We start from the raw sequence: 57,388 nt of genomic DNA, 5'->3' as shown, positions 1-57,388 counted from the left end.
AAATCAGCGCGCTGCAGATGCACGCCGTTGACGACGACCACGCTGGTGTCGGCGAGCGCCGGGGCGAGCGCAGTCACCGCGGCGATCAAGGCGGCTGCCAAAGCGTTTCGTGCCGATCCGGTCCGGACGATCATCCCTCCAACACTTCCCGATAGACCTGCGCGGTCAAACGCGCCGTCGCATCCCAAGTATAGCTCGCTGCCCGCTGCCGGCCCCGGGCGCGCATCCCCTCGAGCGCTTCGCCGCCGGCGAGGGCTGCGACTAGTGCCAAGCTCAGCGCCTCGGCGTCACGCGGGGGAAAGGTGAGCGCGGCATCCCCTGCGACCTCGAGCAACGCGGGCGTTTCCGCGACGATGACCGGTGCACCGGCAGCCATGGCCTCCACCGCGGACAGCCCAAAGCCTTCATAGAGCGAGGGCTGCACCGCCGCCGCGCATCCGGCGTACAAACGCGACAAGAGGTCGACTTCTACGTGACCGGGGCGCACAATTCGTCCGTTTTCTCGCGGGTACCTATCTATATCAAACGCAAAAGGAGCGTCTTCCGTCACCACCAGGTCGCACGGTTGCTTGATTTGCTGCCATGCGCGCGCGAGCGTCTCAAGATTCTTGTGCGCGCGGTGATTGCCGGCGTACAGGAAGTACGGTTGCGTGAGGCCGAGACGCACCTTAGCCTCGGCGGCGAAGGACGCTCGCTGCGCCTCATCAAGGCGAAACCGGTCGTCGACGCCGAGCGGTACGACCCGGACGCCGGCCGGCGCGACTCCGAGGAAGCGCTCGAGATCAGGCAGAGTCGCCTTCGCATCGGTGAGGACCGCGCGCGAGCCGCGCGCGACCGGGCTCACCACGAAACGGTAGTACAGGCGGATCTTCCACGAGAAGTATTCCGGATATCGCAAGTGGATGAGATCGTGGATCGTATAGAGGTGCGGCAGCGGCGACCAGCGCGGCGCGTACACCGACATGTAGTGCGCGATGCACGGGCGATCGCGCTCGGCGGGGCGCAGACGCCGAAGCAGCCGAGGCAGAGCGATCTGCTCGGCCAGCGATGCATTGCTGGCCATGCGTTCGCTCACGCGCTGGAGGCTGGCGCCGGGACCGACCCGCAGATCTGCGTTGGTCACTACGGTGAAGCGCAGGTCCGGGGCGACCGCCGGCAAGCGCATCGCCAATTCACGCACGTACGCCTTCATGCCGACGGACATCTGGCGCGTCAGTCGCGCATCGAGTACGACCAGGCCGCCCGTCATCGGGCCCTACGCCAAGCCTTGGTGGCGACCACCGCCGGGTAAAGCGCGCTCCACCAGCTCACGTACAGCCCGCGCCAGCCATCGAGGATGCCCGCGCGCACGACTGCGAGCCAGACGGCGCGCAACGGTACGACGCACCACGCGCCGAGCACGTCGAGCAAGGTCGACCGTCCGTGCTGGGCCTCCAGGGACGTATAGCGCGAAAAGCGCGCGCGGTATTCCTCAAGGCTTGCGTATGAATGATGTTCGAGAACGCCTTGAAGCTCGACGGTCGCTCCGTCGGCCACCCAAGCCTCGTGCAGCGCATACTCCGTTTTCCCTCCGCGCGCCTTAATACGGGCGCGCCCGGTGCGGAAAAGCCGCACCAGTCGATCGGGCCACCAACCAGCGCCACGGATCCAGCGACCGCAGAAATAATTGCGGCGCGGGATCGAGTAGCCCGTCGCGTCCGCCGGCATCGGCAAGAGCGCTATCTCCTGCGCAAGTTCCTTCGAGACGCGTTCATCAGCGTCGAGCACGAAGGTCCAGGGCGTTTTCACGTGGGCCGCTGCCGCCTCTTTCGCGCGCGCAAATCCTTGCCACGGAACCTTCAGGACTTGTGCTCCATGCTGCTGCGCGATGGCCGCCGTCGCATCGACGGATAGCGCATCGTACACCAATGCGCGAGCGCCCGCCGGCAATGCCGCAAGGCAGTCGCCGATGCGCGCAGCTTCGTTGTACGTCAATATGACGAACGTGACGTCAGAGAAATCCACGAAGATCTTTCTACGCGAAAGTACTAGGCACCGATGCGGGCGACCGACTCTCCGCTGCCCTCAGCCCCGTGCGCTCGGGCGTATTCGATGCAGGCTTGCATGAAGCCGTTGTACAGCGGCGCCGGCCGGGTCGGCCGCGATTTGAATTCCGGATGCGCCTGCGTCCCCACGAACCAGGGGTGCGAGGGCAGTTCGATGATCTCGACCAGATCCGCGGCGAGATATTGGCCGGAGAAGCGCATGCCATGGCTTTCGAATATCTCGCGATACTGGTTGTTGAACTCAAAACGATGGCGATGCCGCTCGCTGATCTCCGTCTCGCCATACGCTTTGTGCGCGAGGCTGCCGGGCGTGAGCGAACACGGGTAGGCGCCAAGTCGCATGGTTCCACCCATGGTCTGCAGGTTGCGCTGGTTCTCCATGAAGTCGATGACCGGGTGCGGCGTGTCGGGCTCCACCTCGCGGGTGTGCGCGGCTTCCAGGCCGCAGACGTTGCGCGCGAACTCGACGCACGCCAGCTGCATGCCATAGCAGATCCCAAGGAAGGGCACCTTCATCTCGCGCGCGTGCCTGATGGCGGCGAGTTTGCCCTTGATGCCGCGCGCGCCGAAGCCGGGTGCCACAAGAATGCCGCTGGCGCCGGCCAGCGCGGCCACGCCGCGCTCCTCCAAAGCCTCGGAGTCGACGCGCAGCACTTCCACCGCCGCGCTGTGGGCGATGCCAGCGTGGTAGAGCGCCTCGTTGATCGAGATGTACGCGTCCTTCAGCTCCACGTACTTGCCGACCAGCGCCACGCGCACGGTCTCCTTGGGGCGTTGGATGCGGCGTACGACCGCGCGCCATTCCTCCAAGTCGAGCTCTCGATCTCCGAGCCCGAGCTTCCGGCATGCCAGTTCCGCCAAGCCCTCGGCCTCGAGGTTGAGGGGCACTTGATAAATGCTTTGAGCGTCGCGGCACTGCACGACCGCGCTCGGCTTGACGTCGCAGAACAGCGCGATCTTCTGCTTGATCTCGGGCGTCAGCGGATACTCGGTGCGGCACAGGATCGCGTCGGGCTGAATGCCGATCGCGCGCAGGTCGCGGACGGAATGTTGCGTCGGTTTGGTCTTGAGTTCGTCCGCTGCGCCCAAATGTGGGATCAGCGTGAGGTGCATGTACATGACGTTCTCGTCGCCGATGTCTTGCTTGAACTGGCGGATCGCTTCGAGGAACGGCAGCGATTCGATGTCGCCCACCGTGCCCCCGACCTCGACCACGCAGACCTCAGCGTTGCTCGCCATGGCGACGCGCTTGATGCGGTCCTTGATCTCGTTGGTGATGTGCGGGATGACCTGCACCGTCGCGCCGAGATAGTCGCCGCGCCGTTCCTTGTCGATCACCGCGCCGTAGATCTGGCCCGTGGTCACGTTGTGCAAGCGCGTCAGGTTCTCGTCGATGAAGCGCTCGTAGTGCCCTAGATCCAGGTCGCTTTCCGCGCCGTCTTCGGTGACGAAGACCTCGCCGTGCTGATACGGGTTCATCGTGCCGGCGTCGACGTTGATATACGGGTCCAGCTTCTGGATGCTGACCGCGACGCCGCGGCTTTTCAGCAGCCGGCCCAGCGAGGACGCCGCGATGCCTTTGCCGAGCGACGACGCCACGCCGCCGGTGAAGAAAATGTACTTGCTCATGACGGCCTTACAAAGACGAAGACCCGGTCGCCTGCGACGCGGGTCTCATCGTGTCGTGCGCGGTGAACCTTCACCTGGACGCAAATCATGTACTTGTATATTCGCCCGGTGGCATTGGTCTCCTTTTGCTACGAGGCTACGAGCTTCGCGTCCAGGCTGATCGGCACGGCGGCCAGCGCCTTGGACACGGGGCATCCGCTCTTGGCCGCGTCGGCGTGTGCCTGGAACGCCTGCGCATCGAGGCCGGGGACTGATACCTCGGTGGCCAGCTCGATCTTTGTGATGCCGAAGCTATCGCCGACCTTCTCGATGTGCACGGAAGCTTTCGTGTGGACCCGTTCGGGGACATGACCTGCCCCCGCGAGGCGCCCTGCGAGCGCCATCGAGAAGCACGCGGCGTGAGCCGCCGCGATCAGCTCCTCCGGATTCGTCCCCGTGCCTTGCTCGAAGCGCGAGCTGAACGAGTACGCGCCTTGATACGCTCCGCTTCCGAGACTGACGCTTCCCTTACCGCCGCGCAAATCGCCCTGCCAAACCGCATCGCCTGTCCTGACCGGCATGTGCTTTCCTTTCGTTTCCTTGACGGGTGCTTACACCAGCCACTCGTGCGGCTGGAAAAAAGTCATCGCTTGTTCTTCGCGGCTGCCCGCTTCAGGCTGCCAGCCGTAATCCCACCTCGCCAGCGGCGGCAGCGACATCAGAATCGATTCCGTGCGCCCGTGCGTCGCGAGGCCGAAGGAGGTGCCCCGATCGTACAGCAGGTTGAATTCCACGTAGCGCCCGCGCCGGTACGCTTGAAAGAGCCGCTCGCGCTCGCCGTAAGATTCACCGCGCCGGCGCGACGCGATCGGCGCATAGGCGTCCATGAACGTATCACCGCACGCCCGCACGAATGCGAAGGTCTCTTCGGGATCGCCGCGCAGGTCGTCGAAGAAGATGCCCCCGACGCCGCGCGCCTCCTTTCGGTGCGGAAGGTAGAAATACTCGTCGCACCAGCGCTTGAAGCGCGGATAGTACGCCGGATCGAAACGATCGCACACGTCGCGCCAGGTGCGGTGGAAGTGCGCGACGTCCTCCTTATATGGATAATACGGCGTGAGATCGCTCCCGCCGCCGAACCACGCGTCGTCGCCGCGCTCGAGATAGCGGAAGTTGGCGTGCACGGTCGGCACCATCGGATTGTCAGGATGCAGTACGAGCGACACTCCGGCGGCGAAGAAGCGCCGTTGGCTTCCGCCGAGCTTGCTGAGCGCCGCAGCGTCGAAATCGCCCCATACGGCCGACGTGTTCACGCCTGCCTTCTCGAACAGCGCTCCGCCGCTTAGAATCTGGGTGAGCCCGCCACCGCCTTCCGCGCGCTCCCAGCGGTCGGCGCGGAAACGCGCGCCGCCGTCCATCGTTTCCAGCGCCACCACGAGCCGACGCTGCAGATTTTCGAAATATTCCTGCGCGCGTTTGGCAAGCGGCGTGGCGGTGCTCGTCCCGCTCACGTGCCGGCGATGACCATGCGGGCTCGGCCGCTTGCGTCGGGGCGCAGTTCGACCTGCGCCGCCGGAAAAGCACGGCGGGCGATCTTCAGCAGCCCGTCCGCAGTCGAGGGTCCGCATTCGCAATAGACCCTGCCGCCGGGCGCGAGATGCCGGGGCGCCGCGGCGAACAAACGGCGGTAGACGTCCAAGCCGTCGGCGCCTGCGAAGAGCGCTTGATGCGGCTCGAACGCCCGGACATCCTCATGAAGCTCGGGATCAGCTTCGCGCACGTAGGGTAGATTTGCGACGATCGCGTCAAACCGCTGATCCGGCGCGACGGCGTCGAAGAGATCGCCGAGCACCAACGAGACGCGATCCTCGAGGCCGAGCTGATCGACGTTCTGGCGCGCGACGTCGAGCGCGTCGGCGCTCGAATCCGTGGCGGTCACGCGCGCGTCGCTCAGGTGGTACGCCAGGGCGCAGGCCACGGCTCCGCTGCCCGTGCCGACGTCGACGATCTCGGCGGATCTGCCCGGCCAATCAGCCACGACGGCCATCACGAGTTCTTCGGTTTCTGGACGCGGCACCAGCGCCTTTCGGTTCACCGCGATTTTGAGTCCGCAGAACTCTTTCGAGCCGACGATGTAGGCGATCGGCTCGCCGCGCGCGCGGCGTTCGGCTAGGGCCATGAGCGCATCGCGCCGGCGTCCGTCCAGCCGGCTGTCGCCATAGGCGATAAGCGCTGAAGCATCGAGTCCGATGACGTGACTCGCCAGCACACGGGCATCCAGCGCCGGCGTATCCGAAACTCCGAGCAATCGCCGGCGGCACGCCTCCATGGCGCCGGCGATCGTGACGGCATCAAGCGACGGCATCGCCGGCCAGACGCTTGCGCTCCTCTTCGGCGAGCAGCGCCTCTACCACATTATCGAGGTCGCCTGAGAGGATGGCTTTGAGATTGCCGGTCGAGAGTCCGATGCGGTGATCGGTCAAACGGTCCTGCGGAAAATTATACGTTCTGATCTTCTCGCTGCGGTCGCCGGTCCCGACTTGCGAACGGCGCGCACTCGCAGTCGCCGCTTCCTGCTCGCGCAGCTGCTTCTCATACAGGTGCGCGCGCAGCAGTTGGAGCGCCCGTTCCCGGTTTTGCAGCTGCGAGCGCTCCTCTTGGCAGGAGACGACCACGCCGCTCGGCTTGTGCGTGATGCGCACCGCCGATTCAGTCTTGTTGACGTGCTGGCCGCCGGCGCCTTGCGCGCGATAGGTATCGATCTGCAGATCAGCCGGGTTGATCTCGATCTCCACGCTCTCGGCGTCGGGCAACACCGCCACCGTCGCGGTCGACGTGTGGATCCTGCCGCTCGCCTCAGTGGCCGGCACGCGTTGCACCCGGTGCACGCCGCTTTCGTGTTTGAAGAGCCGATACGCGCCCTTGCCGCGCGCCGCGAAGATGACTTCCTTATAACCGCCGGCTCCGCTCTCGCTCGAACTCACGATCTCCGTGCGCAAGCGATGCGCCTCCGCGAATTTGAGGTACATGCGCAGCAGATCGCCGCCGAACAGGCTTGCTTCGTCGCCGCCGGTGCCGGCGCGGATCTCGACAAAGATGTCCTTATCGTCGTTTGGATCTTTTGGCACCAGCAGCGCGCGCAGCAGCGTTTCGTTCGAGGCGACCTGATCGCGCAGGGAGGCTACCTCGGCGCGCGCCATATCGGCGATCGCCTGATCGCTGTCGCGGGTCATCGCTTCGGTTTCAGTGAGCTGGGCGCCAAGGCGCAGCTGCTCGCGCCGCGCGTTGACGATCGGCTCGAGCGCGGCGCGCTCCTTGGAGAGGCGCCGATACTCGTCCGCGTCAAAGGCGCTGCCGAGCGCGGCGACTTTGCTTTCGATTTCCTCGAAACGCGCTTCGATCGCTCGTAAGCGAGCATCGAGTGTTCGTGTTTGGTCCATGTCAATACGTGCCGCGGGTTAGCCGCGGCTGCGATGATCGCGCGAAGTTTATTTCGACTTCGGCGATTTCGTCTTCGCCGCGACCTTCTTCGCTTTGGGCTCGGCCGCGGTCTTCTTGGCCACAGCCTTGGGCTTCTTCGGCGCCGCTGCTTTCTTCGGCGCCGCTGCTTTCGCGCTCGTGGCCTTGACTGATTTCTTCGCCTTTGCTTTTGGCGCTGCAGCTTCTGCGGATTCGGCCTCCTCGACCGCCTCTTCGACGACGGCCTCAGCGGTGGCGACGGCATCGACCGCCTCTTCTATGGCTTCGACGGCTTCGGAGCGCGTCTGCGCCGCCTTCTCGGCCGCGGCCTTGCGCGCGGTTTCCTGAGCTGCAGCGACGGCTACCGCTTTGCCGGCCTCTGCTTCGGCGGCGTCCTGCGCCGCCTTTTTGACTTTGGCTTCCTCGGCAGCTCTGGTCTTCTTCGTCTTTTGGCTCTCGACCGTGCCGTACTTGGTCATGAACTTCTCGACGCGGCCCTCGGTATCGACAAATTTTTGCTTGCCCGTGAAGAACGGGTGGCACGCCGAACAGATCTCGACGTGGAGCTTCTCGACGGTTGAGCCTGTGGTGAACGTGTTGCCGCACGCGCAAACCACCGTGGCTGTAAACCACTTGGGGTGGATCTTCTCTTTCACTAGTATCCTCTCTGCGGCGCTGCCCGGCCGGTGCATCGGCGACAATTTTGTCCCGCATCCGGCCACGTGCGCCAAGCGATAGTATAGCACAGTTGGCAAGAGGGGCCTAGACGGCGCCACGCCGCGCGTGATGTAATGCGCAAATCCATGTAGTGCCGGGGCTTTAGCCCCGGATAGGAGACCTCCGATGGCTTGGATACCGCTCGCGGGCACCGCCCTTTCTTTGATCACCCAAAAGGGCGTCGATGCTGCCCAAAGCACCATGCTGGCCATGGATGAAGCGCACCAGCTCATGCTGCAAGCCCGTCAACTGCAACATCAGGCGGTCATGGATGACCGCAGCGAGGTGTTCAACGAGGCGATTCAAGAGCGCTCCGAGCGCATGCGCGAGCGCAGTTTGCTTGAAGATCTCGACATGACCGATCGCAAGATCGACGACAAGATCACGAAGGAGTGGATCGGTCTCATCCGCGGCCAGTAATTTGAATGCCGGAATTGTAGTGCCGGGGCTTTAGCCCCGGAAGTACCGTCGTCCCCCTGCAACGGCCATGGTCTAAAAGCCATGGCCGCGCCGCGTTCTCGCTAAGAAATGTAGCGTTCCGAGCGAAGCTCGGACGTCCTAAACTGTAGCCACGGACCTTTAGGTCCGTGTAGCGTTGGTGGGCGATCGAGGACTCGAACCTCGGACCTCATCCTTATCAGGGATGCGCTCTAACCACCTGAGCTAATCGCCCGCGTCGAAACACTTTCATTCTGCGCTCCGTGTGCGCGCCCTGCCGTTGCGCGAGGAGCGCCGAACGGGAGAAAACTCCTACGCGCGTCGAAACTTCGAACAGCTTGGGGGATTAGCTCAGTTGGTAGAGCGCGTGCTTTGCAAGCATGAGGTCAGCGGTTCGAATCCGCTATCCTCCACATTCCGAGCTTCGCTCGGAACGCTACGTTTTTCGCTTCGGTTTAGGTGGCGGGGCCGATCCAGACCGCCTTCGCGTTGACGAATTCGCGAATCCCAAGAACGCCAAGTTCTCTTCCGTAGCCAGACGCTTTCACGCCGCCGAACGGCAGGCGCGGGTCCGACTTGACCATGCCATTGATGAACACCGAGCCCGCATCGATGCCGCTGATGAGTCGCTCTTCTTCCGCCTTGTCGCGCGTCCAAGCGCTGGCACCCAGGCCGAATGGCGTTTCATTGGCGATGGCGACGGCGTCGGCGAGATCGCGCGCGCGGAACACGAGCGCGACGGGCCCAAAAATCTCTTCACCTTCGAGCGTGCGATCGCGAGGCGTGTTCCCGATGATCGTGGCTTCGTAGAAGAATCCGGCGCGAGCTATGCGCTTGCCGCCCGTCAGCACTCGGCCGCCCGCTTTGACGAACGCCGCGACCTGTCTCTCGAGCGTCTCCACTGCGGCTTGGTTCACGAGCGGTCCGATGTCGGTCGCCTCGTCCATGGGATCGCCGACGCGTAGTTTCTTGAAACGCTCGACGAAGCGGCGCTCGAACTCATCGGCGATGCTCTCTTGGATGATGAAACGCTTTGCTGCGATGCACGATTGACCGTTGTTGATGGTGCGCGCGCTGACTGCGGTCGCCACCGCCGCGTCGAGATCGGCGCTGGCCAACACGACGAACGGATCGCTGCCGCCGAGCTCGAGCACGCTCTTCTTCACATGCTTGCCAGCCGCGGCTGCCACGCTGCTGCCGGCGGCATTGCTGCCGGTCAGCGTCACCGCGCTCACGCGTTCGTCCGCGATCACGTTTTCCACCGCGTCCGAACCGATCAGCAGCGTCTGGAAACAGCCCTCGGCAAATCCGGCCTGGCGCAGGACGTCTTCGATCGCGAGGGCGGCTTGGGGCACATTCGACGCATGTTTGAGCAGACCGACATTGCCCGCCGCAAGCGCCGGCGCGGCAAATCGGAAGACCTGCCAAAACGGGAAGTTCCAGGGCATGATCGCAAGCACCACGCCGAGCGGCTGGTAGCGCACGAAACTGCGCGCGGCGTCGGTCGCAACGGCTTCATCCGCGAGGAAGCGTTCGGCGTTCTCCGCGTAATAACGACACGCCCACGCGCACTTCTCGACCTCCGCGATCGCCTGCTTCAGCGTCTTGCCCATCTCGGTAGTGAGCAGCTCACCGTAGCGGCGCTTGCCGTCGTCGAGGAGCTGGCCTGCGCGCGCGAGCCACGCGCTGCGTTGGGCGTGCGAGGTCGTTCGATGTGCCCCGAAGGCAGCGCGCGCCCGGTTCAGTTTCTCATCGAGCTGCGCCGGCGTGAGCGCATCGAAGGTCTTGAGGACCTGCCCCGTTGCCGGGTTGACGCTTGCGATGGGCATGGCCGGCGCTTTTACATCTCCGCAGGCGTGGCCGCCTGCTTTTTCTGTTTGGCGAGCGCCGCCCGATACTCGTCGAGCATCTCCAGTTCGCCGGCGCTCGCAAGGGTATCTTGATGCAACGTCTGCCAGTTACGCGGCACGCTGCCCAAGACGGGCCGTCTCGTCCGGGAGCGCCAGATCGCAAAGAAGATGATTCCGAAAAGCACCCAGGTCGGACCGGCGATTCGTCCCACCGGGTGCGTCAGCAGCGTGAAGATCAAAATCGAAAAGATGCCGAGCAGCCCAACGACCGACAAGAGCGATACGTCGCCATGGCGCCCGCCGATCGTCATCTTGACGTTGAGCGGCATGCGGAAGGGACGCGGCGCCGCTGTGTCGGTGAATCGCAGCGTCATGAGCGCGACGAAGACGAGCGTGTACGAGAGCGCCGCACCGAATGCGTACAGATCGAGCAGGAAGCTGATCGCCCGGTCGCCCTGCAAGTACGCAGCGATGAGTTCGATGAATGCCACTCCCGAGAAGACGAGGATCGTCAGCACGGGCGTACGCGTGTTGCGATTGACCTTCTGAAACCATGCGGGGAGCAGTTCATGCTTGCCCATCGAATACGCGATCCGCGACGCGCCGTAGACTCCAGAATTGCTGGAAATCATCAGCAGCAGTGCGCCGATCATGGGTACGAAGTAGGCCAACACCGAGCCGACGTACGGCAGGGTGGCGGCGAGAACCGCGATCGCCTTGTCGTTGTTCTGCGTGTTACCGAGGACCGCGAAGAGCGGCGTTGTCGTGCCGTGCTCATCCGTCACGCCGGGGAGGCCCAGCACCAGATTGGAGTATGACAACGCAAAAATCAAGATCGTGAGGATGAGGGCGACGGACGTCCTCGGCATGATCCTCGACGGCCGCTGCGTCTCTTCGGCCGCCTGTGAGATGCTCTCGAGCCCGACGAACGACACGATCGCGAAGGAAACACCTTTGAGCAAATCGTCGGTCGACGGCCAGTTCATCTGCATCGTATGGATTAGCACTTGCGGATGCCAGGCCAGCACGAACCCGCATGCCAGGATGAATGTTTCGGCGCAGATATCGACGGCGGCCACGAGCTCGTTCACGCGCGACGAGTGCCGGACGCCGCTGACGTTGAGCCACGTGAGGAACGCGGCCACGGCGACGACGCAGGCGAAGTACCAGTTGTGGTGGGCCGGTTCGGCCAGCCACGGGATCAACTTCGGCGAGCTGACATACCCGATCGTGAACCATGCGAAGAGGCTGATGTCGATGGTGAAGTCGAGCAGCACCGCCCAGCCTGCGATGAAACCCATCAGGTCCCCGAGGGCGCGGGTGACGAAGAAACAGCCGCCGCCGGCGATGGGGTACGCCGCTGCGAGCTCCGTGTACGCCAAGCCGATGCAGACGTAGACGATGCCGGCGAACGCGAACACGATGTTCGACGCCCCGGCGGCGACGCCGACGACGGCACCAAGCGCCACATAGATGTCGGCGCCGATATCCGCGTATCCCCACGAATACGATCCCCACGTCGTGACCGCACGACGGAGATCCGCTTGGCTCTTAGCCACGCAGCCTCCGCGAGCGGGATTCCATCGGCGCCTGCATGAGTTTTCCCGGCATTCGCGCGCTCACGGGGTTTTCCCGCGTCGCATGCCAGACCAGCGTCCGCCGAGGAAATCGCTTGGTGCGCTCGAACGAAAGTGCCGCAGGGAGAACAACTCATGCATACCAGAGGGTCGCTCGTTGCCATTGCGCTCCTGCTCAGCATTGTGGCCGAGGCGGACGGATGCGCGAAGAAAGACACAGCCAGCGGCGGCGCCGCGCAGGCCTCTCAGGCGCCCATGCCGTTTCGCAACGAGGTGGCGTTTCAGTTCAGCGACGTCAGCGTGACCACCGCAGGTCCCAACCTCCTGCGCCTCGGCTTCAGCTTGCAAAACAACGCGAAGGATTCCGTTTTCTGCGATTCATCTGTGTTCACGGTGAAACTCACCGACGGCTCGGTGATCGCCGCCGACACGTCGGCTGAAGATAAGTGCACTCCGGACACGCTCGATCCGGGTCAAACCGCACAGGCGACCATGTACTTCAATCTGCCGGCCGGCTATACTGGGCCGATCGAGCTTTCAATGTCGGGGACAAACGCGATCATCGGTCGCGGCACCACCACGATCAAGTGACGCGTGGCGGGAGCGCCACGGCCAGTGCGTGAATAGCGAAAGTCTCGGGGGATTAGCTCAGTTGGTAGAGCGCTTGCATGGCATGCAAGAGGTCAACGGTTCGACCCCGTTATCCTCCACCATAACAAACTCGTTATAACCTGCAAGGGAGTGGTCATGCCGCCTTTGTCTCAGCTTCGAAGCTTTTGCTGTGCCTTGGGGCTTACTCTTTGGGTGACAGCGCTCGCCGGATGCACGAGCGGATCCGGCACTCCATCGTCGCCCGGCAATAATCCGACACCCAAACCCTTCTACGTCGGCAATTCCAACGGCAACAGTGTCACTAGCTACACCGCGGGCGCAACCGGGAACGTCGCGCCTAGCGCCACCATCAATGGCGCAGCCACCAATTTCCTTACGCCTACCGGCGTGGCAGTCAACAATGGCCTCCTCTACGTCGCCAATTCCGATGGCAACCGCATCGTTGTCCTCGCCGCGGGTGCAAACGGCAACGCCACTCCGGTTGCCACTTACATCGGCGCGAGCACGGGGCTCAATCGCCCCTACGGCGTCGCCGTCCAAGCCGGCTTCATCTACGTCGCCAATTCCGCCGGCAATAGTATTACGGTTTACCCGACCGGTTTCACGGGCAGCGTCAACGCCGCCCCCAGCGCCACCATCAGCGGCGCAAACACCGGACTCAGTGGCCCCGTCGGGGTGGCCCTCGATGCCATTGGCAATATCTACGTCGCCAACGCTCCCAGCAATATCAAGATCTTTGCCCCCGCCGCAAGCGGCAACGTCTTTCCCACTGCGACCATCGGCGGCGGGAACACCGGACTCAGTAGCCCCGTGGCCGTGGCCGTCCAAGCCGGCTTCATCTACGTCGCCAATTCAGGTAACGACAGCATCACGGTTTACCCTACTGGTTTTTCCGGCACTACCAATGTCTTTCCATCGTTCACGATCAGCGGCGCAAACACCGGACTTCATGGCCCCCAAGGCGTAGCTCTCGATGCCGCAGGCAAAATCTACGTCGCAAACCCCGGCAACAATAGCGTCACGGTCTATGCCGCAGGTGCGAGCGGCAACGCCACGCCCATTGCTACGATCAGCGGCGCAAACACCGGACTCTCGTTCCCCGTGGGCGTGGCCTTTTAAAGCAGTCGTTTCATGGATAGCGCGTGAAGGGCTTAAAGCCAAAGGTGGCCCGAAGGCGATCCACTGCTCCGCCCCACGTGCTCGGGAACCCGCCATAGTGACTGCGCCCCGCGCCGTCCACGACGAAGCCCGCTCTAACGATTGTCGTCGCGAGCTTTGACTGGTCGATGGTTTGCTGAACGTTTTGTGCTTCGTGCAATACTTGCGGCAGAAAGTCCGCAAAGTTGCGGTAGGGCGGCGTTTCGGTCGTTACGAGTCCCACCTTTTCCAGCTTGATCGGTCTTCGACCCACGTTGACGGCCTCGACGAGTATCCAAGGCGTGTCGGAGTCGCCGTAGTCCAAACCCGCCGGGGGGCTCATCCCGTACTTAGCCAGCGTGCTGCGAACTTTCTCATCAGCCCCAGGGCTCGTCATTCGCGTGTCGCGCCTGACTTTGATAAGGAGGCGTGCTGCATCACGGCGGTAGGCGATAAACGAGAGAATCGCACCCAGAAGGCCCGCGATTCCACCGATCAAACCGATCCAGTCCGCAACGCTCATCGTCACATTTGGCACGTTCGCTACGTAGGGTCGGACCCCATTATCCTCTAAAACATTTCGGCATGCTATTCATGGTCGTCGAACGCTTCAAGCATGGCGATACGATTCGGATCGGCGAACGCTGCCCGAAGGGGTCCTTTACCACGCCAGCTGGGTGGACTCAGTCGGCGCTCGCTGCTTCCAGGTCATGGAAGCACCCGATAAAGGGGCAATAGACCTTTGGGTCCGCCGCTGGGACGACTTGATCGACTTTGAAATCGTACCGGTCCTGACGTCCGCCGATTTCTGGGCCAAGAACTAAAGCTGAAAGCTAGGCCGTCATTCCCGCAGGATAGCGCAGGCGGTGGTCGCGTGGGCGTACAGCACGCCGTTTTCGTCCGTCAGGCGCGCCTCGGCCGTCGCGGTCGAGCGGCCCACGTGTATCACCTTTGCTTCGCAGAACACGCGGCCGGTCTTCACGGTCAGCGCCTTGAGGTAACGCACGTGCAGGTCAGTCGTCGTGCAACCGACGCCGGCCGGAAGTTTCGAGAAGATCGCCGTGCCGAGCGCCGTATCGAACAGCGTGGCCGCAAAGCCACCATGGACCACGCCGCCGCCGTTATACAGATGCCCGCCGATCGGCGCCGAGAACACCACGCGCCCGGGCTCGACCTCGACGATGCGATCGATGCCCATGAGCGCCGCCATCGGCGGCGGCGGCATCTCGCCGCTTTGAACCGCCTTCAGCCACTCGAGCCCGCTCATCGCGCGGTCGCGCTCGCGATCTGGGCTGTACCAGGTCACCGTCAGGGTCTTGGGCTCGCCCTTAAACGTCTTCAAGCTGCACTCGCTTATAATAGATGAGTTCCCGATCACCCGGGTCGATGTTGTCGATGTGACCGCTGCGCTCGTATCCCAACCGTTCGAGCACGTTCTGCATCCGGACATTCGATTCATTGGTGGAGGTGAAGACGTCTCCATCACAGCGCCTTTCGGCATCTGCGAAGAGCGCGCGGGCGACGCCGCGCCGCCGGAACTCGGGTCGCACCACGAGCATCGACATGAAATCGCGCCGGAAAAACCCGCGATGCACGATCGAGTATCCGACGCGCTGGCCGTCGATGCGCGCGATGGTGCAAGTGCCGGCCGCGATCTGCGCGCGATACCATTCGTCCGCTCGCGGGGTTCCCGGGACCATCGCGTCGAGGCCGACGACGAAGTCGAGATCGTCGGGCGTGGCCCGTGAGAGTTCAACGTTCACGCGGTCACAATAGTGAGAACGAAGTCTCCTATTGTGGGGGGATCGTGATCTGGGCGGAGATGGCGCGATCCGCCAGCGTCCGGATATCCAGCAGATTGGCGGTGGTCACCTCGTCCAGATTGTTGCGGTGCAGTGCCGCCGTGATCCGCTCTGAGAGCGACGCGAGATGGTAGCGCGCCAGCGCGCGCGCATCCGACGGCGTTCCCGGGTCGGGTTTGAGCAAGATGTGCGCGAGTATCTCCGCGTAACGGTGTTGCACCGCGCGGTGGATCGAGTTCACGCTTGACAAGCCCCCACGCGAAAGATCTCCGTAGATGCTCGAGTCCGTCCAGTCGTACAGGTCGCTGATGCTCATCGTCTGACCGCGTGAGGTCGTGCGCGATTCGAGACTGACCAGTCGCGAAAGCACCGCGGGTTGGAACATCAAGCGGAGCAGCCTCGATTGCAGCAGCAGCGCGCTCTCCTCGTACGGGAAGTCGAGCCGCCCCGCTCCGTTGACGTCGGTTTCCCAGTGCGAATAGCGGCTGTCACCGGCGCTGTTCAACAGCGTCGGAGAAACTCTCATCGCATTGTCGCTGAACGCGTATTTGTCAAGCAGCTCGTAAGCCCGGCGCTCCTCCGCGCGAGCCACCGGCGTGAACGGGATCTTCGCGTTGGGGTCGCCGCGGTGGTTGCGCGTGAAGTGCTCCGCTCCGATATAGCGCGTCGCGAACAGCGTATAGCGTCCCCAACTGTTCATGATGGTGACTATATCGCGCCGCACGTCCGCGTAGCTGCGGCCCTGCAGCGGCCGGCGCGATGCGAGGCTGTCGAGCAAGCGTCGGTCGATCGACAGCACCCCCTCCGCGTACGAGAGCGCGTCGTTGCTCAGCTCGAACTGCACCGCTCGCGGGTCGGTGGCAAAACCGCTGTTCCACGAAACGTCTTCGTCCGTCGCGTAGGTCAGCTCCGGCTTAGTGGACTGGGCTGCGATCGAATCGAGCACGGGCTTCTCGCCTTCGGTCGAACTCGCCGCGATCGGCTGGTATCCGTATCGTATCTGGAAGTAATCCCACGGGCCGATCAGGGTCTGGAAGAAATCGCCTTGCGGCTTGCCGTGCGGCGACAGGTTGACCGGGGTGTACTCCATCACCGAGCCCACGATCCCGTGCGAGCGCGTGAAAGCCTTGTTCCGCACCTGCGCGAGGCTGTAGACGTTATGGCTTTGGAAATTATGACGCAGCCCGAGCGTGTGCCCGAACTCGTGAAGCATGATGCTCTTGATGCCGTCGTTCACGTACCAGTCGGGGTAGCTGCCGCCCGACGCGAGTTTGCCATCCAACGACAGCGCCAGGAAGCCCCAGCTCATCTGCTGGATCGCCTCCGCGGCGAAGTCGCAGTCACGCAATTGACATGCAAGGTCTTGCGCTGGCGTGCGCGCGGTCGTCGGCTGGATGATCTCATTGTAGTTCACGCCGAACGAGCGCGCGATGTTCGCGTCCATGATCACCTCACCGCGGAAGATCTCGCCCGTCAGCGGGTTGGTGATCGATGGTCCGGCGGCGCCGAATGCCGGGATGTCCGTCGTGGCCCAGCGCACGATCGAGTAGCGCGCGTCATCCGGATCCCAGTTCGGGTCGGCGGGCTGTTGGCGCACTTCGATCGCATGCGTGATGCCGATGGCCTCGAACGCCTTGTTCCACTCGAGCATCGCATCGCGCAGCGGCGCGCGATATTGATCGGGCACCTCGTCGAGCAGGTAGAACACGATCGGGTTCTTGGCCGGCGACACACGCGCGGTCGGATCGGCTTTTTCGACGCGCCAGCGGTTGATGTAGCGCACGAAACTGGTGTCGGTCTTGTAGTTGTCGTACTGGCGCCGGGCCGTGAGGAAATAGCCCATGCGATCATCCGCGAGCCTCGCGCGGTAGTTCTCGTCAGGCAATTCCAGCAGGCTGTAGTGCACGCGCAAGAACAGACTGCGCGCGTCCGGCACCACGTCGATGTTGTCAGGCACCGACGAGGACATCGTCAAATCGGATTCCAGCTCGACATTCTTGGGGAACGCCTTTGTCGGACCGAAATAGCTCAAGCGCGGGCTGAGGTTGTAGTGCGCTTGTGGATTTGAGGTGTTGAAGTTGATTTGGTTGGTGACATCGATGATATCGCTCAAGAAGACGTCTGCGGGGAACACGATGTTGCCGGTCGCCTTATCGATCGCCGTGATGCCGTCGGCACTGATCACGGATGCCGGGTATGACGACGCGACGCTCAGCGCCGCCGCGGAGTTCGGACGCGCCTTGCCGTAGGGGTTTTGCTCCGTCGTGACGATGCGGTCGCCGGCTTTATGGAACTGGATCAGCCACGATCCGAAGGGGATGCCGGACACCAGGAACTTCGACGCGTCCACGCCGTTGACCAGGGTCGGCACCATGAGGTAGTTCGTGTCGAGCTGCGTCGGCGCGATCTCCAACGACACCTTGCCGGCCTTGCGCCAGACCGTGAAAAGGCCGTGTTGGGCCGTGGCGCCGTCGGTGAATTTCTCGTACGGCATGGCGCCCTCGGCAGCGGAGCCTTGCGTCGGTACGGGCGTTATGGAGATCGGAATCGCTCTAATGGTGTCTGCGGCGGTCGCCGGCGCGCAGATTGAAACGACGAAAACAAGAGTGGCAATTGCAGCAATTGCCGCACCGCTGTATCGCAAGTTGGAGCCTCCTTGGGTCCTTCTGGTTGCCCTGATGCGTCAGCGCACGTGGCGACCGTGCTCGCGCACGAAAATGATGACGGTACAACGCCATTACGACGGGCGCCGCGCGTCGCCCTATCTGGCGGAAGGCTGACGGGACGCGTCGTACTAGCCCGTAGCGTGGACAAGCAAACTGCTGGGCTGGCCTTCGGCTTCCTGACCCGGATTGTACCGCTGGCGGCCGCCGAAATGAGACGTCTGCGTGCACGGGCGTCGCGCATCGAAGATCCCGCGGTGCGGCGCGAGGCGCTTGCCAGCATGCGCCACAAGGACTTTCACGTCCACGGCGGCTGCATTCTCGCCACGTTTCTCGGCGACGTGGCCGCGCGCCACTACGTCCGGCTGGTGGCGGCGTACGAGACCGCGGTGGATTATCTCGACAACCTGTGCGATCGGCTCGGCGCCGAGGCCGAAGATGATTTCCGCGCGCTTCACGAGGCGCTGCTCGACGCGGTCACGCCCGGCGCGCCCTTGCGCGATTATTTCCGGCATCGCGATCACCACGATTCGGGCTATCTCGCCGGCCTCGTGCGCGAATCACAGCAGGCGTTTGCCGCGCTTCCGGCGCTGGAACAAGCACGTGAGTCCATCCTCGACGTCACCGCCCGCTACGCGGAGCTGCAGGCTCTCAAGCACCTCGCGCCGGGAGAACGCGAAGTCCGTTGCGAGGCCGCGTTCGCCTCCGTGGCGCCTGATCTGCGCTGGTGGGAAGGCGCTGCTGCCTGCGGGTCGACGCTGCCGACCTTCGCGCTAGCGTTCGCCGCCTCTAGCGCCGACTGCACGCCGGCGCGCGTCGCCGCGCTGCACGAGGCATATTTCCCCTACGTCTCCGGGCTGCACATCTTGCTCGATTACTTCATCGATCAGGTCGAAGATCGCGAACACCGTGAACTCAACTTCGTCGCGTGCTACCCGGACGAGAGCGAAGCGCGCTTCGGGATCGTGCGGATCGCGAAAACTGCGATCGCGAGGGCGGCGCGGCTTGACGACGCGGAGCGGCATATTTTTGCACTGCGCGCGATGTGCGGTTATTACTGCACAAGGCCGGCTGCGTTGCGCTCGCCGCTGCGCCTGACCGCTGAGGACGTTCTGCGCGCCGTCGGCATCGACTGGTCGATGCAGGGCGCGCGCACCTCGATGATGCGCCCGCTGCTGGACCTGTACGCGCGGCTCGCGAAAGCGTAGGGACTACTAGTCCGAGTTTAGATTTTGCCGAGGCACGCCTGTAAGCCGGGTTCTGTGCACGCTCCTTAACGGAGCGGCGGCGACCATCTCTCTGCGGCGTCCGTCACCGGACGGCTGATGCGACATAAGTGGGGTCGGGCGGGCAGCCCGCGCCGAAATCGGCGATCCCATCCGTCTTGCTCCAGGTGGGGTTTGCCCGGCCAATGCCTCTCGGCACTGCCGGTGCGCTCTTACCGCACCATTTCACCCTTACCGCTTGAGGCGCGACCTTTCGGCCGCACTCCATGCGGCGGTTTGTTTCTGTGGCACTTTCCTTCGAGTCGCCCCGACCAGCCGTTAGCTGGCACCACTGCCCGATGGAGCCCGGACTTTCCTCAAGCCCGACTTTCGTCGGCCCTGCGATCGCCCGGCGTGCTCGGCCAAGGCATTATAGCATAAAAAGGGATAAGGGGGACTATTTGGCGTCGCGGCGGCGCGATAAGGATTTACGCGAAGCAAAACCCTCATCGGTCGCATGCCAGAACCCGACCTGCGCCTCGTCCATCTTCCAGCAGAGATTCACGAGCTGACCGCCGCGCAGCGCGGGGAAATCCACCAAACCCAGATCCATATCTTTGAGGGTGCAGCCGTGTCGCTGGATCGCCTCCACCAGGCGCGTCACTTCGTCGCGCAGTGCACGCGTCTGATCTTCACGGACGAGCGCGCGCGGAGATCCGCCTTCCTCCGGCTCGAACCCGCGCGCGACGCCGGCCTCGAGCAGTGCGATAGCGTGATCGCGCCTGCGTTGAACCAGGCGCTCCAGCATCGGCCGGATGATGGGCAAGAGCGCGGTAGCTTCTTCGAGTCTGAAGATCTTCAAAAATGGCGACCTTTTCGGTGGCGATGCAGGCTGTTTTCGCGCAGGCGCGGTCCGCGTCCCCTTGAGCGGGGCCTCAGCCGACGAATCGCCAAGTACCTAGGAGACGTGAGTTCGAAGCAAATCGACCAGCCATTGCCGTCACCTGAAGCCGCGCAGCCGCCACCGGCCAGACATTTCGTCATCGTCACCGGCATGTCCGGGGCGGGCAAGAGCAATGCCGCGAAGTGCCTGGAAGATCTGGGCTATTTCTGCGTCGATAATCTCCCGCCGAGTCTCATCCCGAAGTTCGCCGAGCTGACACTCTCGAGCCGCAACCTCAACCGCGTGGCGCTCGTGCTCGACATCCGCGGCGAGGAGATGTTCGGCAACGTGCTGGGTCAGTTGCGCTCGCTCGAGCACGAGCAGATCCCCTACCGGGTCGTCTTCCTCGATGCCAGCGACGAGATGCTCGTGCGGCGTTACTCCGAGACGCGGCGCAAACATCCGCTCGATCGGGGCCGCATCATCGACAGTATTCTGGCGGAGCGCGCGGAGCTCAAACCGATCCGCGACGCCGCCGACGTCATCATCGACACCACCACGCTCACCCTTGCCGCGCTCAAAGAAAAACTTGGGCACGCCACCGAGGGTACCGCGCGCGCTGACGTTCTCACCGTTTCCGTGGTGTCGTTCGGTTACAAGTACGGTGTGCCGCTGGATGCCGATCTCGTTTTTGACGTACGCTTTCTTCCAAACCCGAACTACGTCGATGAGCTGCGGCTGCTCACGGGCGCGCATCCGGCCGTCATCGCCTTCCTCGAAGCTGACGAAGAGGTCAGCGCGTTCAAGAACCAATTGTTCGGGTTTCTCGACTACCTCGTGCCGCGCTTCATGCGCGAGGGCAAAGCGCACCTGACGATCGGCATCGGCTGCACGGGCGGGCGCCATCGGTCCGTCTATATAGCCAACGAACTCGCCGCCCACTTGCGCACGAAGCGCGTCCGCGCATTCGTGGAGTTCCGCGATGCTCAACGGTAGGACGACGCCCGGCATCTTCCGTTGGCTGCGCTGGCTTGCGCCCGGTATGAAGGTCAAACGCTGGCTGCTGCTCGCCCTCGCCGGCGGCTTCCTATTCCTCAACGGCTTTGGGCGACTCCTGAGCGGTCATAATTTCTATTTCCAGATCAACGGCTATATCGATCGCCAGCTCGTCGCGCGCGACGGCATCTCCGTGGTCACCATCGAGTGGGTCTTCATCGCCGTCGGCCTGGTGTTGGTGTATTTCGGGATACGTCAGTGGATGCGTTCGATCGTGTCGGCGGTGAGCCCCAAAGGCGAGCAGCAACTCGTCGATCGGGTGTATGAGAGGCGGCAGCTCGATCGCGGCTATCGCATCGTCGCCATCGGAGGCGGCACCGGACTATCATCGCTGCTGCGCGGCCTCAAAGAATATACTACCAACCTCACGGCGATCGTGACGGTCGCCGATGACGGCGGCTCCAGCGGCCGGCTGCGCCACGAACTCGGCGTGTTGCCGCCCGGCGACATCCGCAACTGCCTAGTAGCCCTCGCGGACAGCGAGTCCATGATGACCGACTTGTTCGAGTATCGCTTCAACGAAGGCGACGGTCTCACGGGCCACTCCTTCGGCAACTTGTTCTTGGCGGCCATGTCTGGGATCGCCGGCGACTTCGATAGCGCGATCAAGGAGAGTTCGCGCGTTCTCAATATCAAAGGCCGCGTGCTGCCCTCCACGCTCGCGAACGTCGCGCTGGAAGCCACGTTGGAGGACGGCACGGTCGTGCTGGGCGAGTCGAATATCTCCAAATCCAAATCGCCGATCCGCTCCATCCGGCTCGTGCCCGAATCGTGCGAGCCGCTTGACGAAGCCATCGAAGCCATCCTCGCCGCCGACGCTATCGTGCTAGGTCCGGGCAGCCTGTACACGAGCGTCATGCCGAACTTGCTCGTGCCGGGCATCGCGGAAGCCGTCGAGCGCTCGATGGCGCTCAAGGTCTACGTGTGCAATATCATGACCCAGCCTGGTGAAACCGATGGCCTGAGCGCGGCCGACCACGCGCGAGCGCTGCTGAACGGCACCGGGAAGATGCTCTTCGACCATGTGCTGGTCAACATCGAGCAGCCGCAACGCCTGCTCAAGCGATACGAGTCTGACGGCGCGTACCCCGTCAAAGCGGATCTCGAGCGGCTGACGGAGCTGCGCCTCGGCCCCGTCACCGGCAACTTCGTCTCCGAGACGCAGTTGGTCCGCCACGACCCGCAACACCTCGCGCAAAGCGTGATGCATTTGGTGCTGGAACGCGTTCAGGGCCCAGGCCTGATCCAAGAACTGAGTCCGGCGACGACCTAGGTCTTCAAACCTTCTGCAAGCTGTCGCGCTGCGATCCGCAAGAGCTCTTCTGCTCGCGCGATCGCCTCGCCGGAGCTGACGCCGAGCGACACGATTGAAACCGCTCGCTCGATCCCCGTCTGTTCCAACTCGTCCGGGGACAATTCGACCCTGCCCGCCACGGCGACCGTCCGAATCCCCTTCGCGCGGGCTGCCTGAGCGACCGCGAACGGGGCCTTGCCGGCAAGCGTTTGTCGGTCGAGCTTCCCCTCGCCGGTGACGACGAGATCGGCGCCATCCAGCGCCTGGTCGAAGCCGATGACCTCCAGCACCAGCTGTGCGCCCGGTCGCAAGCGCGCGCCGGCCAGCGCGAGGAAACCTCCGCCCACGCCGCCCGCCGCTCCCGCGCCGGGAACGTCGCGCATGTCAACTCCCGTGGTCCTAGCCGCGATCTCGGCGAACCGCGCTAGCGCCGCATCGAGCTCGATCACCTCCGCGGGCGACGCGCCCTTCTGAGGTCCATAGATCGCTGACGCCCCATTGGGGCCGCACAACGGATTGCTGACGTCGGACGCGATGTCGATGGCGATGCCGCGCAGCCGTTCTTCCAAAAGCGCCGTTTCGATCGTCATGAGGCCGGCAAGCGCAGCGCCGCCGGGCGCCAACGATCGCCCCCGGACATCGAGAAACCTCGCGCCCAAGGCGGCAAGAGCGCCGCTGCCGGCGTCGTTGGTGGCGCTGCCTCCGATCGCAAGGATGACGCGCCGCGCGCCCGCTTCGATCGCCGCATCGATGAGCTCTCCGGTGCCATAGGTGGTGGCAGTTCTTGGGTCGTTCTTGCCGCGCGCGACCAGCGCGATGCCGCTGGCGCGAGCGAGCTCGACGACGGCGACCCCTCCATCGCCCAGGAGCCCGAATGACGCCTCGATGGGCTTCCCGTCCGGACCCGTGACGCTGCGCGTCACCTCTCGTCCGCCCAGCGACGCCAGCAGCGCCTGCGCGGTTCCCTCGCCGCCGTCCGCCACCGGCTTCTGCACGATCGCCGCGTCGGGGAATACCTCAGCGAAGGCGGCGGCGATCGCGGCGGCCGCGGCGGCTCCGCTCAGGCTGCCTTTGAACTTGTCAGGAGCGATGACGATCTTGCGGGGGATCATGAATTTTCCGGGGCTAAAGCCCCGGCACTACACTACGCTGACTTGAGCGTTTCGGGGTTCACCGCGTTGGGCGGCGGCAAGCCCTTGAAGAACGCGATGACATTATTCGCCGCCATCTCCGCCATTTTGCCTCGCGTCGCGTGACTGGCGCTGCCGATGTGCGGCAAGAGCACGGTATTGGGCGCGGCGATCAGGTCGCTTGAGATCTTCGGCTCGTTCTCGTAGACGTCCAGGCCTGCGCCGGCGATGGTGCCGTCGCGCAACGCTTTCACCAGTGCGGCTTCTTCGATCACCGGGCCGCGTGAGGTGTTGATCACGCAAGTGGAGCGCTTCATCTTCGCGAGCGTCCCCGCGTTGATCAAATGTCGCGTTTCCGGCGTCAGCGGCGTGTGCAGCGTGATGAAATCGGCCGTTCGCAACAGCTCTTCGAATGGCACCCGGCGCGCGCGCAATTCGCGTTCGACTTCCGGCAGCGGCGGATAATCGTCGGAATAGATGACGTTCATCTCGAAGCCCAACGCTCGCCGAGCCACGCCGCGCCCAATGCGGCCAAAACCGACGATGCCCAGCGTAGCGTGGTGGACGTCGTGACCCAACAGCTGCATGATGCCCCAGCCGCCCCACGTTCCGGAGCGGGTCAACCGATCGGCCTCGGCCAGGCGCCGCGCCGTCGCCAAGATCAGGGCAAAGGCCAGATCGGCGGTCGTGTCGTCGAGCACGCCCGGGGTATTCGTCATGACCACGCCGGCAGCCGTACCGGCTGCGATATCGAGATTGTCATAGCCGACTGCCACGTTCGCCACGATCTTCACGCTCGGGATGGCTCGCAAGACGTCGGCGTCCACCTTCTCGGTGAGCAGGCATACAAGCGCGTCCTTGTTCGTGCAGCCTGCGACCAGTTCATCACGTGTGGGGGGGCGGTCATGCGGCCACACTTCGCAATCGAAGTGCGCCTTCAAAAGCGAAAGCCCCGCGTCCGGAATCACCCGGCTGACGAAAACGCGAGGCCTGCTCAACGCAAATCCTAGAAGGGACTACAGTGCTGCGGTTTTTGCCCGGCCGCTGTAGCCGAGTTTGCCGGAGATCTCTTGCGCCTTTTCCACGATGCCCCGGATCAAGCGCTCCTTTTGCAGCGCCTGTTGACCGAGCTTGGGCACCGCGACCGAAATCGAAGCGACTGGCTTGCCCGAGAAATTGAAAAGCGGAGCGCCGGCGCAATACAGACCCTCTTCGGTCTCTTCATTGTCCTCGGCATAGCCTTGGCGGCGAACTTTTTCCAGTTCCTGGCGAAGAGCTTCGGGATCGGTGATCGTGTTGCTCGTGAATCGCGCCAGCGGCTTTGCGGAGATGATGCGATCGATCTCGGCGCGCTCCAAATGCGCCATGAGCGCCTTGCCGATGGCCGTCGAGTGCAACGGCCGGCGCGAACCGATGTCGGCGTACATCTTGACCGAGCGCCGCCCGTCGGCTTTTTCGAGGTAGACGATCTCGGCATCGTCGACCACGCCTAGGAAGACCGTCTCGCCCAGGCTGGCGGCGAGCTGCTCCAGGTAGGGCTTGGCCACCGTATGGGCCTCCATGGAGCGCAGGATGCCGCAGCCGACCTCAAATGCCTTGATCCCGAGGGAATAGCGGGCGTTATCCGGGTTCCATTTGACGAAACCCCTGGCCCTGAGGGTCTGGAGGATGCGGTGCACGCTGCTTTTCGACAGACCAATCGCCTGGCCGAGTTCCCGGACGCCGACCTCCTTGGTCTGCGTCCCCAGATATTCGAGGATGACGAGCGCGCGATCGACCGAATTGACTTTCGATTCGCCCCTCGGCTTGGCGTTTGTGTTCACTTCACCGGACGCAATAACCACGGTTTCCTCCACGCAGGGATCGGTCTTCTAAACGCTCGTTGGTGATGAAAAACTCGGCTAAGAGCAGCATCGCAACGGGACAATTAAGCGCCTCGCAACGGGACGCTCTTCCCGCCAGACTGAACCGGTTCCTTTCCGCGAAACGCCTCCATCAGACGCGGCGGCGAAGCCCTTTGCGCCCGTTTACGTGTGCGTCAGTGTGATATTGACCGTGTTGTTCTGCCCGGCGATGACGGGCGCGTTCACGGTCTTCGAGGCAAAGCCGGCCGCCGAGGCGGTGATGACGGTGCTGTTGCCCGGATCGGCCGGTACGGTATCCGCTTTGTAGGTTCCGTCAGCGCCGGTCTTGACGTCGATCGTGAAATCGATGAGGACGTCGGCGTTCGCGATCGGCGTGCCGGTATCTGACGTCACGGTGCCGAGCACCACGCCGTAGTTTCCCTTGGGCGCCGCCGGGTTGCCGCAGCCGCTCAGCACGAGGGCCGCAGCGAACGCAGTCAGCGTGATCAATCGAAAGTTGCGCATTGTCGGTTGTGTCCTTCGCAGACGCCCCTAGGGCCGGGGCCATTCCGCGAGCGCCCTTGCAACTCTTCTCCGGAGATTCAGCCCGCAAACAGCTTGCGTGCGATGATGAACGCCACGATTCCGGCGATCGCGAATATGGCCACTACCGCGATGGCGTCGCCCAGGCCGGCCCTTCCCTGCAGCGCTCCGCCGCAGATCGCCGCTACCGCTTTTCCCAGATTCAGGTCGAGCCGGGCGAACGGATTCGAAGGAAGACCTTCGACGTGGCGGGCTTCTGCCGCCACTTGCTCCGGCGTCCAGCCGGCCTCGTCGATGACGCTGGCAAGCGTGCCGTCCGGCGCGACCACCACCGTGCGCTCGTTGTGCAGCAGTTCCCCGCCCGGCGCGGTCACAACCGAGATGCCCAGCGACCGCTCGAAAAGGTCGAGCGCGTCTGCGTCGCCCGTGAGCACCGACCACGCCGATCCATCGACATGATGCTCTCTCGCGTAGCGCGCGATCACGTCGGGGGTATCGCGCGCCGGGTCTATGCTCACTTCGACAAGCCTGAATCGGTCGTGGGGCAGCATCGTCGCTAGGCGGGCGAACTTGTTGGTGACCAGCGGGCACTGATCGGTGCAGTGGGTGTAGACGAAGGCGATGACAAGCGTGCGCCCGCGCCAGTCTGCCAGCGAAACCGCGCGCCCGGCCTGATCCATGAAGCGCGTCGCGGGGAGCTTGCCGCCGACGGCGACGCCCTGCACGACTCGATCGAAGGGGTTGCCGTTCGTCGGACCTGCTGCCCATGCCGGGACCGCTGCAAAGAGCGACAGGCCCACGACGGCGAAGGCCATGGACGTGAAAGCGGTCAGCGGACCACCACTCAGCGCGTTGGAACGCCGGCGCTTGCTGGTCATGCGCGCGTGGCGGCCAAACGAGCGGCTTGTCGTCGCGCGCGGTTTTTCCGGTCGTTTCGTCACGGCGTTGGAACCTGCTGTCATCGCTATCTTGTTCGCGGCTTTCACATTCGGGCTCGATAACGTTCGACGCCATGCCGCCGCGGACCTGAACGGTTATCAATATTTCGTGGCGCTTTTCGGCCTCGGCGCCGCGGTCTTCACCCTCTACGCCATTGCGCTGGTCCTGGCCCCGCTGCGCGCGCTCTTGGAAACGCGAAAGCCGATCTTCATCGTCGATGGCTACCTGCGCACCCGCGGCCGCGACGATTGGTCGGATCGCGACACCAGCGGCTATATCGCCGTCATGCTGGACGACGGGCGCGTCGCGTGTGAGTGGCCGGTCCACGGCGATACTGAACTGGTCTATGCGGTTCACCCCGCGTACATGGAGTTCAGCGAGTTCGGCGGCATCCACAAAGTGGACGGTCAGGGGACCGGCGTGCTGTCTGACGAGATGCCCCCGTTCGGGGTCGGCATCAACCACCCGTTGTGGCGGAAGCGCTCCTAGAGCTTCCCGCCCAGTTCGATTCTCGGCGTGCTATCGGCCGGCCAGACGTGGTTCTCGCCGGCTTTGTTCACCGAAATGAAGCCCATGAAGAAAATCACGAGCACGCCGATCAAGAAGAAGTATTGCACCACCGGCGGCACGCCGCGGCTCTTGGTGATCTCGTACGGAGTGATGTTTCCGTGCTGCGCCATGCCGCTCTCCTAGACCCGTCCCCAGACGTTGACGGCCACGAGCAAAACGATGATGCAGCCGATCGTCAACAGCACCATCATGACCTTGGTGACATGATCCTCGAGGTTGATCTTCGGCCACTCGGCGATGAGCGATTTGACCGCGAAAAATCCGACCACGAGCGCCCCGATGAAGGCCAGGATCTTCTCGATGAGGTGAATGTCCATCTCAGGCCCCCATCAATACACGTAGAACAGGCTGAAGAGCGCGACCCAGATGACGTCGACGAAGTGCCAGTACAGGGTCGCCGCGGTCAGGCCGAAGTGGCGCTGCGTCGTATACACGCCCTTGAGCGTTTGGATCAGCACGGTGATCAGGAAGATCACTCCGATGAACACGTGGAAGCCGTGCATGCCGGTCAGGGTGAAGAACGACGCGCCGAACGTGGTGCCGTTCCACGTCACGTCGTGGCGGATGAGCGTCGTGTACTCGATGACCTGGCCGCCCAAGAACATCAAGCCCAAGACGATCGTTGCGAGCACGAAGCCGACGAAGCGCTTGCGGTTCTCGTGACGCATGGACTCCATGGCGAAGTGCATGGTGACGCCGCTTCCGAAAAGGACGATCGAGTTCACGGCCGCCAGAAACACGTCCGGGCGCTCGAGGCCGGGCGGCGGCCAGACCGGCGCTGCAGCCCGGTTGTACAGATAACCGAAAATGAACGACATGAACAAGATCGAGTCGCTGATGAGGAATAGCAAGAACCCGAGCAGCCGGTGCCCGCGGACTTCCTCGTAAAGCGCGTCGTCGACGTGCAGTGCGTGGGTTGCCATCAGTGGAGCGGCACCGCGTCGGGATCTTGCTTGATGTTCGCGTACGGCAGGGGCTTGCCGTATTCGTACGGGCCGGACAGCACGATCGGGATCTCGGCGAAGTTGTAGTACGGCGGCGGCGATGTGGTCATCCACTCAAGGGTGCGCGCGCCCCAAGGGTTGCTGCCCGCCCTCTCGCCGCCGCGCGCGCTGCGCAGCGCATTGTAGGCGAAGATGAGCATGGAAGCGCCCAGCACGAATGCCGAGATCGTGATGAACAAATTCGTCGCTGAGATCGTGCGCAGAAGCTCCGGGTCGAACTGCGCGAAATAGGTGGCCACGCGCCGCGGCATGCCGAGCAAGCCGATCCAGTGCATCGGCAAGAAGGTCGCGTTGAACGCGATGAACATCAGCCAGAAGTGCCACTTGCCGAGGCGTTCGTCCAGCAGCCGTCCCGTCATCTTCGGCCACCAGTAATAGAGGCCGGCGAAGATGCCGAACATGCTGCCGCCGAAGAGCACGTAGTGCAAATGCGCGACTACGAAATAGGTCGCGTGCTCGTGGATGTCCACCGGTACTGAAGCCAAGAACACCCCGGTGACGCCGCCGAACGTGAACGTCGACAGGAACCCCATGACGAACAACAGCGGAGAGGTCAGGCGGATGCGTCCGCGCCACAAGGTCGTCACCCAACTGAAGATCTTGATGCCGGTCGGGATCGCGACCGCCATGGTGAGGATCATGAAGGGCAGCTGCACCCACTGCGCCAGGCCGCTGGTGAACATGTGGTGCGCCCAGACCATGAACGAGATCAAACCGATCCCCACCGACGAGTACGCGATCGCCTTGTAGCCGAAGATCGGCCGGCGCACGAACGTAGGGATGACTTCGGAGATGATGCCGAAGGCCGGCAAGATCATGATGTAGACGGCCGGGTGCGAGTAGAACCAGAACACGTGCTGCCAGAGAACCGGGCTTCCGCCCCGCGCCGGGTCGAAGAACGGGATGTGGAAGATCTGGGCGATGAACAGGCCGGCCAACGCGGCCGACAGGTTGGCCGTAGCGATCGCCGACAGGAATGCGGTGACGACCGTGGCCCAGACGAACAGCGGCATACGCGTCCAGGTCATCCCCGGCGCGCGCATCTTGATGACGGTCACCAAGAAGTTGATGCCGGTGATCGTGCTGGACACACCGATCAGGAAGATGGCGGCCGACCACATGGCGGTGCCGGGCGTCATGAGACTCACCGGTGGATATTCGGTCCAGCCCGCTTGCGGCGCCCCGACCAAGAAACTGCCGAACAGCAAGATGCCCGCCGGCGGGAAGAGCCAGAAGCTGAACATGTTCAACCACGGAAAGGCGACGTCACGGGCGCCGATCTGCAGCGGCATGACGAGGTTGCCGAAGGCGCCGGTGAGGATCGGGATCGTGACCAGCCACACCATGGCCGACCCATGCACGGTGAAAGCCTCATTGTAGGTGGTCGGACTGAGCACGTTGTTGTGCGGCCCGGAGAGCTGTGCGCGCATGAGCTCGGCAAGAAGGCCGGCCAGCACGAAGAACAGGCCGCTCGTGATGAAATATTGGACGGCGATGACTTTGTGATCGAAGCTGATGATGTACTTCGATACGAACCCGGTCGGCGGCGGGTGGATGTGTTCCTGGGGTTCTACTGCGACTTCGCCAACTGCCATGCTGTTATTCTTTTCCTTATGTTACTGGTGGATGGACTTGAGGTAGGCCACGAGGTTCGCGACATCTTTCGCGGATAAACCGTTTTGCTGCATGCTCGGCATGGTGCCCATCGGGCCCTGGGCGCCGTGCTGGATGAGCGCCGCGACGTCCTGCGGTGTCGCCGCTTGTCCGTTGACGAGTTTCGGATGTTGCGGGTCAGCGAAAATGTTACCGAGCCCCGGGCCGACCTTCTTCTGGTCAAACCCACCCACGCCGTGGCACGCGACGCACTTCTTGCTGAACAATGTCGCGCCGCTCGCCTCGTCGCCGCCGGCCAAGCTGATGGTGCCCGTCATCGCTTGCGAGCTCGAGGCTTGGCGGGTCTTCTCCTGAGCGAACCACGTGTCGAAGGCCGCCTGCGACTCCACGATGACCTTGCCGACCATGTCGGAATGGCCAAGGCCGCAAAATTCCGTGCAGATGATGCGATACGTCCCGATGCGAGTCGGCTTGAAGTGGATGGGCACGACCATGCCGGGGATCAAGTCTTGTTTGACGCGGAATTCCGGCGCCCAAAAGGAATGGATCACCGCTTGGCTTGGGTCGGTTTCTGCTGACGTCAGATCGATGGTCACCAATTTGCCGATCGGTAGGTGCAGTTCGCCGTTGACCGGATCTTTCAAGCCCGGATACCTGAACTCGTAATAGAAGCGATGGCCGATCGCTTCGACCGTCGCCTGGCTCGCGGCGTCTGCCAGGTAGTATTCGGGCATGACGATGTAGCTCAAAATACCGAGTGCCACCATCAAGATCGATGGGATGACGGTCCACAACGTCTCGAGCGCCGTGTGATCGTGGATGTCCGAGCCGACGGCGGTTCTGGATTGACCTTTGCGCAGGTGATAGCGCCATGTGAAATACAGGATGTAGCCGTTCACGAAGATGATGAAAGGCACGCTGAAGAACGACATGAACTTGAACAGATAATCGATGTGCTCGGCAGCGGACGAGGCTTTGGGCAAGAACTCGTCGATAGGGAAAATCACGACGCCCCACATCAGAACGCCGCTCAGAACGGCCATGAGGGCCGTCACACCCCAAAATTCGCTGTCAAGCAGCGACGCTTGCCGCGAGCCTGAGTCCATTTTGTCTCCCGCGCGAGCGATTACACGACTGCTGCGTGGCATCCTCGGCGCGACGCCTTAGCGTGCGCGGTTTGTCGCAGTGCTTCAGCTCGGAGCCTGCCGAAGGTGGGAATCGAACCCACATGAGGGGTGACCTCGCACGATTTTGAGTCGTGTGCGTCTGCCAGTTCCGCCACTTCGGCTCTTGTACGACTCTTAGGGCGTGCGCCGCCGCTGCCCTGCAATCACGTGCCGGAGCCGTGGCGGAGCCGATCGATGACCATCGCGCCGAACAGCAGCGCGAGATACAGCATGGAATATTTGTACAGCGCGCGCTCGGACGCCACGGTCCCGAGCACCGTCACGCGCCACGCGTACCAGAAAAAGGCGAGATCAAGCAGCAACGCGCACGCCAAGTACACCCATCCCATCACGTGCAGCGGCGTCAGAGCCAGCGTGAGTCCGGCAAGCGCTACGGTGTACGCGAGGATGTGACGCTTGGTGACGGCGTCGCCGCGCACGACGGGCAGCATGGGCACGTTCACTTTGGCGTATTCGTCTTTGGCGATCAGCGCGAGCGCCCAGAAATGCGGCGGCGTCCATACGAACACTATAAGGAAGAGCAGCAGCGCGGTAAGCCCGAGGTGGTTTGTCACCGCCGCCCAGCCTACGAGCGGCGGAATGGCGCCCGCGGCTCCCCCGATGACGATGTTCTGCACGCTCGTGCGCTTGAGCCAAAGCGTGTAGACGATCACGTAGAAGAGAACGCCGCTCAGTGCCAGGCTTGCGGCGAGCAGGTTCACGGTCAACGACAGTTCGACGAACGACGCGATCGCGAGCACGATGCCGAAGGTCAGCGCGTTGACCGGCGCGATCCGCCCGCTCGGGATTGCGCGTCTGCTCGTGCGCTTCATGAGCGCATCGATGTCGCGGTCGAAATACATGTTGAGCGCGCCGGAAGACCCGGCCGCGAGCGCCCCGCCGAGCAGCGTCCAGAACACGAGCGGAAGCGACGGCGCGCCCCCCGCGGCGATCATCATCGCCATCAGCGTGGTGAACAGCAGCAGCGTCATGACCCGCAGCTTCATGAGGGAAAGATAGTCGCGAACCGTCTTCACGTCTGTCCGGCCCTCGTATAGGCGAAATACGCGAGCACGACGAGTGCAGCGACCAGCAGCGCCCCGTTCGCCTGATGCAGCGAGCGCAGCGCCGGCTCCAGCCGCGTCATCACGGTCAGCGCGCCGAGCAGCGCTTGGATGACGACGAGGATGGCCGCGATCCAAGCCGTGCCCACGACGGCGCGGCTGCGCACCTTCGAGTTGGTCGCCGCGACGAGCACGATGAGCACGGCCGCGATCGTCGCGTACGCGGCGAGCCGGTGCGCCATGTGCACCTGCTCTGCGCTCGTCACCGGACCCGACCAACCGTGACAGAAAGGAAACTCCGTGCATGCGATGCCGGCGCCTGCGGCGCTCATGTAACCGCCGGCGATGATCGCCACGAACGCGAAAAGTCCTGCGACCAGCGCCAGCCGCGCGAAGCTCAACTGTGCCGGACTTAATTGACCGCCCTGTAGTGCCGGGGCTTTAGCCCCGGAAGCCTCTCCCGCGAGCAGGCCGATGACCAACAAACTGACGAACGTGCCGATGCCAAGCGCGAGGTGCGCCGCCACGCTCGGCGGGCTATTCGCGAATTTGATCGTGAGCGCGCCGACGAGCACTTGCGCGACGAGCAACCCGAAGGAGACCCATGACGCCCGATAGGCCGCCGGCAGCTCGCGCCGGCTGCGCCACGCGAGGACAACGGTTCCGAGCACGAGGAGCGTGAGGATCGGAGCGCCCAGCCGGTGCGTCCACTCGTAGAACACGCTGTCGTTCAGCGCGGGAAACCAGGCCCCACGGCAACGCGGCCAGTCGGGGCAGGTCATGCCGGCGCCATTGATGCGCACGATGCCGCCCCATACGACCAGCGCGAACGCGAATACGGCGGAACCGAATGCGCTCGCGCGAAGCGCGCGAACGCCGGTGCTGGGTGCGGCTGGGGAGACGCCCATGGCCGGTCATTCCGGAAGCACGTGGACCACGCCCTCCACGCCGCAGGCGGGAGGGCGACAAAGGTCGAGTCTCTTAGCCCGCCATCTTCTGCATCATCGAGGGCAAGCTGTATCCTTCGTATTGCACGACTGCCACGAGGCCGCTCATCTGATCGCGGTTGTCCACCATATGCGACACGATGTGGCAATGCAGAGGCCACACGCCCGGGTTGTTCGCGATGAAGTCGATGTCGATCGTGCGACCCGGATCGACGGGTATCGTGTTCATCGGGCGCGGTTCCGGCAGCGGCGCGCCGTCCTGCGCGATCCAGCGGAACCAATGCCCGTGCAGATGCATCGGATGCGCCATGTGCGTGATGTTGGCAAAGCGTATGCGCACGAGATCGCCAGGCTTGACGCGGATCGGCGCGGTCGCCGGGAACGTCTTGCCGTTGAAGCACCAGTACTCGATCATATCCATGCGCTCCATGGCGTCGCCCATGCCGGGGCTGGGATCAGCCTTGGGATTGGCGGCCATCGATGGCATCAACATGCTGTTGGCAAGTATCGCCTGCGCCTCGATGCTGCGCGCCGGCTCCCACCCGATGGAGGTGACGACGATCGGAAAATCCACGTCGTAGCGCGGCTCGCGCGACGGTTCCTGCGGATCGACCACGATCATGCCGACCACGCTGTCCTGGTCCATGTCGTTGTAATGCGAATGATACATGTACGAGCCCGCCTGAGGCGCGATCCAGCGGTAGACGAACTGCTGGCCGGGCGCGATCGGCTGCTGCGAGATCATCGCGACCCCATCCATGGCGAACGGCACGGGAACGCCGTGCCAGTGGATCGACGTCGCCTGCGCCAGGCGGTTCACCACCGTGATCTCGACGTCGTCGCCCTCGGTCATGCGCAGCTCGGGACCGGGCGAGATGCCGTTGATGCTGCGCACCTGAACGGAGTGACCGGGCAGCGGCTCGACCAGCGCCGGGGCCAGCACCAGCGTGAACGTGCGCTTGCGGCCGGTGCGCTTGATAGCGCCGGCCGGCTTGAGCTTCGGAAGCGCGCGCAGCCCCGCGGTCGTTAGACGGCTCAACTCATCGGCGGCCCTTGGCGCGCCGCTTATCGGCGCGGCCCCCGCCATCGCGGCGGACGCGCGTGAAGTCGCCAGCGCCAACGCGCCTGCGCCGCCGAGTCCGATCAAGTCTTTGCGTGAAATCATCGCGAGCTCCCTGAGGCGGTGTTCGACCCCGATGCCAGATTCAGGGTCTCCAGGAACGCCGTGAGGTCGGCGATCTCTTGGCTGGTCAAGCGCAGCGCCGGCGCCACGGCATGATGCTGGCGGATGCGCCACGCGATCGCACTGGGGGTCGAGGCCGCGGCCAAGCCGCCCAAGCTCGGGCCCGACGCTCCTTGCGCGGCTGCGCCGTGACACTGCGCGCAGCTGCGACCGAAGAGCACGTGGCCCGCGCCTGAGTCGCCGGACTCCACGCCCGCGAAATAGCCATCGTTGCCCGTGTCGAATGGCTTTTGATCGAGCGGATAGACAGGCGGCGGTACCGCCATCGACATCGCGCCTCCCATGGCCATCCCGCCGGGATTGGCCTTGGCGATGTCGCCGCCGACGCTGTGCCCGGGCGTCAGTGAGACGACGTAAGCGATGAGGTCTGCGATGTCCGTTTCGCTGAGCTTGAAGTCGGGCATCGGAGCGACGGGGTGCTTCACGAAACTGTAAAGCTCATCCGGCGTCACGTGATCGGCGAGCCCGATGAGCTTGGGTCCGATGCCGCCGCCCGCCCCACCCGCGCCATGACAAGCCGCGCAGTTGTGGGTTTGGAAAAGCGCTTGACCGTTGACCGCGTTGCCGTGCGCGAGCTGGACGTCGAGCGTTGACATGCTCATCCCCGGCATGCTCATCCCGGGCATGTTCATCCCGGGCATGTTCATGCCGGTCATCTTCATGCCCGGCATGGCGCCGAGCACCGGCTGCGCGAGCACGTCACGCCGCGACCATGGACCGGCCCACTCGACCGCCATGCCGAACTGCGAACCGGTGGCCAGTCTGCGGCCTTCGAGCGTGAGCTTGGTGTTGGGCGTGAACTGATGGATGAGATCCAGCGTGACTCCGGCCGTCGGCGAATCGCCGGTGGCCGAATCCCAACGCAGCACACCCCAGTTGCCGCGCGAGAATCGGTACTGGGCTTCGCTGAAGAAGCCGCGCGCGTGCGTCGTCTCGCCTGTGCCGAACGGATCGGAGTCGCTGCCCAATTGGCCGACCGCCTGGAATTGCAGACGCTGATCGCCGGGCGGGATGTACTGGAGGTAGAGAGCGGAGCGATTGAAGCGGTTAAAGGGCGCGCCGACCATCGCCGGCGGCGAGTAGCCGCGGATGAGGCCCACGCCGAAATTGAACGGGCTTTCGCCCATCGTCATCATGGAGAAATCGAGGCTGTGATCGTGGTTGCCGGCGAGTTGGAAGGCACCTGGCTGGCCGATGAGATCGTTGCCGCCAAGAGCCGAGAGGCTGTACATCAGCGAGCCTTGCATTCGCGAGAGCGTGACGCCCCAGTGGCTGTCGTCTTCATTGAAGCCATTGGAGCCGATGGTCGAGCTCGTCGTCGCGTATGGCGCAAGCGTGATGCGGTGCGCCGGCATGAAGGGGAACGGCGTGTGGAACTTGCCGACCTGCAGGTCGCCGGTCCCCCCGAACAAGTTGTTATACGAGAACCAGAATTGGTCGGTGCCGCCGATGAAGCCGCCGTCGACGATGTGCTGCTCCAAGTAGTACGTGAAATGCGGCCCGATGAATCCGCCGTTGAGAATCCCGAGATTCTTGGTATGCAGCTTGGGTGGCGCCGGGTTGCCGTCAGGAGCCGACGAGTATTCTTCCTCGAAGACGAAGGAGGTGAAGCCGGGGTTTTTTCCGGCGTGATACGGCAACGACGCAAAATCCCCCATCATGACCATCATTCCATAGTTCGTCATGCCTGGAAAAACGGTGTGGCAGAGCTCGCACGATGCGCCGGTGCGCTTTGCGAACATAGGGATCGCCTGCGCGGGTTGCGGCCGTAAGGCTTCCGCGCACCAACCGACGCCGAGCGCGATGGCGACGATGAGGAACGTAAAAGGCAAGGGTGAGTATCTTAACGGCTTCACGGTTCTCCACTCCAGTACAAGCGCTCCAGGCGAGCGCTTTAGCTGCGGGCCTAAAGAACCGTGATGGGCGGAGGACGATTAGCGATGCGCCGCGCGAGCGGGCTGTAAAAGCTACGGTCGGTGAAAGACGCGTAAGCGTAGTAGGCCGGCCGTAGCGGCGACTGCTTGTCGATCAGGAGCCGGCGGATGGCCGGACCGATCGCGCGCGCGAGCGCCGCAGCGGCGGCGGCGATGGCGCGAGTCGCGAAGCGAAGGCCGCCGAGCACGACCAGCGTTGCCAGCAGGTGCGCCGCGAGGCCGAAGGCGACTGGTGTGCCCAACGTCGCCATGAGTCCTAGAGGATGGCCGAAGGCGGCATTCTGCTCGACCGCTTCCATCGCGAAGAACACGAGCAGCTGGAGCGTCAGAACCGCGGGCGCGAGTTTAGCCACGGGGGTCCGCGCCATATGTGCAGAGAGCGCGGCGACCCAGTCGCCGCGGACGCCGAGCGCGCGCGCCAGCGCATCTCCAAACAGGCCGAGCGCGACCACCAGGGCTACGATCCCCGCGGCGAGCAAAACGGGCGTGAGAGCCTCGTGGCGATATGCGCCAAAAGCGCTTACGACGACGCCGGCCCTGGTGAGGGCCGCGACCACACTATGCCCGAGCGCTGCAGCGCAAAGAGAGGCGATCGCGACGAGGGAGAGCGAGAAGAGTCGCACGGTCATCCATCTTTTCTGGGGACGCGGAAAAAGGTCCTAGCTTGGGCAAGGTGGCCGCGTGGCTTCGATCGTTCTTCCCGCGCTATCCAGCGGCGATGGCACCTTTGAGGTGCCGGGCGACAAGTCGATTTCGCATCGCATCCTCATGCTCTCCGCCATCGCGCAGGGAAACACCCTCGTCGACAATTGCAACGCCGGCGAGGATGTGGAGCGGACGCGCCGCGCTCTGACGTCGCTCGGCGTCGCGATCAACGGATCTGACCGGCGATTGACGGTGTTTGGCGCGACCGAGCTGCGTGAGCCTGGGAGCACGATCGACTGCGGTAATTCCGGCACGACCATGCGCCTGCTCATGGGCCTTCTCGCCGATCGCACGCGCGCGGTGCTCGACGGCGACGCGAGCTTGCGGCAGCGGCCGATGGAGCGGGTCGCCTCGCCCTTGCGCGCGATGGGCGCGCGGATAGAGACGAGCTCTCTTGGCCGGCCGCCGGTCACTATCGAGGGCGCCAGCGCCGGTCTCCGTGGGATAACGCATGCGATGCCCTTCGCTTCCGCGCAAACGCGCTCGGCGCTCCTCATCGCCGGGCTGCGAGCCGAGGGCGAAACCAGCGTCTCGAGTCCGGCGGTGTGCCGCGATCACGCCGAGCGCATGCTCGCGGCCATGGGCGCGCGCGTGTCCGTCGCCGGCTTGAACGTGACGGTCTCGCGATCTCCATTGACGGCGATTCCGTCTTACGAGGTCCCAGGCGACATTTCGGCGGCCGCGTTTTTTCTCGCAGGCGCCGCGGTCGCACAGCCGGGCGGGCGTCTGAGCGTTCGCAGGGTCGGTCTAAATCCGACCCGCACCGCGGCGCTCGACGTGCTCCGCGACATGGGTCTGCGCATCGGCGTCCGCAATCTCCTCGAACGCCACGGCGAGCCGGTCGGGGATTTAGACATCATCTGCGGCGTGCAGCCCCACAAGCGCGAATTGCATCTGGACTCTGGCGTCGTACCGAGCTGCATCGATGAGATCCCGATGTTATGCGCGCTGGCCGGCGTCGTGCTCGATCGCTTCACCGTGCGAGGCGCCTCGGAGTTACGCGCGAAGGAATCGGATCGCGTCACATCTACGGCAGAGCTCCTGCGCGCATTTGGGATCACCGCTCAAGAGCTGCCGGACGGTATCGACGTCACCGGCACGCGAAAGCTGATCGCACCCGAACGGATCTCAACAGGGGGCGACCACCGCATCGGCATGACGGCTGCTTTTCTCGCGCTCGCCGCGCGCCATGCCATCGTCATCGACGCCGCCGAGTGCATCGCGACCTCGTTCCCGGGGTTTGCGCAAGCGTGGACCGGGGTGTTCCGGGGCTAAAGCCCCGGCACTACGTCAGTTCCTGCGAAGGGTGCCGCGAAGGAAGGGGACGGCACGGTCGAGCGCGTCCTCTACGACATCCGCCGACTGTTTTACGGCATAGACGAGCGCCGCGGCTGCGAGCGCAGCGTCCGCGATGGTGCGCTCCAACGTGACGAGGTTCTGCTGCAGTGATTCCAAGTTCGGCGCAAGCTCGGAGGCGTGAGCGGAGATCTGCGCTCCCAGCGCGGCGAGCCTCAGAGCCGACGGCCGCTGCTGCAATCGTTCGGCCCTGTGCTGCAGGCGCAGAATAAAAGGCACGCTCGCCGCGAGCGCCACCAACGCGGCGACGAGCACCACGATCGCGGTCCACAGGCCGATGGTTCCTAAGATGCTCACTCCGGGGCTAAAGCCCCGGCACTACATTTTATCAACTTTTTGCCGAGTCCGTTGATGGTTTTGGCTCCGAGGGTTTCGCGTCCGGCTTTTTGTCCGCCGGCTGTGCATCTGCCGGCTTCGCCTCAGTGCTCTTCGAATCCGGCGCCGCCTTCTTCTCACCGGAATAGTCGGTCTTATGAAACCCCGAGCCCTTGAAGACCAGGCCTACGGGATGAAAGATGCGCACGAGGACCCCTCCGCAGGCCGGACACTTCGTGGGCCGCTCGTCGTTGAAACCGTGTTCGATCTCATGGGTGCGATTGCAATCCTTGCAGCGATACTCGTAGACCGGCATCAAACAAAAAGCGGTTCTCTGGTCCCGAGGGATTCGGCCTCAACCCCCTGATGCGCATCCTCGATGACGCTCTTCAGGTGCACCAGCGAGTTGCGCAGCTCGGCGGCGAGGCGCGGTTTGCGGAGCAGCGTGTCACCTGCCTGGCTTAACCATCCACCGAAGACGGGGTACGCGATGCCGCACACAACGCGCGTGCAGTCCGTCCGCTGTTCGAAGCGCAAATCGATCCGGCGCGACGCCGAAAGCGCGCCTTCCAGACACAGGAACGCGTTGCGCACGTAGCGGGTGACCTCGAAGTCTTCTTGCCAGCGCCGCCGGCCCTCGCGCATGCAGAGATGCACTTCTTCTCCGAATTGGAGCTCGTGCCGGTCAGGCTGTTGTGCCGATACGACGAACGAAAACCATAGAGGCCAGCGCGTGACGTCAGTCGCAAATGCGAACACCGGCCCGACGGGCACGCGCACGTCGATCGATTGCGAACACACAGTTTTCATAGCGGCACCCCTAATTTGTTATCGGAACGCAGGAAGCAAAACCCCACTTGCGGGACGACACCGGGATCATGCGACTGCGCGCTGCGGCATTGGTGGTCAAGAACGGAAGCATTCTGCTTGCTCGTCACCTCAAGGATGGTCGCGTGACCTACTTGTTGCCGGGCGGCGGCGTGCGAGGGATGGAACCCGCGATCGCTGCGCTCGCGCGCGAACTCCGAGAAGAGGCGGACTGCGAGGTCAGCGTGGGCCCGCTCCGCTACGTGATCGAGACGATAGCGCCGCCCGGCGGGCGCCATCTCGTGCAGCTGGTCTTCGAAGCGGCCATCATCGGCGAGATCGGCCGCTCGAGCGACGCGCGCGTGCTCGAATGCGCGTGGCATTCGATCGCCGCGCTGCGCGCCATCCCGTTCCATCCGGATGCCGGGGTCCAGATCGCCGACGATGTCGAGCGCGGTGTGACGGGCTTGCGCTATCACATCGCTCCGTGGAGAGAGCCAGACTAAAGTCTGGCTCGCAACACCCGGGGCTAAAGCCCCGGCACTACATGTACTTGCTACTTGTTGTAGCGTAGGAACGCCGGGACCTCGATCTCGTCCATGTTCACCGGCTTGACTTTCTCGATCTCGCCAACGCCGATCGTCCGGGAGCGCTCGCGAGCGCGGGAACCGAAGCCGGTCGCGAGCACGGTGACCCGCACCTCGCTGTTCATGTTCTCCTCAATCGTCGCGCCGAAGATCACTTCCGCGTCGGGGTCGACAGCCTTGCTGATGACTTCCGCCGCTTCGTTGACCTCGTACATCGAGAGATCCGGCCCGCCGTAGATGTTGAAGATCACGCCGCGCGCGCCGTCGATGGTCGCTTCCAGCAGCGGGCTGGACACGGCCTTTTGCGCAGCATCGACCGCCCGATTCTCGCCCGAGCCTCTGCCGATACCCATCAACGCCGAGCCCGCATCGGTCATGACTCGCCGTACGTCTGCGAAATCGAGATTGATGAGCCCCGGCTGCGTGATAAGGTCAGTGATGCCTTGGATGCCCTGACGCAGTACGTCGTCGGCGTAGCGGAAGGCCTCCATCAGCGGCGTGCGACGCTCGATGACGGAGAGCAGCTTATCGTTTGGTATGACAATCAGCGTGTCCACCTTCTGCTCGAGCTCGGCTATGCCGCGCTCAGCGATCTGCGCGCGCTTGCGCAACTCGAACCCGAACGGCTTCGTCACCACGCCGACCGTAAGCGCACCGGCTCCGCGCGCCATCTCGGCGACGATCGGCGACGCACCCGTGCCCGTACCGCCGCCCATACCGGCGGCGATGAACACGAGATCAGCACCCTCGACGAGCATGGCGATGTCTTCCTTCGACTCCTCGGCTGCTTGACGGCCGATCTCCGGATCCGCGCCGGCGCCGAGGCCCCGGGTCAGTTCCTTGCCGAGCTGCAGCGTGTTCTCGGTGCGCGAAGCCTTGAGCGCCTGCACGTCGGTGTTGATCGCGTAGAAGTCCGCACCCCTGATCCCCGCGTCCACCATGCGGTTGACGGCATTGCAGCCGCCGCCGCCGACGCCGATGACCTTGATGCTCGCCATGTGATCCGGCACGTAACGCCGATCGTTCATCCCATCCATACCTCCTGGCCTTAGCCGAAGACTTGCGCCCACCAAGACGACACGCGTCCCCAGACGCCTCTGCCGTTGGTGCGCACCGGCGTTCCGCTGTCGCCGGCGCTGGCTCCGAAGAGCACAAGACCGACGGCCGTGGCGTATGCCGGATTTTTGATCGTTTCCGTGAGCCCGCCGACGTGCATCGGATACCCGATGCGCGCCGGCAAATCGAAGTAGTCGGATGCAAGGGCATCCAGCCCGGGCAGTTGCGCGCCCCCGCCGGTGAGCACGAGTTCGGCCAGCATCACTTCAGCCGGACAGTTCACGGCCAGATTGCCGCGCACAAGTTTGAAGATCTCGGTCATGCGCGCGACGATGATCTGCCGCAAGAAGTGCTTCGATGCGGCACGGCTCGTGCGGCCCGATAGCGCCTTCACTTCGAAGGTCTGCTGCTCGAGATCCACCGAGAGGTCGGTCGTGCCGTACACGTGCTTGATGTGCTCGGCCTCCTGGAAACTCGTCTTAAGACCAAGCGCGATGTCGTTCGTGACGATGTTGCCGCCGACCGGCACCGTCCACGTATGGTAAACGCCGCCGCCCCAGTACACGGCCAGGTCGGTCGTGCCGCCTCCGATGTCCAGCAAGACCACGCCGGCGTTCCGCTCCTCCGGCAGCAACACCGCTGCCCCCGAGGCGAGCGGCTCGAACACGATGCCCGACGGTTCGATGCCGGCGCGATGCACGCACTTGAGCACGTTCGTCAGGAACGACGTGCCTGCGGTCACGACGTGCGTGTCGACTTCAAGCCGCCCGCCTGCCATGCCAACGGGGTCGGTGATCCCATTTTGGCCGTCCACCGCGAACTCGCGCGGCAATGTGTGGATGATCTGCCGATCGGCCGGCACGTTGATGATCGTGCTCGCGTCCACGACGCGTTTGACGTCCAGCGGCGCGACCTCGCGGTCATCGCTGCCGACGGCCACGATGCCGTGCGTGTTCAGCGAGCGCACGTGCTCACCGGTGATGCCCACGTACGCGGCCGATACATGTGAGCCGGCCATACGCTCGGCTGTCTCGATCGCCGCCTCGATGGACTTCACGGTCTCTTCGAGATCGGTGACGACGCCCTTGCGCAGTCCGAGCGATGGAGCGGCGCCGAAGCCGATAATATCGATGACGTTGTCGCGGCCCTGACTCGCGATCACCGCCGCGGTCTTGGTCGTGCCGATATCCAGACCGGCGACGATCTCGCTACGCGCCAACGTCAGTCCTCATCGGTTCTCCACAGAGTCCCCATTCTCCACAGGCTGTGGATAAACTCCTCAAAGAACGACTTCGGCGACCCGAAGATCGCCGCGCTTGCTTTGCATACGCGACGCATTCCAAATGGATTGCGACTTCCCTCTTTGTCGTTTCGCGAAAATTCACGCGCTGCGCGCGCGCATCCGTGCGCGTCATCGGTATAGCACCGTCGGCGCGGCTGCGCTTCGCAGATCCACGTAGGCGACTTCTTCAGGATGCGCGATGCGTTTCACGATCGCGCCGAGCAACTCGACCTTGCGCTCGAAATCGGCGGTGGAGCCGAACAACACGCGCAGATGCGACGCCGTGGTGAAGCCGATGCCGGTGGCGGGCTTGCTCTCGATTTCCGTGATGCGGACTCCGAGCTTAGCGAGACGCTTGCTCGCATCCAGGGCTTGCGCCAGTTGAGCGCTGGAGACGTCGCTGCCCGGCGCATCGATTCCGGACGGCAGCGGCTGGACGAAGAGGACGGGCAGCGCGGCATCGCGCTCATCGTCAACCTCCACGGCAAGCACGCGCAAGCCGTCGTCCACGACCGCATATCGCTTGCCCGAAGCTTCCGGCAGCATCACGCGCGCGGCCGGCACGCGCTCCGTGATGGAGATCGTCACGAGGTTGGGCCACTGACGGTCGACGTGCCCGCTGCGCACCCACGGCAGCGCCTCGACCCGATCGGCGGCACCTGCGGTATCCATGAACCAGACGTTGCTGCCGATCGGCAGCGCGGCCGCACTCCGGACGGCTTCTTCCGATTCCCGATCGAAGCCCACGACCGCAACGCTGCCCAGTTGGAAGGCCGGGTCCATGGCTAGCCTCACGGCGCCGAAGGCGATCGCACCGACTGCGACGACGACAAGGGCGCCGACGAACACCCGCTTGAGCGTCGCAAGCGCCTGCCCTTGACGCCTGCGGCGCGCCACCGCGCTCTCAGCCACCGACCCGCTCACCCAGCAGCAGAGCGATCGCCTCAGCGACGCCGCCGCTGCCTTGCGCCGCCACGATGCAGCTCGCAGCCTGCTTGGCCGACGTCGTGCCGTTTTCTACCGCGAAGCTCTGCCCAGAGGTCCGGAACATCGGGATGTCGTTGTCGGAATCGCCGATCGCGGCGATATCCTGAGCCGGAATCCGCTCACGGCGCGCGACGGCCTCCAGCGCGCGACCCTTGTCCGCGGTCGGGTCGGTGATCTCGAGAAATTCCGGCTGGCTCCGAAAGACTTGCGCGTCCTTGCCAAGCTCGCGCGCAAGCAGCGGGATGGTTTCGAGCACACGCTCGGGCGGCGCCACCCCGAGGACTTTCAATGGGCCCGGTGTGCTCGCGCCGCCGCCGGTAAGCAGTTCGCGCAAATCCGGAACCATGACCGGTTCCACCCGCGAGATCGCGAGGTAGTGCTCCGAGAAGCGGTTGCGCCTGTCGAGATAGAGGTGGTCGCCGAAATACAGCTGGACGTGAAGGTCCTTCGCCTTCAGCGAATCGTAGGCGCGCAGAGCCACCGCGCGGACCAGCGGATGGGCGTCCACGACCTTTTCGCTTTCGATGTCGTAGACGGCGGCGCCGTTGAGCACGATGATCGGTCCGCGCAGGCCGAGCTCTTGCGCAAACGGCTTGGCCGCGCTGAAGAGACGGCCCGTCGCCAGCCACACCGTGAGCCCCGCTTGCCGCGCACGCGCGATCGCCGCCGCGTCCGCGAGATCGATGCGCAGGGAGTGGTCGACCAGCGTGCCGTCGATATCGATGACGACGGCGCGAGCGTTCACGCTTCGCTCTCCCACACGTTGTCGCCGCCGAAAAGAGCCGCGATGGCGTCCGCGAGGCCCGGCGTGATCGGCAGCAAGTGGCGCAGCGGGCGGCGCTCATCGTTGCTGCCCGCGTGGAGAACGACCTGACCGGTGCCCGGACCCGCTGCTAGGACGAGATCGCGCAATTTGTTCAGCCTCTCGGCTTCGCCATTCCCACCACTCATCCGGATATGCAGGGCGCGCCCGGGTGACTTTTCCGAGCTCGCTTCGCTCGCTCGGAACACTACATCAGGGGCTCGGAATACGGTAGGGGTTCGGAACGATATATTCGGCGCGCCGTTGCCGTTTGAGCGGACAATGGACGGGGCCTGCGCGAGCGGCCACACTTCGACTGCCTGCAAACTGACTTCCGGCCGCTCGTCTTCACCGTTCTCGTCTGTGATGGGCGCGACCGTGCCCGGCGGCTTGCCGATCGCGCGACGCTCCTTCACTCTTCCTTTGATGACGAGAATCGCATCGTCGGCGAACATGGCCTGCAATTCGTCGTACCACTTCGGGAAAACGACGACTTCAGTGGAACCGGTCGTGTCCTCGAGCCGCCCGATCAACATTTGAGCGCCGGCTTTGGTCACGACGCGCCGGGCCGAGGTCACCACGCCGCCGACGACCGCGAGTGCGTCCTCTGGCAGCTCTTTGAGCGATCCGACGGTGTGCGTCGCCTTGCGCGACAATTCTTCGGCCTTGTCCGCGAGCGGATGGCCGGAGATGTACACGCCGATCGCTTCCTTTTCTTGCGCAAGCCGCACCGCTACCGGAGCCTCCGGTTCGCTTGGCAACGCAGGCGGTGGCAGCGGCGCACCGCCTTCGCCTCCGAACAGCGAGGTCTGACCGAGCTCGCGTTCCTGCGTCAGCTTCTGACCATAGTCGATTGCGGCGTCGAGACCCGCCAGCAGCGCCGCGCGGCTGCTGCCAAGCTCGTCAAGCGCCCCTGCTTTGATCAACGATTCGAGCACGCGCCGGTTGACTTGCCGGCTGTCGGCGCGCGCGCACACTTCGGCGAGCGAGGTGAAGCGCCGCTCTTCGCGCAGCGCGATCAGCTCTTTGATCGCTCCTTCACCCACGTTGCGCACCGCGCCAAGCCCGAAACGCAGCGCATCGCCGGCGACGGTGAAATCGGTGTTGCTCTCGTTGACGTCGGGAGCGAGGATGTGCACGCCGATCGTCGTGCACTCCGCCAGATACTCGGACACCTTGTCGGCATTGTTCTTGACCGACGTGAGCAAGGCAGCCATGAAGGCGAGCGGATGGTTGGCCTTCAGCCAGGCAGTCCGGTAGGCGAGCAGTCCGTAGCACACGGAGTGCGCTTTGTTGAAGCCGTAGCCGGCGAACGGCTCGATGAACTGCCAGATGCGCTCGGCGAGCGGCTGCTCCATCCCGTTTCCGACGCACCCGTCGATGAACTTGCGCCGCTCGATCGGGATCTTCTCCTTGATCTTCTTGCCGATGACTTTGCGCATTTCGTCGGCCTGGCCGGCGGTGTAACCGGCGAGATCGCGGCACATCTGCATGATCTGTTCCTGATAGACGCCCACCCCATAGGTTTCCGCGAGAATGGGTTCGAGCTTCGGGTGCAGGTACGTGATCCTGCGGCGCCCGTGCTTGCCCGCAATGAAATCGTTGATCCAATCCATCGGACCAGGCCGGTACAGCGCCACCATGGCGATCAGGTCCTCGATGCAGGTGGGCTTCAGCTCGGCGATATAGCGGCGCATGCCGGCGCTCTCGAGTTGGAAGACGCCGGTCGTGTGCCCGGCGGAAAGGAGCGCATAGGTCTTCGGATCGTCCAGCGCGATGTTCTCGATCTCGAATCCCGATCCGCCCGTTCGCCGGATCTCAGCCGACGCGCGGTCGATGACGGTCAGCGTCCGCAGACCCAGGAAATCCATCTTCAGCAGGCCGACTTTTTCGACCCAATCCATCGAGTATTGCGTGTTGACGTCATTCTCGCCGAGCTTGACCAGCGGCGCGTAGTCGGTCACCGGTCCCGGCGCGATGACCACGCCCGCGGCGTGCGTGGAGGCGTGGCGCGCCAAACCCTCGACGCGCATCGCCGTCTCGAGCAGCTCGTGCGCGCGCGGATCGCGCTGGTAGATCAGCTTGAGTTCGGGCACGTTGTCGATCGCCTGGCGGATGGACACGGGGTTGGTCGGCACGTTGGGGATGAGTTTGGCGATGCGGTCGACGTCGCCGAGCGGATGCCCCATCACGCGCCCGACGTCGCGCACGGCCGCGCGCGCCGCCATCGTGCCGAAGGTCACGATCTGCGAGACGCGATCCGCGCCGTATTTCTCGCGTACGTAGGCGATGACTTCGTCGCGCCGCTCGAAGCAAAAATCGGTGTCGATGTCGGGCATCGAGATGCGCTCGGGGTTCAAGAAGCGTTCGAAGAACAGATTGTAGCGCAGCGGGTCCACGTCTGAGATGCGCAGCGCGTAGGCCACGATGCTTCCCGCGGCCGAGCCGCGGCCCGGGCCAACGGGAATGCCGCTCTCCCTGGCGTAGCGGATGAAATCCCATACTATAAGGAAGTACGACGCATAGCCCATGCGGTTGATGACGCCGAGTTCGTATTCGAGCCGCTCCAGATGCACGGGCGTGGGCGATCCATAGCGCGCTGCCAGGCCATCCACGCACAGACGGTGGAGATAGACCGCTTCATCCCCGGCGTCGGGCGGGACCGGGAACTTCGGCAGCGCGAACGACTTGGATTCGAGGTCGAAGTCGACGGCGCGCGCGATGTCTTCGGTCGCATCGCACGCGTCCGGCGAGCCTGCGAAGAGCTCCCGCATCTGCTCGGCCGACTTGAAATAGAAGTCGTCCCCATCGAAACGCAGACGATCCTTGTCGGACACCATGCGACCCGTGCCGATGCACAGCAGTACGTCGTGCGCCGGCGCATCGTCCTTGCCAAGGTAGTGCGAATCGTTCGTCGCCGCGGCCCGCACGCCGAGTTCGCCGGACAGCTGCAGCAGCGCGGAGCGCACTTTGTCTTCGGCCGCGCTGGAATGGTTGTGCAGTTCGAGGAAATAGCGGTCGCCGAAGATCGCTTGATAATCCCGGATCATCTGCCGGGCTGAGTCGACCTCGTCGCGCATCAAGTGCTGCTGCACGCCGCCGCCCAAACAGCCTGAGAGGACGATCAGCCCTTCGTGATGCCGCGCGAGCAGTTCGAGATCGACCCGCGGCTTGTAGTAGTAGCCGTCGAGAAAGCCTGCGGAGACCAGCTTCATGAGGTTCTGATAGCCGGCTTTGTTCGAGGCGAGCACGGTCAAGTGATACTCGTCGCGCGCGGAGCGGTCGCGATGGCCTCTCGGGGCGACATACATCTCGCAGCCGATGATCGGCTTGATGCCTTTGGCTTTGGCCGCGAAGTAGAATTCCAGCGCGCCATAAAGGACGCCGTGGTCGGTCAGGGCGAGAGCAGGCATGCCGAATTCGGCGGCCGCTTGCACCAAATCGGCGATACGACACGCACCGTCGAGCAGCGAGTACTCGCTGTGGACGTGGAGATGAACGAAGCTACCCTTTGCCAAGCCCTACTCCGCCTCAAATCCCCGCCCAAACATACGTTCGAGTGAGGCTATTCCGCTAAGGCTTCGCCACGCCCTTGTGGAGCCGCTTGTGCACAGACTGTGAGTCATCGCGAAAACTTGTGGATTCAACTTCCCCCGCGATGATCGCGAAGTATAGCGCGACGATCCGCCTCATGAGTCGCTTCCGAAAGCGCCATGATACTAAAGTAGAAAGCCGCACGCCGCTTGACTGCGTGGCTCTCCCGGTCCCGCAGGAAGGTTCAGGAACCGCCATTAAGGGCTTTCGTATGGCCCTGCTCACCGGCGCCAGCAGCGGACTGGAAGATTTCGGCTTTGGTCCGGCGCGACGCGCAGAGTTCAATCTCTCTACCGGCCGCCTGTTCGAAGAGGCCATCCGCCGGCGCGAAGGGCTCGCTGCAGACGCAGGACCGCTCGTCGTCAAGACCGGCAAGCACACCGGCCGCTCGCCGCAAGACAAATTCTTCGTCCGGGAGCCGGGGAGCGAGCGGCAGATCGACTGGGGTAAGAGCAACAAGCCCTTCGAGCAGGAAGCGTTCGACGCGCTGCTCGCCAGAGTCGACGAGCATTTGCGCGAGCGCGACGTCTACGTCATCGACGCCTACGCGGGCGCCGATCCACAGTATCGCGTTCCCGTGCGCGTGGTCACCGAGTACGCTTGGCAAAGCCTTTTCGCGAAGCACCTCTTCATCAGACCCACGCGCGCCGATCTGAGCACCATCCGGGCGGGGTTCGCCGTCGTCGCCGTGCCCGATTTTCACGCCGACCCGACGCGCGATCGCACCCGTTCAGAGACGTTCGTCATCATCGACTTCGGCAGACGCCTCGTGCTCATCGGCGGCACCTCGTATGCCGGTGAGATCAAGAAGTCGGTCTTCACCATCATGAACTACCTCTTGCCGCTGCGCGGCGCGCTGCCCATGCACTGCTCCGCCAACGTGGGACCCGGCGGCGACGTCGCGATCTTCTTCGGACTCTCCGGCACCGGCAAGACGACGCTGTCCGCCGATCCCGAGCGCGCGCTCATCGGCGACGACGAGCACGGTTGGAGCGACAGCGGCATCTTCAATTTCGAAGGCGGCTGCTACGCGAAGGTCATCCACCTCTCCGCCGAACTCGAGCCGCAGATATTCCCCACCACGCGCACCTTCGCGACGGTGCTCGAGAACGTCGTCATCGACGAAGACACGCGCGAGCTCGATCTCGACGACGATTCGCTCACCGAGAACACGCGCGCGGCATACCCCCTGACCTCCGTGCCGAACATCGAGCCCTCGGGTCGCGGCGCTCATCCGCGCAATCTCATCATGTTGACCTGCGATGCATTCGGCGTCCTGCCGCCCATCGCGCGCATGACCCCAGCGCAGGCGATGTACCACTTCCTTTCCGGCTACACCGCCAAAGTCGCCGGAACGGAGAAGGGCGTCACCGAACCGCAGGCGACCTTCTCGCATTGCTTCGGCGCGCCGTTCATGGTGCACGCCCCCATGCTCTACGCGCAGATGCTCGGCGAACGCATCGCGAAGCACGACGCGAGGTGCTGGCTCATCAACACCGGTTGGAGCGGCGGACCTTATGGCGTAGGCAAGCGCATCAAGTTGCCGTACACCCGCGCGATGGTCAAAGCCGCGCTTTCCGGGGCGCTCGACGCCGTGGCATGCACGCCGGATCCGGTGTTCCACGTCAGCGTTCCCAAAGCGGTCCTCGGTGTGCCGGCGGATGTGCTCGACGCGCGCCGCACCTGGAGCGACGCGGCGGCTTACGACGCCAAGGCCGGCGAGCTGGCCAAACTTTTCGCCTCGAACTTCGAGCGATTCTCACAAAGCGCGAGCGCCGAGATCAACGCATCTGCGCCGCGGGCCAAAGGGTCATAGTCGAGGACCGCGCAGCATGATCACCGATCACGACGTTGTGGTGTTCGGCGGCGGCCTCGCGGGCATGCGCGCCGCCATCGAAGCAGCGCGCCACGGCGCCGACGTCGCCATCATTTCCAAAGTGCATCCGATCCGCAGTCACTCGGGTGCCGCACAGGGCGGCATCAACGCGGCGCTTGGCGCAGGCGATTCGTGGGAGACCCACGCGCTCGACACGATCAAGGGAAGCGACTACCTCGCCGACCAGGACGCGGTCGAGATCATGTGCCGCGAAGCGCCGAGCGACATCATCGAACTCGAGCACATGGGCGTCACCTTCTATCGCGGCGAGGACGGCAAGCTCGGCACGCGCGCGTTCGGCGGCGCTTCCGTGGCGCGCACGTACTTCGTCGGCGACATCACCGGTCAGGCGCTGCTCAACACGCTGTACGACCAGATCATGAAAACCGGCGTGAAGGTCTACGAAGAATGGTTTGCCACCTCGCTGTGGATGGCCGGCGGCGTTTGCCGGGGCGTGGTCGCACTCGACATGATGACCGGCGAAATGAGCCTGCTGCGGGCGAAGGCGGTCATCATCGGGGCCGGCGGCTGCGGCCGCGTCTACGAACCGAGCACCAACGCGCTGATCTGCACCGGCGACGGTCACTCTCTGGCGTACCGGGCGGGAGCGCCGCTCATGGACATGGAGATGGTGCAATACCATCCGACGACGCTCAAGGGCAGCGGCTTCCTGATGACCGAGGCGGCGCGCGGCGAGGGCGCGTACCTGCTCAACGCCGATGGCGACCGCTTCATGAAGAAGTACGCGCCGAACAAGATCGAGCTCGCGGCACGCGACGTCATCTCCCGCGCTGAGACGAACGAGATCGCCGAGGGCCGCGGCATCGATGGCTGCGTGCTGCTCGACCTGCGCCACCTCGGGCGCGACTTGATCATGAGCAAACTGCCGCAGATCCACGAGATGGCGCTTGATTTCCTCGACATCGACATGGTCGACACGCCCGTCCCCGTGCGCCCCGGCATGCATTACATCATGGGCGGCATCAAGACCGACGTCGAGGGCGCCACACCGGTCCCCGGCATCTACGCGGCCGGCGAATGCGCCTGCGTTTCGGTGCACGGCGGCAATCGTTTGGGCGCGAACTCCCTGCTCGACACCCTGGTTTTCGGCCGGCGTTCCGGTTTGGCGGCTTCCACCTACGTGAAGAGCGTGCCGAACACGTCGGCGGGCGAGGACTTTCTGGCTTCCGAGCAGCGCCGCGTTCAAGCGCTGCTGGACCGCCCGTACGTCGGCGAGACGCACGCGCGCTTGCGCTTGGAACTGGGCACGATGATGGATGAGAAGGTCGGGGTGTATCGGGACGAGACGAGGTTGAACGAGGCGCTTTCCGCCGTGCGCTCGCTGCGCCAGCGCTACGACAAAGTCGCGGTCGGCGACAAAGGTCGCACCTACAACCAGGCCCTGACCTTCGTGCTCGAACTTGGCTACATGCTCGATTGCGCGGAGACGATCATCGTGAGCGCGCAGACGCGCAAGGAAAGCCGCGGCGCGCAATCGCGCACCGACTTCCCGGAGCGCGATGACGCGAATTGGCTCAAACATGTCATGGTGACGCTGCGCGACGGTGCCCCGCAAATCTCGTACGCCCCGGTGACCATCACCAAATGGCAGCCCGAAGTCAGGAAGTATTAGAAATGGAATGGACCATCGTCGTCGGACGCTATAACCCAGAGGGCGTATACAAAGGCGGAGAGCTGGGCCCGCCCTTCCCCGCGCCCTGGAGCGACGCGCCGCGCAAGACGTACCAGACCTTCAAAGTCGACCTCCCCGAGCACGCGATGATCCTCGATGCGCTGATCCAGGTCCGCGAATACCAGGACGAATCGCTGGCTGTGCGCTGCGCCTGCCGCAGCGCGATTTGCGGCTCGTGCGCGATGTGGGTCAACGGGCACGCGCGCCTCGTGTGCACAAGCAGGCTCGGCGAGCATCTGGTGGACGGCAAGGTGACGGTCGAGTCACCGCCCTCGATGCCGATCGTGCGCGACCTCGTCTGCGACATGAAGCCGTTCTGGGAGAAGATGCGCAAAGTGGCGCCGTGGTTGGAGAACAAGCAGCCGATCCCCCAAGGCGAGGAGTATCGGGTTGCCAACGCGGCGATGGAAAACCTCATCCAGGAGGTCAGCTGCATCGCCTGCGGCGCCTGCCTCATGGATTGCGAGTCGTTCGCCGTCAACAAGAATTTTTTGGGGCCCGCGGCGCTCGCGAAGGCCTACCGCTACGCCGAGGATCCGCGCGACGCCACGCGCCCCGATCGGCTGCGGCGCTACAGCGAGCCAGACGGCGTGTGGGATTGCACGCATTGTTTCGAATGCGTCACGCAGTGCCCGAAGCACGTCGCGCCGCTGGATCAGATCCTCAAGCTGCGCCAAGCCGCGGTGAGCGCGGGCTTCACCAACAACGCGGGCACCCGGCACGCCGACGCGTTCGCGGATTCGATCAAGCATAGCGGCCGCCTCAACGAGCTGACCCTCATGCCCAAGTCGTTGGGCTTCTTCAACATCAAAGCGCAGCTGCAGAGCCTGCCCAGCGCCTTCAACTTGCTGCGCGCCGGCAAGCTGCCGCCCATCATCCACAAGTCCATCCCCGGCGTTACGCGCGTCAAGGCCATCTTCAAGAAGGTCGGAGGCAGGTTCAAATAATGAAAGTCGCGTTCTTTCCCGGCTGCGTCTCGAAGGGGGCCTGCCCCGAGCTGTTCGTCTCGACGCAGAAGATCGCCGGACCGCTCGGCCTCGAACTCTTCGAGATGACCGAAGCGCCGTGCACCGGCGCGGGCGTGATCAGCGAGCAGAATCCCGACTTGGCCGACTCGCTCAACGGCCTGACGCTTGCCATGGCCGAGCGCCAGGGTGCGGACTTGATGACCATCTGCAGCACGTGCCAAGGCGTGCTCAGCAATCACAACTATCATCTCAAGAAGGATGCCGCCCGGCGCGCGAAGACCAACGCAGTGCTGGCTGAAAGCGGCTACGAGTACAAGGGCACGACCACGGTCAAGCACCTGTTGTGGATGCTCGTCGAGGACATCGGACTCGACAAGATCAAACCGCTGATCAAACGCAGGCTTACCGGCCTGAAAGTCGCGCCGTTCTACGGCTGCTACATCTTGCGGCCCGAAGAGTCTCTCGGTCTCAAAGAAAAACCCGAGCGCAAGACCTACTTGGAGCAGATCATCGCCTTGCTCGGCGCGACGCCGGTCGAATACCGCGGCAAGACCAAGTGCTGCGGCTTCCCGATGGTGACCATGAATCGCGATGCGGCGTTGACGATGGGCGGCAATCACATCATCGAGGCAAGAGAAAAGGGCGCAGATCTGCTCGTGACGCCGTGTCCGTTGTGCCATTTGAACCTCGACGCCCAGCAGCCGGACGCGGCGCGCGTGATGCGTACGCCGATCGACGTGCCGATCTTCCACCTGCCGCAATTGCTCGGCTTGGCTTTCGGCTTCAGCCCCGAGGAATTGCGCTTGAACCACCATGTCGTCTCGACCCGCAAGGCGCTTGACAAAGTAGAGCTCAAGGTCTAGCCGAATCGATGCGAATCGCAATTATTGGCGCCATCGTCCAAGCATTTTACCTTGTATCGTTTCCAATACCATCGTTCGCAGCCGGGCAACAGGTGTACGCGGGCCTGCCGGCTGATCCGGCACTCCGCTCCGCAATCCTCAAAGCCGCGACTGCTGAAGAATCCGGGCTTTCTTACCCGCCTAAAGTAACGCAAACGGTGGTTGGGCCTCTTTATGCCATTGGCACTTGGGAATACCCCGGAGAGGACCAACGACAGGCCCTTCTCTCTCGGCGGAGTTCACACTGGCTGCTCATCGACGTCACCTGCGGAACATACAGCCTAGCGCGATTGAGGGTGCTCGGCGTCTCCGATAGCACGGCCCGTCAGTTATATAGGGGAATGTATCCCGCGGACCGTGCGCTCATCCAACCGGCGATTGATTGCGTCCCATTCGTAAATACACAGGTCTTGATCAGGTAGCAGATGGCGAGTTCTGATCGACTCCTGCGCGAGCGCGTCGCGATCGTCACCGGCGCCAGCCGCGGCATCGGTCGCGCGTTTGCTTTGCGGCTGGCGCGCGAGGGCGCGACGGTCGTCATCGCCGCCAAGTCCGAACGGCCGCGCGAAAAGCTGCCCGGTTCGATCTACAGCGTCGCCGCAGAGGTGGAAGCCCTTGGCGGCCGCGCCTTGGCGGTGCGGGCAGACGTTCGCAACGACGAGGACGTTAGGGCGCTGGTCGATCAAACCATCGAACGTTTTGGCCGGCTCGATATTCTCGTCAACAATGCGGGCGCGCTCTGGTGGGAACAAGTCATCGAGACTCCGCCGAAGCGGTTCGATCTCATGTGGCAGGTCAACGTGCGTGCCGCGTATCTGTGTAGCTACTACGCCCTGCCCCACATGGTCGCCCGGAAATGGGGTCACATCGTCAATTGCAGCCCCCCGATCTCCACGACGGCGAATCCTGGCTACGTCTGCTACATGATCACGAAAATGGGCATGAGCCGGCTTGCGATCGGCATCGCGGCGGAACATAGCGCGGACAACGTCGCAGCGAATTCGTTGTGGCCCGCCACGCCGATCGAGAGCCAGGCCACTATCAATTGGGAGTTCACGGGGAAAGTCGGCTCCCGCGGGGAGTGGCGCTCGCCGGAGATCCTGTGCGACGCGCTGATGGAGATCGTGACCAGCGAGCCCAGCGCTTTGACCGGTCGCGAGTTGATCGATGAGACATTCCTTCGCGAGCGCGGCTGGAGCGAAGAACGCCTGGCTTCGTATTGGCTCTCCGGCGAGCAGCCAAAAGAGCCGATCTACATCGACGGCCGCGAGCAGGCCAAGATGTAGCCTGCAGCGAGATCACGATGAACGGCCGTTAGTTTGATCCCCAGCGCTGCCGGTATCGCTCGTTCGGCAGCAAGTAGATCTTCAGGTCGTGGTAGTCGAGGTACACGTCGAAATTCCGCAGCACGTCCTGTCCTATGAGACCGTCGTAATCTTCGTCCTCGAACGCCAACGCATTCTGGGTCACGTCGAATCGCCAGTTCGGAAACGTCAGCGGGCCAAGACCGAGGGACGGCACCTGCGCGATGCGCGTCTCGATCGAGCCACCCACGCCGTGCGACTTTTCGGGGAAAGGCAAGATGTTCGTCATCGTTTCAGAGACGCCGCTTTCTGAAACGTCTGCGGCGTGCGCGCGAGCAAATCCGGAGAAGATCACGCTTCGATCCGCCCCGGTGTCCACGATGAAGGCGTTCGCCGTCGCGGATCCCACCCGCGCGGAGACCACCGGTACGCCATCGTCAAGACGTATCGGTAACGCAAAGGCTCCCTGCGGCGCCGAGAAGGACCCCGCATCGATCGCTTCGACCTTCTTGTTCAGATAGTCGATGTGGACGACGCACCCCGCGATGAAATCGTAGCCCAGCAGCCCGGCGACAGGGTACCCGTCGTACGTGCGGTCGCCGTATGGCGCCGTTTCCACTGCGACGTTGTTCATCGTGGCGCCGCCGATCGCCATGACTGGGATTAGCGCCGGGGAGGCGGTGAACTCGCCCGCAACATCCTGCGTCAGTCTGCCGTACGAGGTCACGTGCACGGCGTCGGCCACCGAACGATCGAGCAGGATGCCAGCCGCGCCGGAATCCAATTGGAGGTTCACCTTGTGTCCGCCCAGCTCTGCGGTGAGGATCACGCGATCTCCGCTGAGCGTTGCAGGAAGGGCGGTAGACTGCTGCCCGAGCATCACCGTGCCCCGGCTTTGGGGCTGCGCGAAAGACTTTTCGTCGACGACGGCGCCGAAGGATAGCGATTGCAGGCGCCAGTCTTCGTCGTCATACGCCAGGCCATTGCTCGCGTGGATGTGCCAGGCTTCACGCCAACCGCCCGTGTCTCTGAAATCGTCGTACGTCGTCACCACTCGCCGATTGACGACCTGCCGTTCGCTGCGCACGAGAAGGTACGAAGCGCGATCGTAAAAGAGGTACTCGACGCGACCGCCTGGCGGAAAGACGCGCACGACGTACGCAGCGACCGGCGCTGTCACCTCCCCCAGCAGGCTGACGCCGCTCTTCGGGTCGCTTGCATTGGCCAATGCTGCGCGGTCTATCGCGTCGCGTTGGTGCAGGTCGCTGAGTTCGCGCGTCAAGCCGTTTTCGTTCTGCATCCAGCTTTTGCCGTGTAAGGAGCCGTGAGCCGTATGGAATGGCCCGAGGGTCGTCTCTTCTAGATAGCCAGCCGGCGATTCGACGCGTGTCTGCGTCCCTTGTAGCTCCGCGCGTAGATAGGTCCGGGCCTCCACCCGCGTCCGCCCACCCGTGGTGGGCGCCGAGCCGACCGCGCTCTGATGGAGCCGCATCAGGCGAGCGAGCGTCATAGAAGTCGGCAGGATGCCGAAAGGCGGGGCTGAGGGATCTTGTTGTTCCGCGCGCGCCCCGTTTGGGGCGAACATAAGCGTGAGCATGAGCGCACAAGCAACAGTGACTGGCATACAAAGCATTGCGGGTTTCTCTACTGCCTCGCTTTCCACGTCTTATGGAAAACGCTGTTCGGCTTGAGCAGAACGCGGCCGTGCGGATAGTCGAAGTACAGATCGAAAAACGCCAGCAAATCGCCGCCCATCACGGCATCGACGTTATGACCGCCTCTGCGGATGGGTAGGGTCGACGAAACAATATGCAAGTCGAAGAAGTGCGCGGGGCCCCACCTTATCTCTGGAACGCTCGCCGTCCATACCAGCACTTCGCTGCCGAAGCGACGGCTATCGGCGAACGGTATGCTCGCCTTCGCCTTTTCCTTCCCTGTGTAGAGCTCTGGGACCGACTCTGGAAAGCGTTGCGCAAAACCTCCGAAGATGATCGACTCATCGAAGTCATTGTCAAGCAGAATGTCGCTTGACTCGTGACCGTTGATCACGCCTTTGAAGAACGGAAAGCCCGAGTCGAACTCGACCAAGAGAGTGGAGGCGCCCGGGATCGGGGAGTCCGCATTGAATGACTCGGCCGGCGACAGCACCACCGAGCCATTCACGTAATCGACTTTGAGAACTCCCGCCGACAACACGTCGTATCCCAACATACCCACGATCTTCGTCTGGTAGGTCTCCTGATACTGAAAACGCGTCGCACGCAGCGCAAAATCATGCAGCGTTAATCCGCCGATTCTTGCTTCGCCGAGCATTGTGTCATATGAAAGGTCCTCGCCGCCGGCGTGCAGGAGCTGACCAAAGGATGAAAGGCCTAGTTCGCGCGCGACGTCAAGATCGATCAGCGAGTCCGGCTGCGCTGCTGAGACGCCGAAATCGAGCCCGCGGCCGTTGACCATCACGCGAATGACGATCGAAGGCGTCGGGTTGACGATGGTGAGCCAACCGCCGAAAACGAACGTCCGGTCGGTCAAAACCCGCGCGGGCAAGGCAGTATCCCCCGAAAACTTGGCGAATGCGAACGTTGATTTCGGCATCGCGAACGGCGCGGGGTCGACGGACCCTCCAATCGTGAGGCTGTGGCGTACGAAGTCGAAATCAAAGCCTCCGCTGTGGTAGTGCAAGTGCCAGGGCTGTTTCAGGCCCTTGGTGGCGCGGTAGTCGTCGAACGCGACCGTCGCACGCTCGTCTTCCACGACTCTGATCGCCTTGTCGATCAGCCAAGTCTGCCTGTCGTAGAACAGCCATTCCG

54 protein-coding genes, 4 tRNA genes, 1 other RNA gene and 1 pseudogene are annotated in these 57,388 nt (G+C 63.8%); 17 read left to right on the top strand and 43 right to left on the bottom strand.

The annotated features are described in order from the left end of the window. Nucleotides 1-130: 130 nt before the first annotated feature. The 8 genes and pseudogenes from VN934_09180 to rpmE form a co-directional block, all read right to left on the bottom strand. Nucleotides 131-1,249 (bottom strand): glycosyltransferase family 1 protein, encoded by a 1,119-nt coding sequence (locus tag VN934_09180; GenBank protein ID HXM18970.1) that lies wholly within the window; start codon nucleotides 1,247-1,249, stop codon nucleotides 131-133. Then, nucleotides 1,246-2,004: a glycosyltransferase family 2 protein gene (locus VN934_09175; GenBank protein ID HXM18969.1), complete on the bottom strand. Its 759-nt coding sequence runs from the start codon at nucleotides 2,002-2,004 to the stop codon at nucleotides 1,246-1,248. The genes VN934_09180 and VN934_09175 overlap by 4 nt, the downstream gene beginning before the upstream one ends. 23 nt (nucleotides 2,005-2,027) lie before the next feature. Beyond that, nucleotides 2,028-3,674, bottom strand: coding sequence for a CTP synthase (locus VN934_09170; protein ID HXM18968.1), 1,647 nt, complete (start codon nucleotides 3,672-3,674; stop codon nucleotides 2,028-2,030). Nucleotides 3,675-3,802: 128 nt separating this feature from the next. Beyond that, nucleotides 3,803-4,234 carry an OsmC family protein gene (locus VN934_09165; GenBank protein HXM18967.1) on the bottom strand — a complete coding sequence of 144 codons (432 nt, stop codon included), beginning with the start codon at nucleotides 4,232-4,234 and terminating at the stop codon, nucleotides 3,803-3,805. Nucleotides 4,235-4,264: 30 nt separating this feature from the next. After that, nucleotides 4,265-5,164 (bottom strand): oxygen-dependent coproporphyrinogen oxidase, encoded by a 900-nt coding sequence (gene hemF / locus VN934_09160; protein HXM18966.1) that lies wholly within the window; start codon nucleotides 5,162-5,164, stop codon nucleotides 4,265-4,267. Then, nucleotides 5,161-6,018, bottom strand: a complete 858-nt coding sequence (gene prmC, locus VN934_09155; GenBank protein HXM18965.1) for a peptide chain release factor N(5)-glutamine methyltransferase — start codon at nucleotides 6,016-6,018, stop codon at nucleotides 5,161-5,163. Before prmC ends, hemF begins: the two co-directional genes overlap by 4 nt. Beyond that, nucleotides 6,005-7,093, bottom strand: coding sequence for a peptide chain release factor 1 (prfA, locus tag VN934_09150; GenBank protein HXM18964.1), 1,089 nt, complete (start codon nucleotides 7,091-7,093; stop codon nucleotides 6,005-6,007). The genes prmC and prfA overlap by 14 nt, the downstream gene beginning before the upstream one ends. Nucleotides 7,094-7,576: 483 nt before the next feature. Next, nucleotides 7,577-7,768, bottom strand: a pseudogene (gene rpmE / locus VN934_09145) (50S ribosomal protein L31). Between the two features lie 187 nt (nucleotides 7,769-7,955). Here rpmE and VN934_09140 point away from each other — a divergent pair. Further along, nucleotides 7,956-8,249, top strand: coding sequence for a hypothetical protein (locus VN934_09140; protein HXM18963.1), 294 nt, complete (start codon nucleotides 7,956-7,958; stop codon nucleotides 8,247-8,249). Nucleotides 8,250-8,425: 176 nt separating this feature from the next. Here VN934_09140 and VN934_09135 read toward each other — a convergent pair. Further along, nucleotides 8,426-8,502, bottom strand: a tRNA-Ile gene (locus VN934_09135). A 105-nt stretch (nucleotides 8,503-8,607) separates the two neighbouring features. On the opposite strand from VN934_09135, the gene VN934_09130 reads away from it, so the two are divergent. Then, nucleotides 8,608-8,680 (top strand) — tRNA-Ala (locus VN934_09130). A 42-nt stretch (nucleotides 8,681-8,722) separates the two neighbouring features. Here VN934_09130 and VN934_09125 read toward each other — a convergent pair. After that, nucleotides 8,723-10,096 carry an NAD-dependent succinate-semialdehyde dehydrogenase gene (locus VN934_09125; GenBank protein ID HXM18962.1) on the bottom strand — a complete coding sequence of 458 codons (1,374 nt, stop codon included), beginning with the start codon at nucleotides 10,094-10,096 and terminating at the stop codon, nucleotides 8,723-8,725. 11 nt (nucleotides 10,097-10,107) lie between these two features. Continuing rightward, nucleotides 10,108-11,676, bottom strand: coding sequence for an APC family permease (locus VN934_09120; protein HXM18961.1), 1,569 nt, complete (start codon nucleotides 11,674-11,676; stop codon nucleotides 10,108-10,110). 153 nt (nucleotides 11,677-11,829) lie between these two features. On the opposite strand from VN934_09120, the gene VN934_09115 reads away from it, so the two are divergent. The 3 genes from VN934_09115 to VN934_09105 all read left to right on the top strand — a co-directional run bounded on the left by VN934_09115 (nucleotide 11,830) and on the right by VN934_09105 (nucleotide 13,425). Then, nucleotides 11,830-12,285, top strand: a complete 456-nt coding sequence (locus VN934_09115; protein HXM18960.1) for a DUF4352 domain-containing protein — start codon at nucleotides 11,830-11,832, stop codon at nucleotides 12,283-12,285. Nucleotides 12,286-12,331: 46 nt separating this feature from the next. Next, nucleotides 12,332-12,407 (top strand) — tRNA-Ala (locus VN934_09110). Between the two features lie 91 nt (nucleotides 12,408-12,498). Continuing rightward, nucleotides 12,499-13,425 (top strand): NHL repeat-containing protein, encoded by a 927-nt coding sequence (locus VN934_09105; GenBank protein ID HXM18959.1) that lies wholly within the window; start codon nucleotides 12,499-12,501, stop codon nucleotides 13,423-13,425. A 10-nt stretch (nucleotides 13,426-13,435) separates the two neighbouring features. Here the strand turns inward: VN934_09105 and VN934_09100 are convergent, their stop codons facing one another. The 4 genes from VN934_09100 to VN934_09085 all read right to left on the bottom strand — a co-directional run bounded on the left by VN934_09100 (nucleotide 13,436) and on the right by VN934_09085 (nucleotide 17,739). Continuing rightward, entirely contained in the window at nucleotides 13,436-13,966 is a 531-nt protein-coding gene (locus VN934_09100) for a hypothetical protein (protein HXM18958.1), read from the bottom strand. 318 nt (nucleotides 13,967-14,284) lie between these two features. After that, complete coding sequence (locus VN934_09095) at nucleotides 14,285-14,785, bottom strand: PaaI family thioesterase (GenBank protein ID HXM18957.1); 501 nt, start codon at nucleotides 14,783-14,785, stop codon at nucleotides 14,285-14,287. Next, the gene (locus VN934_09090; protein HXM18956.1) at nucleotides 14,772-15,206 is read right to left on the bottom strand and encodes a GNAT family N-acetyltransferase; all 435 of its coding nucleotides are present in this window, start codon (nucleotides 15,204-15,206) and stop codon (nucleotides 14,772-14,774) included. Before VN934_09090 ends, VN934_09095 begins: the two co-directional genes overlap by 14 nt. Nucleotides 15,207-15,234: 28 nt before the next feature. After that, entirely contained in the window at nucleotides 15,235-17,739 is a 2,505-nt protein-coding gene (locus tag VN934_09085) for a zinc-dependent metalloprotease (GenBank protein HXM18955.1), read from the bottom strand. Nucleotides 17,740-17,779: 40 nt separating this feature from the next. On the opposite strand from VN934_09085, the gene VN934_09080 reads away from it, so the two are divergent. Continuing rightward, nucleotides 17,780-18,025 (top strand): hypothetical protein, encoded by a 246-nt coding sequence (locus VN934_09080; GenBank protein ID HXM18954.1) that lies wholly within the window; start codon nucleotides 17,780-17,782, stop codon nucleotides 18,023-18,025. Next, nucleotides 17,938-19,116 carry a DUF2600 family protein gene (locus VN934_09075; protein HXM18953.1) on the top strand — a complete coding sequence of 393 codons (1,179 nt, stop codon included), beginning with the start codon at nucleotides 17,938-17,940 and terminating at the stop codon, nucleotides 19,114-19,116. The genes VN934_09080 and VN934_09075 overlap by 88 nt, the downstream gene beginning before the upstream one ends. 24 nt (nucleotides 19,117-19,140) lie before the next feature. Here the strand turns inward: VN934_09075 and rnpB are convergent. Further along, an RNA gene (gene rnpB / locus VN934_09070) (RNase P RNA component class A) lies at nucleotides 19,141-19,534 on the bottom strand. A 36-nt stretch (nucleotides 19,535-19,570) separates the two neighbouring features. Beyond that, nucleotides 19,571-19,975 (bottom strand): DUF2203 domain-containing protein, encoded by a 405-nt coding sequence (locus VN934_09065; GenBank protein HXM18952.1) that lies wholly within the window; start codon nucleotides 19,973-19,975, stop codon nucleotides 19,571-19,573. A gap of 105 nt (nucleotides 19,976-20,080) precedes the next feature. Between VN934_09065 and rapZ the strand changes: the two genes are divergently transcribed. Continuing rightward, on the top strand, nucleotides 20,081-20,992 hold the full coding sequence (rapZ, locus tag VN934_09060) for an RNase adapter RapZ (GenBank protein ID HXM18951.1): 912 nt from the start codon (nucleotides 20,081-20,083) through the stop codon (nucleotides 20,990-20,992). Next, nucleotides 20,979-22,325 carry a gluconeogenesis factor YvcK family protein gene (locus VN934_09055; protein HXM18950.1) on the top strand — a complete coding sequence of 449 codons (1,347 nt, stop codon included), beginning with the start codon at nucleotides 20,979-20,981 and terminating at the stop codon, nucleotides 22,323-22,325. The genes rapZ and VN934_09055 overlap by 14 nt, the downstream gene beginning before the upstream one ends. Here the strand turns inward: VN934_09055 and VN934_09050 are convergent. The 5 genes from VN934_09050 to VN934_09030 all read right to left on the bottom strand — a co-directional run bounded on the left by VN934_09050 (nucleotide 22,322) and on the right by VN934_09030 (nucleotide 26,678). Further along, entirely contained in the window at nucleotides 22,322-23,458 is a 1,137-nt protein-coding gene (locus tag VN934_09050; GenBank protein ID HXM18949.1) for a glycerate kinase, read from the bottom strand. The two genes, VN934_09055 and VN934_09050, sit on opposite strands and share 4 nt — an antisense overlap. A gap of 32 nt (nucleotides 23,459-23,490) precedes the next feature. Further along, complete coding sequence (locus VN934_09045) at nucleotides 23,491-24,474, bottom strand: D-glycerate dehydrogenase (GenBank protein HXM18948.1); 984 nt, start codon at nucleotides 24,472-24,474, stop codon at nucleotides 23,491-23,493. Between the two features lie 18 nt (nucleotides 24,475-24,492). Continuing rightward, nucleotides 24,493-25,332, bottom strand: a complete 840-nt coding sequence (locus VN934_09040; protein HXM18947.1) for an IclR family transcriptional regulator — start codon at nucleotides 25,330-25,332, stop codon at nucleotides 24,493-24,495. A 171-nt stretch (nucleotides 25,333-25,503) separates the two neighbouring features. Further along, a complete protein-coding gene (locus tag VN934_09035) occupies nucleotides 25,504-25,845 on the bottom strand; it encodes a carboxypeptidase-like regulatory domain-containing protein (GenBank protein ID HXM18946.1) in 342 nt (113 codons plus the stop codon). A gap of 77 nt (nucleotides 25,846-25,922) precedes the next feature. Next, nucleotides 25,923-26,678 carry an SCO family protein gene (locus VN934_09030; protein ID HXM18945.1) on the bottom strand — a complete coding sequence of 252 codons (756 nt, stop codon included), beginning with the start codon at nucleotides 26,676-26,678 and terminating at the stop codon, nucleotides 25,923-25,925. A 4-nt stretch (nucleotides 26,679-26,682) separates the two neighbouring features. Here VN934_09030 and VN934_09025 point away from each other — a divergent pair, with 4 nt between their 5' ends. After that, a complete protein-coding gene (locus VN934_09025; GenBank protein HXM18944.1) occupies nucleotides 26,683-27,291 on the top strand; it encodes a hypothetical protein in 609 nt (202 codons plus the stop codon). On the opposite strand, the gene VN934_09020 is transcribed toward VN934_09025, so the two are convergent. The 11 genes from VN934_09020 to VN934_08970 form a co-directional block, all read right to left on the bottom strand. Beyond that, a complete protein-coding gene (locus VN934_09020) occupies nucleotides 27,288-27,482 on the bottom strand; it encodes a hypothetical protein (protein HXM18943.1) in 195 nt (64 codons plus the stop codon). The two genes, VN934_09025 and VN934_09020, sit on opposite strands and share 4 nt — an antisense overlap. Before the next feature lie 9 nt (nucleotides 27,483-27,491). Beyond that, on the bottom strand, nucleotides 27,492-27,689 hold the full coding sequence (locus VN934_09015) for a hypothetical protein (GenBank protein ID HXM18942.1): 198 nt from the start codon (nucleotides 27,687-27,689) through the stop codon (nucleotides 27,492-27,494). Between the two features lie 12 nt (nucleotides 27,690-27,701). Further along, nucleotides 27,702-28,295, bottom strand: a complete 594-nt coding sequence (locus tag VN934_09010) for a heme-copper oxidase subunit III (GenBank protein HXM18941.1) — start codon at nucleotides 28,293-28,295, stop codon at nucleotides 27,702-27,704. Next, a complete protein-coding gene (gene ctaD / locus VN934_09005) occupies nucleotides 28,295-29,971 on the bottom strand; it encodes a cytochrome c oxidase subunit I (protein HXM18940.1) in 1,677 nt (558 codons plus the stop codon). The genes VN934_09010 and ctaD overlap by 1 nt, the downstream gene beginning before the upstream one ends. 21 nt (nucleotides 29,972-29,992) lie before the next feature. Beyond that, entirely contained in the window at nucleotides 29,993-31,096 is a 1,104-nt protein-coding gene (gene coxB, locus VN934_09000; GenBank protein HXM18939.1) for a cytochrome c oxidase subunit II, read from the bottom strand. Between the two features lie 97 nt (nucleotides 31,097-31,193). Next, nucleotides 31,194-31,278: transfer RNA gene (locus VN934_08995), tRNA-Leu, on the bottom strand. A 42-nt stretch (nucleotides 31,279-31,320) separates the two neighbouring features. After that, complete coding sequence (locus VN934_08990) at nucleotides 31,321-32,193, bottom strand: heme o synthase (protein HXM18938.1); 873 nt, start codon at nucleotides 32,191-32,193, stop codon at nucleotides 31,321-31,323. Continuing rightward, nucleotides 32,190-33,128: a COX15/CtaA family protein gene (locus VN934_08985; GenBank protein ID HXM18937.1), complete on the bottom strand. Its 939-nt coding sequence runs from the start codon at nucleotides 33,126-33,128 to the stop codon at nucleotides 32,190-32,192. Before VN934_08985 ends, VN934_08990 begins: the two co-directional genes overlap by 4 nt. Before the next feature lie 73 nt (nucleotides 33,129-33,201). Further along, on the bottom strand, nucleotides 33,202-34,332 hold the full coding sequence (locus VN934_08980; protein HXM18936.1) for a multicopper oxidase domain-containing protein: 1,131 nt from the start codon (nucleotides 34,330-34,332) through the stop codon (nucleotides 33,202-33,204). Further along, the gene (locus tag VN934_08975; protein HXM18935.1) at nucleotides 34,329-36,242 is read right to left on the bottom strand and encodes a cytochrome c; all 1,914 of its coding nucleotides are present in this window, start codon (nucleotides 36,240-36,242) and stop codon (nucleotides 34,329-34,331) included. The genes VN934_08980 and VN934_08975 overlap by 4 nt, the downstream gene beginning before the upstream one ends. A 74-nt stretch (nucleotides 36,243-36,316) precedes the next feature. After that, nucleotides 36,317-36,973, bottom strand: a complete 657-nt coding sequence (locus VN934_08970; GenBank protein HXM18934.1) for a hypothetical protein — start codon at nucleotides 36,971-36,973, stop codon at nucleotides 36,317-36,319. A gap of 52 nt (nucleotides 36,974-37,025) precedes the next feature. On the opposite strand from VN934_08970, the gene aroA reads away from it, so the two are divergent. Beyond that, a complete protein-coding gene (aroA, locus tag VN934_08965) occupies nucleotides 37,026-38,324 on the top strand; it encodes a 3-phosphoshikimate 1-carboxyvinyltransferase (protein HXM18933.1) in 1,299 nt (432 codons plus the stop codon). Between the two features lie 15 nt (nucleotides 38,325-38,339). Here the strand turns inward: aroA and VN934_08960 are convergent, their stop codons facing one another. From VN934_08960 to VN934_08950, 3 genes are read right to left on the bottom strand one after another with little or no spacing between them, the layout of a single operon-like run. Then, nucleotides 38,340-38,702, bottom strand: a complete 363-nt coding sequence (locus VN934_08960; protein ID HXM18932.1) for a hypothetical protein — start codon at nucleotides 38,700-38,702, stop codon at nucleotides 38,340-38,342. A gap of 31 nt (nucleotides 38,703-38,733) precedes the next feature. Next, nucleotides 38,734-39,036, bottom strand: a complete 303-nt coding sequence (locus tag VN934_08955) for an FmdB family zinc ribbon protein (GenBank protein HXM18931.1) — start codon at nucleotides 39,034-39,036, stop codon at nucleotides 38,734-38,736. Beyond that, nucleotides 39,036-39,530, bottom strand: a complete 495-nt coding sequence (locus tag VN934_08950; protein ID HXM18930.1) for an SRPBCC family protein — start codon at nucleotides 39,528-39,530, stop codon at nucleotides 39,036-39,038. Before VN934_08950 ends, VN934_08955 begins: the two co-directional genes overlap by 1 nt. 47 nt (nucleotides 39,531-39,577) lie before the next feature. Here VN934_08950 and VN934_08945 point away from each other — a divergent pair, with 47 nt between their 5' ends. Next, a complete protein-coding gene (locus tag VN934_08945; GenBank protein HXM18929.1) occupies nucleotides 39,578-40,033 on the top strand; it encodes an NUDIX domain-containing protein in 456 nt (151 codons plus the stop codon). Between the two features lie 50 nt (nucleotides 40,034-40,083). On the opposite strand, the gene ftsZ is transcribed toward VN934_08945, so the two are convergent. From ftsZ to VN934_08920, 5 genes are all read right to left on the bottom strand, one after another. Next, the gene (ftsZ, locus tag VN934_08940) at nucleotides 40,084-41,142 is read right to left on the bottom strand and encodes a cell division protein FtsZ (protein HXM18928.1); all 1,059 of its coding nucleotides are present in this window, start codon (nucleotides 41,140-41,142) and stop codon (nucleotides 40,084-40,086) included. 20 nt (nucleotides 41,143-41,162) lie between these two features. Beyond that, entirely contained in the window at nucleotides 41,163-42,389 is a 1,227-nt protein-coding gene (gene ftsA / locus VN934_08935; protein HXM18927.1) for a cell division protein FtsA, read from the bottom strand. Between the two features lie 192 nt (nucleotides 42,390-42,581). After that, nucleotides 42,582-43,364 (bottom strand): FtsQ-type POTRA domain-containing protein, encoded by a 783-nt coding sequence (locus VN934_08930; protein HXM18926.1) that lies wholly within the window; start codon nucleotides 43,362-43,364, stop codon nucleotides 42,582-42,584. Then, nucleotides 43,357-44,184 carry an HAD family hydrolase gene (locus VN934_08925; GenBank protein ID HXM18925.1) on the bottom strand — a complete coding sequence of 276 codons (828 nt, stop codon included), beginning with the start codon at nucleotides 44,182-44,184 and terminating at the stop codon, nucleotides 43,357-43,359. Before VN934_08925 ends, VN934_08930 begins: the two co-directional genes overlap by 8 nt. Beyond that, nucleotides 44,181-47,759 carry a DNA polymerase III subunit alpha gene (locus tag VN934_08920; GenBank protein ID HXM18924.1) on the bottom strand — a complete coding sequence of 1,193 codons (3,579 nt, stop codon included), beginning with the start codon at nucleotides 47,757-47,759 and terminating at the stop codon, nucleotides 44,181-44,183. The genes VN934_08925 and VN934_08920 overlap by 4 nt, the downstream gene beginning before the upstream one ends. A gap of 287 nt (nucleotides 47,760-48,046) precedes the next feature. On the opposite strand from VN934_08920, the gene pckA reads away from it, so the two are divergent. The 5 genes from pckA to VN934_08895 all read left to right on the top strand — a co-directional run bounded on the left by pckA (nucleotide 48,047) and on the right by VN934_08895 (nucleotide 54,560). Then, on the top strand, nucleotides 48,047-49,651 hold the full coding sequence (gene pckA, locus VN934_08915; GenBank protein HXM18923.1) for a phosphoenolpyruvate carboxykinase (ATP): 1,605 nt from the start codon (nucleotides 48,047-48,049) through the stop codon (nucleotides 49,649-49,651). 16 nt (nucleotides 49,652-49,667) lie between these two features. Next, complete coding sequence (locus VN934_08910; protein HXM18922.1) at nucleotides 49,668-51,344, top strand: FAD-binding protein; 1,677 nt, start codon at nucleotides 49,668-49,670, stop codon at nucleotides 51,342-51,344. A 2-nt stretch (nucleotides 51,345-51,346) separates the two neighbouring features. Next, a complete protein-coding gene (locus VN934_08905) occupies nucleotides 51,347-52,351 on the top strand; it encodes a succinate dehydrogenase/fumarate reductase iron-sulfur subunit (GenBank protein HXM18921.1) in 1,005 nt (334 codons plus the stop codon). Further along, entirely contained in the window at nucleotides 52,351-53,235 is an 885-nt protein-coding gene (locus tag VN934_08900; GenBank protein HXM18920.1) for a CoB--CoM heterodisulfide reductase iron-sulfur subunit B family protein, read from the top strand. Before VN934_08905 ends, VN934_08900 begins: the two co-directional genes overlap by 1 nt. 464 nt (nucleotides 53,236-53,699) lie before the next feature. Continuing rightward, complete coding sequence (locus VN934_08895) at nucleotides 53,700-54,560, top strand: SDR family oxidoreductase (protein ID HXM18919.1); 861 nt, start codon at nucleotides 53,700-53,702, stop codon at nucleotides 54,558-54,560. Between the two features lie 28 nt (nucleotides 54,561-54,588). On the opposite strand, the gene VN934_08890 is transcribed toward VN934_08895, so the two are convergent. Both VN934_08890 and VN934_08885 read right to left on the bottom strand, forming a co-directional pair. Beyond that, on the bottom strand, nucleotides 54,589-55,878 hold the full coding sequence (locus tag VN934_08890) for a retropepsin-like aspartic protease (protein HXM18918.1): 1,290 nt from the start codon (nucleotides 55,876-55,878) through the stop codon (nucleotides 54,589-54,591). 344 nt (nucleotides 55,879-56,222) lie between these two features. Next, a partial coding sequence (locus tag VN934_08885) for a hypothetical protein (protein HXM18917.1) occupies nucleotides 56,223-57,388 on the bottom strand: 1,166 nt, incomplete at its 5' end.

Origin of the sequence: Candidatus Tumulicola sp. (assembly GCA_035601835.1) — a bacterium.
Lineage (GTDB): Bacteria > Vulcanimicrobiota > Vulcanimicrobiia > Eremiobacterales > Eremiobacteraceae > DATNNM01.
Note: the sequence above shows the minus strand (reverse complement) of the source record. Positions and strands in the feature narration are given on the sequence as shown.

Excerpts from the sequence above, each read along its gene's own strand:
- VN934_09180 (HXM18970.1), bottom strand. The coding sequence starts at position 1,249 with ATGACGGGCGGCCTGGTCGTACTCGATGCGCGACTGACGCGCCAGATG.
- VN934_09170 (HXM18968.1), bottom strand. The coding sequence starts at position 3,674 with ATGAGCAAGTACATTTTCTTCACCGGCGGCGTGGCGTCGTCGCTCGGC.
- VN934_09165 (HXM18967.1), bottom strand. The coding sequence starts at position 4,234 with ATGCCGGTCAGGACAGGCGATGCGGTTTGGCAGGGCGATTTGCGCGGC.
- prmC (HXM18965.1), bottom strand. The coding sequence starts at position 6,018 with ATGCCGTCGCTTGATGCCGTCACGATCGCCGGCGCCATGGAGGCGTGC.
- prfA (HXM18964.1), bottom strand. The coding sequence starts at position 7,093 with ATGGACCAAACACGAACACTCGATGCTCGCTTACGAGCGATCGAAGCG.
- VN934_09140 (HXM18963.1), top strand. The coding sequence starts at position 7,956 with ATGGCTTGGATACCGCTCGCGGGCACCGCCCTTTCTTTGATCACCCAA.
- VN934_09125 (HXM18962.1), bottom strand. The coding sequence starts at position 10,096 with ATGCCCATCGCAAGCGTCAACCCGGCAACGGGGCAGGTCCTCAAGACC.
- VN934_09115 (HXM18960.1), top strand. The coding sequence starts at position 11,830 with ATGCATACCAGAGGGTCGCTCGTTGCCATTGCGCTCCTGCTCAGCATT.
- VN934_09100 (HXM18958.1), bottom strand. The coding sequence starts at position 13,966 with ATGAGCGTTGCGGACTGGATCGGTTTGATCGGTGGAATCGCGGGCCTT.
- VN934_09085 (HXM18955.1), bottom strand. The coding sequence starts at position 17,739 with ATGCCGTACGAGAAATTCACCGACGGCGCCACGGCCCAACACGGCCTT.
- VN934_09080 (HXM18954.1), top strand. The coding sequence starts at position 17,780 with ATGGAGATCGGAATCGCTCTAATGGTGTCTGCGGCGGTCGCCGGCGCG.
- VN934_09055 (HXM18950.1), top strand. The coding sequence starts at position 20,979 with ATGCTCAACGGTAGGACGACGCCCGGCATCTTCCGTTGGCTGCGCTGG.
- VN934_09050 (HXM18949.1), bottom strand. The coding sequence starts at position 23,458 with ATGATCCCCCGCAAGATCGTCATCGCTCCTGACAAGTTCAAAGGCAGC.
- VN934_09035 (HXM18946.1), bottom strand. The coding sequence starts at position 25,845 with ATGCGCAACTTTCGATTGATCACGCTGACTGCGTTCGCTGCGGCCCTC.
- VN934_09030 (HXM18945.1), bottom strand. The coding sequence starts at position 26,678 with ATGGCCTTCGCCGTCGTGGGCCTGTCGCTCTTTGCAGCGGTCCCGGCA.
- VN934_09020 (HXM18943.1), bottom strand. The coding sequence starts at position 27,482 with ATGGCGCAGCACGGAAACATCACTCCGTACGAGATCACCAAGAGCCGC.
- VN934_09015 (HXM18942.1), bottom strand. The coding sequence starts at position 27,689 with ATGGACATTCACCTCATCGAGAAGATCCTGGCCTTCATCGGGGCGCTC.
- VN934_09010 (HXM18941.1), bottom strand. The coding sequence starts at position 28,295 with ATGGCAACCCACGCACTGCACGTCGACGACGCGCTTTACGAGGAAGTC.
- ctaD (HXM18940.1), bottom strand. The coding sequence starts at position 29,971 with ATGGCAGTTGGCGAAGTCGCAGTAGAACCCCAGGAACACATCCACCCG.
- coxB (HXM18939.1), bottom strand. The coding sequence starts at position 31,096 with ATGGACTCAGGCTCGCGGCAAGCGTCGCTGCTTGACAGCGAATTTTGG.
- VN934_08985 (HXM18937.1), bottom strand. The coding sequence starts at position 33,128 with ATGGGCGTCTCCCCAGCCGCACCCAGCACCGGCGTTCGCGCGCTTCGC.
- VN934_08980 (HXM18936.1), bottom strand. The coding sequence starts at position 34,332 with ATGATTTCACGCAAAGACTTGATCGGACTCGGCGGCGCAGGCGCGTTG.
- VN934_08970 (HXM18934.1), bottom strand. The coding sequence starts at position 36,973 with ATGACCGTGCGACTCTTCTCGCTCTCCCTCGTCGCGATCGCCTCTCTT.
- VN934_08955 (HXM18931.1), bottom strand. The coding sequence starts at position 39,036 with ATGCCGGTCTACGAGTATCGCTGCAAGGATTGCAATCGCACCCATGAG.
- VN934_08950 (HXM18930.1), bottom strand. The coding sequence starts at position 39,530 with ATGAAAACTGTGTGTTCGCAATCGATCGACGTGCGCGTGCCCGTCGGG.
- ftsZ (HXM18928.1), bottom strand. The coding sequence starts at position 41,142 with ATGAACGATCGGCGTTACGTGCCGGATCACATGGCGAGCATCAAGGTC.
- pckA (HXM18923.1), top strand. The coding sequence starts at position 48,047 with ATGGCCCTGCTCACCGGCGCCAGCAGCGGACTGGAAGATTTCGGCTTT.
- VN934_08910 (HXM18922.1), top strand. The coding sequence starts at position 49,668 with ATGATCACCGATCACGACGTTGTGGTGTTCGGCGGCGGCCTCGCGGGC.
- VN934_08905 (HXM18921.1), top strand. The coding sequence starts at position 51,347 with ATGGAATGGACCATCGTCGTCGGACGCTATAACCCAGAGGGCGTATAC.
- VN934_08900 (HXM18920.1), top strand. The coding sequence starts at position 52,351 with ATGAAAGTCGCGTTCTTTCCCGGCTGCGTCTCGAAGGGGGCCTGCCCC.
- VN934_08895 (HXM18919.1), top strand. The coding sequence starts at position 53,700 with ATGGCGAGTTCTGATCGACTCCTGCGCGAGCGCGTCGCGATCGTCACC.
- VN934_08890 (HXM18918.1), bottom strand. The coding sequence starts at position 55,878 with ATGCAGAACGAAAACGGCTTGACGCGCGAACTCAGCGACCTGCACCAA.